We start from the raw sequence: 56,650 nt of genomic DNA, 5'->3' as shown, positions 1-56,650 counted from the left end.
TCTGTGAATGTCAGCCCGGCCAGCCTGCGGCGCCCAGGGCGGCACGGAGTTGGGTGACGACCTCGTCCGGTTTGGATCGGATTGCCCAGGCCGGGAAGCGCAGCACGCGGTCGCCTTCGATCCACAGATCGTTCTGCCGGCGCATGTCCGCCCACCAGGCGCGCGGATCGAGGTGTTGGCCGCCGTCGACCTCGATGTGCACCCGCCACTGCTCGAAGTAGGCGTCCAGGTCACGGCGTCGCCCGGTCTCGTCATAGCGGATCTTCTGGCGCGTCGGTTCGGGTAGCCCCGCACGACGGATCAGGCTCAGGAAGTCCAACTCCGGCAACGAGTGTGACCCACCCGCCGCGTCCGCTGCCGTGGCCAGGATCAGCTGGCGCGGCGGACCCGGGGCAGTCGTTCGACGACCAGGTGCAGGTCGTCGGCGGCCACGAGTCGTTGTTGGAATGCGGCGGCGACAATCGCGTGCCTGCTGGTCATCGCCCGCCCACTGCGCGGCGTCGACGATTGAGCGAGCCGGCATGGTCCGTCGAGGTTGGCCAACCGCCAGCACATCCTGGTCCGTCAGTGTCGTGGTCCGGTGCGCCACCACACCGGCGGGCAGCGACCCACGCCGGCAGGAGGCGGGGAGCAGGATGTGGATCGGGCGGCCGGGGAACCCTCGTACTCCTCCGGCCTGTGCAGCGGTCAGACCCCCGAGGATCGCCTGTGGTCCCGCGGCGAGGACGGCCACCCAGCGGAGTTGGCCGGCGTTGACCGGTCCGTTGTGCGCGACCAGCACGGCGCGATGGACCTGTCGCCACCTGCCGGTCGCCAGCCGGTGCCGGATGGCCTTGGGCGACAGGTGCCGCCTCGCCTGGGCGAGGCTCAACACGTCCTTCTGATGAAAGAGCAGCCAGCTCAGCTCGTCCGCGTCATCGCTCGGCAGCCGGCGAGCCCAGGCAGCCGGCGACGACGCCCTCCGGAGACTCATGACCGTCAAGTCTCCCGATGGCCGACCCGAACGGCAGTCCCTGTGGACAACGACGAGATCTTGGAGGGAAACCGCCCCTCCCGGGGCACTTTCCTTCCAAGATCTCCTGTCGTGCGGGGCTACTCCGTGCTGGACGCGGCCTTGCGCGGGGCGGCCTTCTTCGCCGGGGCCTTCTTCGCCGCGGTGGTGGCCTTGGCCGTCGTGGTCTTCTTCGCGGCCGTGGACTTGCTGGCGGCAGCCGTCTTCTTGGTGGCCGTGGCCTTCTTCGTGGCCGTGGCCTTCTTGGCGGGAGCCTTCTTCGCCGCCGCCTTCTTCCGCGGCGCCGGACCCTTGGCACGCTTCTCGGCCAGCATCTCCGACGCTTCCTCGATGGTCAGCGCCTCCGGAGTCTGCCCGCGCCGCAGCGACGCGTTGAACTCCCCGTCGGTGACGTACGGGCCGAACCGACCGTCCTTGATCACCATTGGCTTCTCGGTCGCCGGGTCGACGCCCATCTCCCGCAGGGGCGGCGCCGCTGCCCGCCGTCCACGGGCCTTCGGGGCGGCCAGCAGCGCCAGCGCCTCGTCCAGGCCCACCGTGAACATCTGGTCTTCGGACTCCAGCGAGCGGAACTCCTCGCCCCGCTTCACGTACGGGCCGTAGCGGCCGTTGTTGGCGAAGACCTCGACGCCGTCCGGTGCGACACCGATCAGCCGGGGCAGGCTGAGCAGCTTGAGCGCCTCTTCCAGGGTGAGCGAGTCCGGGGTCTGCGTCCGCAGCAGCGACGACTTGCGCTCACCGCTGGACACGTACGGGCCGAACCGGCCGGACTTGAGCACGATCGGCTCGCCGGTGCCGGGGTCGTCGCCGAGCTTGCGCTCGCCGCTGCCGCCGAGGAACAGCTCGTGCACCTTCTCCGGGGTCAGCTCGTCCGGGGCCAGGCCCTCGGGGATCGGCGCACGGTCACCGCCCTGGGTGCCGCTCTCCTCGCCCTCAGCCGGGGCTGCCGGTGCCGGCTGCTCGCCGCCGGGCAACTCCCGTTGCAGGTACGGCCCGTACCGGCCGACCCGGACGACGACCTCGCGGCCCTCGTCGTCGGTGAAGAGCGGGATGGAGTTGACGCTGCGGGCGTCGATGTCGCTCAGGTTTTCGGTGACCAGCTTCTTCAGCCCACCGGAACGGGCGATGTCCTGGTCACCGGCACCGTTGGAGCTGCCGAAGTAGAACGCGGTGAGGAAGTCGACAGCGGCGTGGTCACCGCCGGCGATCTCGTCCAGCTCGTTTTCCATCGTGGCGGTGAAGTCGTAGTCGATCAGGCGCGGGTAGTGCCGCTCCAGCAGCCCGATCACCGCGAACGCCAGGAAGGTCGGGATCATCGCCTGCCCGCGCTTGGTGACGTACCCCCGGTCCTGGATCGTCTGCATGATCGACGCGTAGGTGGACGGGCGGCCGATGCCCAACTCTTCCAGGGCCTTCACCAGCGACGCCTCGGTGTAGCGCGACGGCGGCTGGGTGTGGTGGCCCTGCGCGGCCAGCTCGTCGGCGGTCAGCGGCTGGTCCTTGACCAGGGTGGGCAGCCGGCGCTCGGCGTCCTCGGCCTCGGCGTTCTCGTCGTCGCTGGACTCCACGTACGCCCGCAGGAAGCCCGGGTCGGTGATGGTCTTGCCGGTCGCGCCGAAGTCGGCCTCCTCCTGCGAGGTGGACACCGCCCGGATGCGCACCGACACGCTGGAGCCGACCGCGTCGGTCATCTGCGAGGCGATGGTGCGCCGCCAGATCAGCTCGTAGAGCTTGAACTCCTCGGCGGACAGCTCCTTGGCCACCTCGCCCGGGGTGCGGAAGTTGTCCCCCGCCGGGCGGATCGCCTCGTGCGCCTCCTGCGCGTTCTTCACCTTGCCGGTGTAGCGACGCGGCTCCGGCGGCACGCTGCGCTCGCCGTACAGCTCGACGATCTGCCGACGAGCCGCCGAGATGGCGGTCTCCGACAGGTTGACCGAGTCGGTACGCATATAGGTGATGTAGCCGTTCTCGTAGAGCCGCTGCGCGGTGCGCATCGTCTGCTGCGAGGACAGGCGCAGCTTGCGGGCCGCCTCCTGCTGGAGGGTTGAGGTGATGAACGGCGCGTAGGGGCGGCGACGGTAGGGCTTCTCCTCGACCCGGGTGACGGTGAACGGCCGCCCGTCGAGGCGGGCCGCGAGACCCCGGGCGCCACTCTCGTCCAGGTGGACGACCCCGGCACCGGGCTTCACCCGGCCGGTGGTGGGCTCGAAGTCCTTGCCGGTGGCGATCCGGTCGCCGTTCAGGGCGATCAGGGTGGCGTTGAACGCGCGCGGGCCCTCGCCGGCGTTGGACACGGCGAGGGTGGCCAGGATGTCCCAGTACTCGGCGGTGCGGAAGGCCATCCGCTGCCGTTCCCGCTCAACCACGATGCGGGTCGCCACGGACTGCACCCGGCCGGCCGAGAGCCTCGGCATGACCTTCTTCCACAGCACCGGGGAGACCTCGTAGCCGTACAGCCGGTCGAGGATCCGGCGCGCCTCCTGGGCGTCGACCAGATCGCGGTCGATCTCCCGGGGGTTGGCCACCGCCGCCTGGATCGCCGGCTTGGTGATCTCGTGGAAGACCATCCGCTTGACCGGGACCTTGGGCTTGAGCGTCTCGACCAGGTGCCAGGCGATGGCTTCGCCCTCGCGGTCCTCATCCGTCGCCAGGAAGATCTCGTCGACCTCCTTGGCCAGCTTCACCAGCTTGCTGATCTGCTGCTTGCGGTCGGCGGAGACGACGTAGAGCGCCTGGAAGCCGTTGTCCACGTCCACCCCGAGCCGGGCCCAGGGCTCCTTCTTGTATTTGGCCGGCACATCGGCGGCGTTGCGCGGCAGGTCGCGGACGTGACCGAAGCTGGCCTCCACGACGTACCCCGGGCCGAGGTAGCCCGAGATCGTCTTGGCCTTCGCCGGTGACTCGACGATGACCAGACGGGTGGTTCCAGCTTTGCTCGGCACGTCTCTCCCCGACCTCACTCCTGCTCGTGGCCTGCCAGCGCCCGGACAGCGACCGCCTTCGACCCCGCCGTCGCACCGGCGGTCCGGATGTCCAACGTAACGCGCCGCCCGCGTTTCGGGTTTCGCGGGCGGCAAACCGCCACCGCGCGACGGTCAACTCTCGCCCCGCCGCGCTCGGCACTGCCGGACGGCGCCACCGTACACCGTGGGTAGGGCTCGAAGAGGGTCACTGTGACGATGGCGGGCCTACGACCGAGGGTCGACCCGCCCGTTTTCCGCCTGGATAGGGCCTGTCGGCTGTCCGGCACCGGACACCCCGCCTCGCCGCCGAATCCCGTCGATCATGGACTTGTGGTGGGCGTTATAGACCCGAACAAGCAGTTCGTCCACCACCGCAACTGCATGATCGACCCGGGCCGGGCGGGGTTCAGGGTCGGGTGGGGTTCAGGGTCGGGTCGGCCAGGCGCTGGCGGGTGCCGTCGGGGGCGGGCCACCGACCAGTTCGGCGAGGCGGTCCAACCGTCGCCGGCCGCTGATCAGGTAGGCCGGGCCGCCCGCAACCGGGCTGAGCAGCGTGCCAGCGAGCCCGGCCGCGGCGAGCACGACACCGATCGGTTCCCAGCACTCCCGGTCGTCCACGCCGAGCCGCAACAGGAAGCCATCGGGCGGCTCCGGCGTCCCGGCCGCGGCGAGCCACAACCGCAGCCGCCGGCCGGTCAGGTGGAAGGTGGCCGGCGGGCGTTTCGCCGTACCGTGCAGCCAGGCCGCGGCGAGCGGCTTCAGGACCCGGGTGTACGACGTCCGCACGGCGTGTCGCTCGCCCTCGGTCGGCTCCCAGCTCGCCGCCAGCCCCCGCGACGCCAACTCGGCGACGAGCACGTGCACCCGCCACGCGGCGTCCACCTGCACCGAGAGCCGGGCGGTGCCGCCCATGCGGACCACCTCGCCCGGCCCGGCGAGCAGCCCGGCCAGGTCGGCGATCGTCGGCTCGGCCGCCTCCGCGCCGAAGAAGACAAGTTGCCGATCCACGTCGTCACCTGCGGTGGGGCCGTTGTGGGGCGGCCCACGCCGCCGTCGCGCGGGTGCGGGCGCGCCGGACTCGGGGGCGGGGAACAGCGCCGGTGGTTCCGCCGCGGTGTCGTCGAGCCCGCTCAGTGACACTCCGGCACCTCGTCGAAGGCCTTTTTCAGCTCCTCGGAGTTGAGCTTGCTGGTGTCCAGCGCGCTGGCGTCGTACTCCGTGTTGAGGGTCGCCACGGCGGCCCGCACGCCGTCGTAGAAGGCGGTCGGCTCGCCGGTGCCCAACCCGTCGATGGTGTCCCGGGCGCGGCCGTACGCGTCCCGCATCATCCCCAGTGAGCTGCGGAAACCGGCGGAGATGGCCTCGCCGTTCTCGGCCTCCGGTACGCCCGCCTTCTCCACCTTGCGGCGGGCGGCCTCGCTGGCCCGCTCCGCCCCGTCGAAGAGCCGCACCAGGTTCTCCTTGGCCTGCGCCGGCGTGGTCTGCGCGGTCATCTGCTCGTCGGTGCTGCTGGTCAGCTTGTTGATCTCGGAGCGCCACGGGGTGAGCGCGCCGCAGACCGAGGCCGCCCAGGCCCGTGGGCTGGGGCCCCCGCCGCAGCCGGCCAGGACGACGATCGTGGCCAGGACCACCGTGAACTTTCCGGCGGCAGACGCCCGGCACGTACGCATGCGTTGCAGCGTACGGCCTTTGGCCAGGTGTGGCATCGGGCCGGACGGCCGGGGTCCCCGGTCGACGGGCTACGTCGACCGGAGACCCCGGACCGGTCCTGGGTCAGGCGTTGATCGTCTCCGGGCGGTGATCGCTGTTGCCCGCGCCGGTGTTGCCATCGGCGTCCGAATCGGACATCGCGATGCCCTTGCGCTTACTGAACACCACCGACGCCACGATGATCAGCGTCGCGACCAGCGCGATGCCGACCCGCAGGCCGACGTTGCGCTCGTCGCCGACGCTCCAGGCCACCACGGCGGGCGCGATCAGCAGCGAGACCAGGTTCATCACCTTGATCAGCGGGTTGATCGCCGGGCCGGCGGTGTCCTTGAACGGGTCGCCGACGGTGTCGCCGATGACCGTGGCGGCGTGCGCCTCGGAGCCCTTGCCGCCGTAGGCGCCGTCCTCGACCAGCTTCTTGGCGTTGTCCCAGGCCCCACCGGAGTTGGACAGGAACACCGCCATCAGGGTGCCGGCACCGATCGCACCGGCCAGGTACGCCGCGAGCGCACCGGGCCCGAGGCCGAAGCCGACCGCGATCGGCGCCAGGATGGCGAGCAGGCCGGGGGTCATCAGCTCGCGCTGCGCGTCCCGGGTGCAGATGTCGACGACCTTGCCGTACTCCGGGCGCTGGGTGCCGTCCATGATGCCGGGCAGCTCACGGAACTGCCGGCGGACCTCCATCACCACGGCACCGGCCGAGCGGGACACCGCGTTGATGGCCAGCCCGGAGAAGAGGAAGACCACCGCCGCGCCGATGATCAGGCCGACCAGGTTGCGCGGGTTCGCCACGTTCAGCGCGTTGAGGATCTCGTTGCCGACGTCGCCCACGCCAGCCGTCGCGTACGCGCTGCTGAGCGAGTCGGTGTACGAGCCGAACAGCGCGGTCGCGGCCAGCACCGCCGTGGCGATCGCGATGCCCTTGGTGATCGCCTTGGTGGTGTTGCCGACCGCATCCAGCTCGGTCAGCGTGCGAGCGCCGTGCTCGTCGATGTCGCCGGACATCTCGGCGATGCCCTGGGCGTTGTCGGAGATCGGCCCGAAGGTGTCCATCGCGACGATCACGCCGACCGTGGTGAGCAGGCCGGTGCCGGCCAGTGCCACCGCGAACAGCGACAGCGTGATGGAGCTGCCGCCGAGGAGGAAGGCGCCGAAGACGCCGGCGCCGATCAGCAGCGCCGAGTAGACCGCCGACTCCAGCCCGATGCTGATGCCGGCCAGGATCACGGTCGCCGCACCGGTCTGCGAGCTCTTGCCGATGTCCTGCACCGGCCGCCTGTTGGTCTCGGTGAAGTAGCCGGTCAACGCCTGGATCGCGCCGGCCAGCACGATGCCGATCACGACCGCGCCGATGGCCACCAGCCGCGGGTTGCCCGGGGCGTCGGTGAGGCCGCTGTCGAACTCGCCGAAGGTCGCCGGCAGGTACGCGTAGGCGGCGATCGCCACCAGCACCGCGGAGAGCGCCGCCGACAGGTAGAAGGCCCGGTTGATCGCGGTCAGGGCGTTGCGGTCGGACGCGCGCAGCCGGGTGATGAAGACGCCGACGATCGCGATCAGTACGCCGATGGTGGAGATGATCAGCGGGAAGACCAGACCCTGCTCGCCGAAGGCGGCGCGGCCGAGGATCAGCGCGGCGACGAGCGTCACCGCGTACGACTCGAACAGGTCGGCAGCCATGCCGGCGCAGTCACCGACGTTGTCGCCCACGTTGTCGGCGATGGTGGCGGCGTTGCGCGGGTCGTCCTCGGGGATGCCCTGCTCGACCTTGCCGACCAGGTCGGCGCCGACGTCGGCGGCCTTGGTGAAGATGCCGCCGCCGACCCGCATGAACATCGCGAGCAACGCGGCGCCGAAGCCGAAGCCCTCCAGCACGGTGGGCGCGTCACCCCGGTAGACGAGGACGACGAGCGCGGCGCCGAAGAGGCCGAGGCCGACGGTGAGGAAGCCGACGACGCCACCGGTCCGGAAGGCGATCTTCATGGCGGCTTCGCGGCCACCTGCTCGCTCCCTCGCGGCGGCCGCCACACGCAGGTTGGCACGGGTGGCCAACCACATGCCGGCGCCGCCGATGAACGCGCTGAACAGGGCGCCCACCACGAAGAAGAGTGAGCGGCCGATCTTCACCGCGAGCTCGCTGCCATCGGTGTCGTGCACCGGAAGCAGGAAGAGCAGCACGACGGCGACGACGACGAAGATCGCCAGGGTGCGGAATTGACGGAGCAGGTAGGCCGAGGCGCCCTCCTGGACCGCCGCCGAGATCTCCTGCATTTTCTCGGTGCCCTTACCGGCGGCCAGCACCGTTTTCGTCAGGGCGGCAGCGAAACCGAGTGCCACCAGCGCGACGACCGCGGCGATGACGACGTAGGTGACATTGCTTTCGGTAAGGGAAAGCCCGCCGTCGGCGGCCAAGGTCTCGGACATCTGTGTCCTCCTGTTACCGAACAATCGCGCCGGTGAGTGGAGACGCACTGACCGACGCCTGGATGCGGAATTCGCAAGCGAGCGCCAACCCCAGCGGACCAGCGATGACCACCCATACCCGCTGGCTGCGGGACGGATCACTTGCTGACAACCCGGGTACTGTAGCCCTCCGCAGTGTCGGAGGTCACACGCAGGTGCCACCGTGTCGCGATGATCTTCATCGCTGTGTTATGAAACGAAATCTGATATAGGGCTTGGTCCATGCGAAGAAGGCCGCATCCCCAACCGGGGACACGGCCTACGCAGCGGAACTGGGTCAGTGGCCGACCGGCCACACCATCCGCACCTCGGTGCCGATGCCCTCGTCGACCGGGCGCACCTGCAGGTCCTCGACGAAACCGGCGAGCAGCGCGAATCCGACGCCGGTGGTCAGCGCCTCATCGGTGAGCGACTCGTTGGCCAACGCGTCCGGCGGCAGCGCGGTCAGGCCGATGCCCGCCTCGATCGGCGCCCGGTCCACCACCCGCACCGCGTACGAACCGCCGTCGGACATCTCCACGAGCACCGGGTCGGGCAGCCCGTACTGCCGGTGCAGGGCCACCGCGCGGGTGCACGCCTCACCGATGGCCAGGCGTACCTCGTCCAGCAGGTCCTCCCGGACCCCGGCGCGGCGCGCGACGGCCACGCCGACCAGCCGGGCGGTGCGCACGTGCACCGGGGCGGGGGAGAACGAGAGCTTGACGGTCGCCATCACGCGCCGGCGCCCGCCGAGTCGGCGCTGATCGCCGCGTCGACCGTCGGGTGCAACGGGAACACCTGGTCCAGTGCGGTGATCCGGAAGATCTTGAGCAGGGGCTCCTTGTCACAGACCAGGGCGAACGAACCTCCGGCCGACCGCAGCCGCTTGAGCGCGCCGACCAGCACACCCAGGCCGGTGGAGTCGAGGAAGTCCACCCGGTCGAGATCGACCACCACGTGCCGGGCGCCACCATCGATCAACTCGAGGAGTCGTTCACGGAGCCGGGGCGCGGTGTAGACGTCCACCTCACCACCGACCTCGAGCACCGTGTGCTCGCCCTCGGTGCGGGTCGCCAGCGACAGCTCCATCGGTCCTCCTCGCCAGAGCCGTAAACTCTCGTGGGCATCTAACCACTACCGCCGGGGCGGCCTGCGGACACCAGCGGAGGCTTCCCCTTACCCCGGTGTCCGACTTTTCATCTCCGAACACCAGTGCGAGAGTGCAGGGCGTGACCTCCGACGACTTCAGCTCCGCGCGCGGCACGCCGCGCCGCGACCTGGAGTCGTCGTCCGCGGCCACCGTATCCGCTGGTCCCGGCCCCGGGCCAGCGCCGGTCGACCTGCTGCGCCGGCTTCGCGCCCGGGGCGCCGGCGACCCGGTCACCCACGTCGAGCGGGTGCCGGCCCGCGCCGGGGTGCCCGCGCCCTGGCCGTCGTGGGCACCGGAGGAACTGCGGGCGGCGTTCGCCGGACGCGGCGTGACCGCGCCGTGGCAGCACCAGGCCGAGGCAGCCACCCTGGCGTACGAGGGTCAGCACGTGATCGTCGCCACCGGCACCGCGTCCGGCAAGTCACTGGCGTACCAACTCCCGGCGCTGGCCACCCTGCTCGCCGACCCTCGGGCCACCGTGCTCTACCTCGCGCCGACCAAGGCGCTCGCCGCCGACCAGCTACGGGCCGTCGCCGCACTGGAACTGGAAGGGGTACGCCCCGCCTGCTACGACGGGGACACGCCGCGCGCCGAGCGGGAGTGGATCCGCCGGCACTCCCGGTTCGTGCTGACCAACCCCGACATGCTGCACCACGGCATCCTGCCCGGTCATGCCCAGTGGTCCGGTTTCCTGCGCCGACTCGCGTACGTGGTGATCGACGAGTGCCACACCTACCGAGGGGTGTTCGGCTCGCACGTGGCGCACGTGCTGCGTCGGCTGCGCCGGCAGTGCGCCCGGTTCGGGGCCACCCCGGTCTTCGTCCTCGCCTCGGCGACCTCCGGCGACCCGGCGACCGCCGCCGGGCGGCTGACCGGACTGCCGGTGACGGCGGTCACCGAGGACGCGTCGCCGCGCGGCGGCGTGACCTTCGCGCTCTGGGAGCCGCCGCTACTGCCACCCGACAGCGGCTCCTCCTCTCCGGTGCCACCACAGGCGACAGGTGAACACGACGACCTCCACCAGGTCCGCCGGTCCGCGCTGCGCGAGACCGCGGACCTGCTCGCCGACACGGTCGCCGAGGGGGTACGCACCCTCGCGTTCGTCCGCTCCCGCAAGGGCGCCGAGGTGGTGGCGGCCAACGCGCGTCGAGCACTGGACGACGCGGTGCCGGGGCTCGGCGACCGGGTGGCCGCCTACCGGGGTGGCTACCTGCGCGAGGAGCGGCGCGAGCTGGAACGGGCCCTGCTGCACGGCGACCTGCTCGGCCTGGCCTCGACAAACGCGTTGGAGCTGGGCGTGGACCTGGTCGGGCTGGACGCGGTGCTGATCTGCGGCTACCCCGGCACCCGGGCGTCGCTGTGGCAGCAGGCGGGCCGCGCCGGGCGCTCCGGGCAGGAGGCCCTCGCCGTGCTGGTGGCCCGGGACGACCCACTGGACACCTACCTGGTGCACCACCCCGAGGCGATCTTCGGCGCCCCGGTGGAGGCGACAGTGCTCGACCCGGCCAACCCGTACGTGCTGGCGCCGCAACTCGCCTGCGCCGCGGTCGAGGCGCCACTCACCCCCGCCGACCTGGTGCTCTTCGGTGACGGGGCGAAGGAGGCCGTCGACCAACTGGTGGCCGCCGGGGCGCTGCGGCAGCGGCCCACCGGCTGGTACTGGCGGCACCGGGAGCGGCCCGAGGTGGATCTGCGCGGTGAGGGCGGCGCCCCGGTGTGCGTGGTGGAGTCGTCGACCGGCCGGCTGCTCGGGACCGTCGACGGTGGGTCCTCGCACTTCCTGCTGCACTCCGGCGCGGTCTATCTGCACCAGGGCGTCTCGTACGTGGTCGACGACCTCGACCTCGCCGACGGTTGCGCGCTCGTGCACGCCGAGGAGCCGGACTGGTCCACCCACGCCCGCGACGTCACCGACGTGTCCGTGGTGTCGGTGCGCTCGTACGTGGACGCCGGGCCGGTCGGCATGTTCCTCGGCGAGGTGGACGTGACCAGTCAGGTCGTGTCGTACCAGCGCCGGCGGATCGCCACCGGCGAGGTGATCGACACCCGACCACTCGACCTGCCCACCCGGGAGCTGCGCACGGTGGCGGTCTGGTTCACCCTGTCGCCGCAGTCGCTGACCCTCGCCGGGGTCCAGCCGGCCGACGTGCCAGGTGCGCTGCACGCCGCCGAACACGCCGCGATCGGCCTGCTGCCGCTGATGGCCACCTGCGACAGGTGGGACATCGGCGGGCTCTCCACCGCCGTGCACCCGGACACCGAGGCGCCGACCGTCTTCGTCTACGACGGGCACCCGGGTGGCGCGGGGTTCGCCGAGCGGGCGTACGGCACGGCGTCGGCGTGGCTGCGGGCCACCCGGGACGCGATCGCCGAGTGCGGTTGCGAGACCGGGTGCCCGTCCTGCGTGCAGTCGCCGAAGTGCGGCAACGGCAACAATCCGCTCTCCAAGCCGGACGCGATCCGGGTGCTCGACGTGGTGTTGGCGAACCTGCCCGAATGAGCGACTTGCATGAATCGGCCTGACGCTGGGCACAATGTGTGGGAGCGCTTCCATCGATCTCTCTGTTGCTGATCGCCCCCCGTGCCCGAGGAGAAGCCGTGGCCGACACCATCGCCGAGACCGTCGACCTGCTCTATACCATCGACCAGGATCAACTCACCCTCGACCAGCAGATCGCGCTCGGGTCCGCGCTGGCCAACCTGGCTCAGGCCGAACGCCTGGACCAGATCAACGAACGCCTGCGCGTCATCCACCAGGTCCTCAACACCTGGGCGGTGCGCGCCGCGACCACCACCGACGGGCGCTGACCCACCCCTTTCACCGCACGGGCACCGGGATGCTGGGGTAGTCGTTCGACGACCCACGACGGCTACCCAGCATTCTGCGATCGTCGATGGCAAGGAGCGCGACAGTTGTCGGGCTGTGCGAGACTCCGGCGGACCAACCCCCTGAGGAGCTCAGATGCAGTACGACAATTTGCAGGGCCAGCACCAGTTCCATGTCCGTCAGCGGCTGCGCATGATGGTCAACCAGTACGAGGTCCGTTCGGTCTCCCCGGACGGCACCGAGGGTGAGCTGATCGCGTTCGCGCAGCAGAAGCGGCTCGCCTTCAAGGAGCAGGTGACGATCTACACGGACGACTCGAAGCAGCAGCCCCTGCTCGGTTTCAAGGCTCGCCAGCGCATCGACCTCGGCGCCACGTACGACGTCACCGACGCCGCCGGGACCGCGATCGGCCTGTTCCGCAAGGACTTCGCCCAGTCGCTGCTCCGGTCGACGTGGCACGTCGAGCAGGCCGGCCTGCCGCAGGTGACGGGCCAGGAGCGCAGCCTGCCCGTGGCACTGCTACGCCGGTTCGTCGACTCCCTGTCGTGGCTGCCGTACCACTTCGACTTCACCGCCGGCGGCCAGCCGGTCTTCACCGTGGTCAAGAAGTGGGGCCTGCGCGACAAGTACGTCGTCGAGGTGCAGCACCCGCAGATCGACCGCCGCCTGGTCATCGCCATGGCCGTCGCCCTCGACGCGCTCCAGGCTCGCTGACACCCTCGACCCCACCCGCTGCTCGGCCGCTGACCGGGACACGGCTCTGCGCCCTGGTCCCGGCCAGCAGGCCGCTGTCGATCAACCGCGCACCGGGCCGGCGCGGGCCGTTGACGTGGCGACCCGGCTCAGTCCGGGGAGTGGCGTGAACGCCACCTCGACGGTCACCAGCACGTCGAGCCCGTCAAGGCGACAGCCGACCATCCGACCCGCGTTGCGGCCGGCGGTGTCGCCCGCGAACTGGCAGGCCATCGCCTCGCCGTCGAGTGGGCGGGCGGCTCCCGCCAGCGCGCCGAGATCGGCTGCCACCGCCGCCCGCTGACCCGCCAGCTGAGCCGCGGCGACGGCGGCACCGAAGGTGCCGACCAACAGGAAGACCAGTCCGATCGCCAACACCAGGACGGTCGCACCACCGCGCTGCGCGTCCGGTGGACCGTGCTCGAGTCGCTCGGAGTCCGGGCCGTGGGTCCGTCGCACCATCAACTCCTCTCGGCAGCGCCGGGCTCCACGGCTGCGACAGCGGTGGCGACCACGGTGATCCGAGGGAGCCGGCCGCCCAGCGCCCGGACGGGCGCGCGTACCGTCGCCCACACCCGGTCGCCGTCGACGGACACCGACACCTCCGCCCCTGGCGGTGCGGCACGCTCACCTTCGGCGCTGCCGTCCGCGCCGCGGGCGGCGGCCAGCGCCGCTTCCCGGGCCGCGTGCAGGCAGCCGGCCTGGGCGCTTACGGCATTGACGGCGGCGAGGCCGACCAGCAGGAACAGGAGCAGCGCCGGCAGGCCAGCCGCCAGTTCGGCGGTGAACGACCCTCGATCCCCGTCGGCGGCCCGCTCGACAGCGCGGACTCTCCGCCGGTCGAGCGCCCGCTCGGGATTGCCCGGCCTCCGATCGCGGCCAGCCTGCCGGCGCCCGATCACTTCAGCGCCCGGTCGATGACGGCGGTCAGCGCCGACTGGACGTTGCCGGACGTCAGCACCTTCAACAGGATCCCGGCGAAGGCGACCGCGGCGAGCGTGCCGACGGCGTACTCGGCCGTGTTCATTCCGGCGTCGCCGCGCAGCCGGGCGATGAGTTTGCGCATTGCTGTTTCCCTTCTCGATGGGTCAGAGCACGTCGCCGAGAACGGCGACGATCACCGGCACCAGGCCGGCGAGAATGAACGCCGGCAGGAAGCAGAGCCCCAGCGGCAGGACGATGAGCACGCCCGCCCGACGGGCTGACGCCTCGGCGGCGCTCGCCCGGTCGGCACGAAGGTCGTCGGCGAGTCGGGTCAGTGCGCCGGCCAGGGCCGCGCCGCTGTTGGCCGAGCGCAACGCCGCTGCGGTCAACCGCTCCGCGCCGGGCACTCCGTTCAGCGCGGACCACGCCTCCGCCGGGCCACCACCGAGCAGCAACGTGCGGCCGGCCCGGGCCAGGCGCGCCGCGAGCGGTCCGTCGAGAGCCTCGGCGACGGCCAGCACCGAGCGATCCACCGGAGCGCCCGCCCGCATCGCGGCTGCCAGCAGGTCCACCGCGAGCGGTAGGTCAGCGGCCTCCTGAAGCCGCCGCGTGCGCACACCCGGTGACTCGATCCGCCGCAGCAGAAAATCCAACAGCCACGCGGTCGGGACCGCACCGAGCAGTCCCAGCCAGCCCTCGGCGACCACGGCGACGGCCAGCCCACCCAGCGCCGCGGCGAGGCGGATCGCGTCCGGCCGCAGCCCACCGCTTCGACTGCGACGGCTTGTCAGACTTCGCGACATCATCCGGCCCGCCCCGGCGTCGCACCCAGCCGTTCCGTCCAGAGGAGGCCCACGACCTGCAGGGCGACCGCGACGACCGCACAGACCCCGCCGACACTGCTGTGCAGCAGCACCGCCACCGGGTCGACGCCGATCCCGTACCCGAGCAGAATCCCACCCACCGGCAACGCGGCCAACAACCAGGCCGTGGCCCGGGCACCGGCCGCCTGGGCCGCCGCGGCAGCCAGCCCTCGGTCGGTCGCCCGAGCGTCGGCCTCGATCCGCTCGACGAGGTCCGCCAGCGGCGCGCCGGTCCGGTCGGCCAGCCGCACCGCAGCCGCCGTCAACTGACGCAGCCGGTCGGACCCGTCCCACCCATCGGTGGCGGCCTCGATCGCCTGCTGCACGGGCAGACCGGCCCGGAGGTCCGCCGCGAGGCCACACAGTTGGTCCAGCCCACGTCGCCGCCGTCGCTCGGCGCCCCGGTTCACTCGCCAGCGCAGCATCGCCCGCCCGGTCAGCGCGGCGTATCCACCCAACGCGACCGCTGCGACCGGGCCGCCGACCACCGCACCGACACCACCAGCCAGCAGCCCGACCAGCGGAAGCATCCGCCTGGACGACCGCCGAACCCGTCCCCGCGCCGCCACGGTCGGGACATCGGCCGACCCGACGAACCGGTCGGCCCGGCGGACGACACCCCCGCGTCCCTCGGCCGTCGCCGGGCTGGACCCGCCGGGCGGGACGTCCGCCATGTCGCCGCACCCAGCGGTCGTCACCGCGGCCGAAGCGCCGTCCGTCCGGTGCGCCCCCACATCGCCGCCGCCGATCGTCATCTCGGCCACGGATGTGCCACCCCGCCCTTCGGCGTCCGGAATCCTGGCCTCGTGCCCAGCGGCGCCGGCCGGACGTCGGGGGTCCCGACGGGTTGGGGGACGTGTCGGGCCTACGGGACGGGCGCTCCCCAACGACCCGCCCGTCGCCCCGGGCCGGACCGCGCTGCCGGTGACGTCCCGGCTGGGCCAGCCGAGCGCGGTAGGCCTCCCGCTCCGATTCGCACTGGTCCGTGGCCGGCACGGAACGCTGACCGGGCCACCCGGGGTCAGCGGGTCGCCCGGCCCGTCGACCGGGCCGTCCGGCGTGCGGCCGAGTTCCCGGATCCACTCCACGAGCGCGTCGTTGGGATCGATGCCGCCGCCTCGCCGTCCCGTCGCCAACACCCGACGTCGGCGGGCCCGGATGCTGTGCACGGGCCATGCCACCAGGACCGCGGCGACCAGCAGCAACGTCGCCGCCAGCATCGTCGCGCCGGTCATGCCGGTCATGCCGGGCCTGCCGAACCCGGCCACGGCTCGCTGAGGATCGGCGGCACCGCCACCCCGCGCTCGCGGAGCAGCGCCCCCAGCGCGCGGGCAGCCAACCCGAGACCACTGCCGCGTACCCAGGCAGGCACCACGGTCACCAACCGTTCCGGTCCGTCGGGCAGGAGCAGGCAGATCGACTCCAGAACGCGTCCCTGATCACCGCGCCGCACCTGGAACAGCACCTGCAACGCGGCGGCCACCTGGGCGTGCAGCGCGGCGCGCGGCAGCCCACCCAGCATGCCCAGCGCCTCCAGCCGGGCGGGTACGTCGGACGGGGAGTTGGCGTGCAAGGTGCCAGCTCCCCCGTCGTGGCCGGTGTTGAGCGCCGCCAGCAGGTCGACCACCTCACCGCCCCGGCACTCTCCGACCACCAGGCGGTCTGGACGCATCCGCAACGCCTGCCGGACCAGGTCCCCGAGGCTGACCGTGCCCGAGCCCTCCACATTGGCCGTGCGCGCCTGGAGCCCGATCACGTGCGGGTGCCCTGGACGCAGCTCGGCGGCGTCTTCCACAAGCACGATCCGCTCGGTGGCTGGCACCATCCCCAACAGCGTGTTGAGCAGGGTCGTCTTGCCCGACCCGGTTCCACCGCTGACCAGGTACGCCAGGCGGGCAGCCACGACGGCGGCGAGCAGCGGCGCCACCGGTCGTGGGACGGTCCCGTGGCGGACCAGTTCGTCGAGACTGAACGGCCGGTGCCGGAAGGTCCGCAGGGACAGGTAGGGGCCCTCGGTCGCCACCGGCGGCAGCACGGCGTGCAGCCGGGTGCCGTCGGGGAGCCGGGCGTCCGCGTACGGGGAGCCGTCATCGAGCCGACGGCCGGCGCTCGCGATCAGGCGCTGCGCCAACCGGCGGACGTCCTCGATCGAGCCGAACGGGACCGCGACCTGCTGCAACCCCGAACCACGATCGACCCAGACCCGGGTCCCGTTGACGAGGACGTCGGTGACCTCCGGGTCGGCGAGCAGTGGAGCCAACGGCCCGGCACCCACGAGATCGTCGTGCACCCGGTCGGCTATCCGCAGCACGGCGTTGTCGCCGAGCACCGCAGCGGTTGGCTCGGCCCGTACGGCGGAGACGATCGCCGCCGCTGTGACCGGGGTGGTGGCGGCAGCGATCCGTTGCCGCACCCGGGCGGCTAGGGTGCCGTCCTGCGACCGGCCGGTCATGCCGCACCCGTCGCCGGGACACCGGTGAGGTCGGTGACGATCCGCTGGCAGAGTGCGGCCAGCGGGCCCTTCCCCGCAGCGGCCGGCGCCTCGCCTCGTTCCAGTCCGCGGCACAGCCCTGGCTCGGGGCGCAGCGCGCCAGCCAACGGCAGGCCCAGAGCCCGTGCCACCTCGGTGGCACGTAGTCGGCCCGGAGCGGGGCCGCGCACCACCACCGAGAGCGCGGCGCAGTGCGGGGCAGCGATGGCCACCACCCGAGCGGCCGCGGCGGTGGCACGCAACTCGGCGGGGACGACGACGAACGCTTGGTCCGCCGCCTGCAACGCCACCACCGCGGCGTCGTCCAACTGTCGGGGCACATCCGCCACCACGAAGTCCCGACCTCGCCGGGCGGCGTCGACGGTCGCGGCCATCGCCGCCGCCGGCAGCGCCAGCACCTCGCCGCGGTCCCAGGAGAGCACCACCAGGTCACCCCGGTTGGGCAGGGCCCGCACCAACGCCGGGGCGTCCACGCGCCCGTCGGCGCTGGTGAGCGACGGCCAGCGCAGCCCCTCCAACTGCTCCCAGCCCAGCACGAGGTCGAGGCCACCCCCGAGCGGGTCCGCGTCGACAAGCAGCGTGCGCAACCGGGCCCGAGCGGCAGTCACGGCGAGGCCACCAGCGAGCACGCTCGCCCCGGCGCCGCCCCGGCCGCCGAACACCGCGACGATCCGGGCGCCGACACCGTTCGGACGGTCCGGACCCTGTTCGGCGAACCGATCCACCAGCCACGGTTCGGCGGTGGGCAGCATGGCGACGTGCTCGGCCCCGATCAGCTCGGCGGTCTGCCAGCCGGGGTCGAGCTGACCGACCCGGCCGACCAGCACCAGCCGGGACCGCTGCGGCAACCGGGCACGCAGACACGACTGCGCCTGATCGGCGCCGAGCAACACCAACGGAGCGGGCTGCCAACGAGTACGGGCGGCGGCCGGGTCGCGGGCCAACTCCACCTCGGTCCCGCCAGCGGCGGCGAGCCGGAGCAGATCATCGAGCAGATCGTCGTCGCCGGTGACCACCAGCGGGAGCGGGCGGATCGGCGGAACCGAGGTACGGGATGGCATCGCGGCCTCCAGCGGTCGGGCTCTGGTATGTCGCCGACCCTGCTCGGAAACCGCACGGCAGGCTGCCCGACCGCGCCCACCTGTGGACAACCTCGGGGGGTGTGGACAACGCCCGCCGGGACAGTTGATCTGCTACGCGCGCGGCCTGTCCGCCACCGCACGACTTGCTCGAGACGGCAACGGGGCCGCTCCTTTCGGGAGCGGCCCCGCTGTCGCCGGTCGGCCAAGCTGGTCGGTCCAGCCGACGTCGAGGATCATCTGGTACGGACGCTCCCGCACCGCCACGTCTTACGCGTAGGCGACGCCGTCATCCCGCCGAGGTAGTGATGATCGCCTCGACAGGACGGGAAACGGCATGCGGATCCACTTCCGCAGCTTCCACAGGCGACGCGGCCCGTCCGAGAGTCATATGTTCAGCGGACCGCCGTTACGCAGGACGTCATCCTTGATCGCGATGAGGTTCGCGGACACGTACGGGATGTTGTGCGCCTGGTGCCACTCACTCGGGAAATACGTGACCAGACGCGACGTCTGGAAACGGCATTTTATTTCAGGCACGAACCGAGAATAGTTGGCGTCCGTGAAATACCAGAACGAGTTCTCGTTGTAGAACGCCACGTGCGTCGGATCCTGGTAGGCACCTCGACCGTCGGTGCTGGGCGTCAGCGACAACAGCATCCCGTTCGGCGCGAGCAGTCGGTACAGCTCGTTGAACAGTTTGATCTTGTCCGGGATGTGCTCCAGGAAGTCGGCGGCTCGAATGACTCCGACACTACTGTCCGGGAGGTCGACTCCCTTGGTTATGTCGCAGACCATGTCGACGCCCGACCCATCGTGGTAATCCAGGCCGAGATAGCCTTCCGGCTTGTTGTGCGCAGCACCGAGATCCAGCGCCAGGAGGCCCTGCCGCCGTGCCCAGGCCAACGCGTTCTGCTGAATGTTTCGATCGTAGATCTCCACCGTACGCTGCTGGATGCGGGCGTTGACATCCGGAATGCGCTGCGTGTTCTTGGCATGCATGCGCTGCAGGTACAGGCATTTCTGAATGTGCTGGAACTCGCTCACCTGGTACATCCGAGCCATGAGGTCGGCGTCGTCCGCGACGTCGAGAGACTCGTCGTATCCGCCGACCTTCTCGTAGATGTCCCGGCGGAAGGCCCGCACGTGGTTCGGTGCATACCAGATGTAGCTCACGTTGTGCGGTGTCGGGGGCAACGCCCGGCAGACCAACACCTCACGGCCGTCCACTTTCTCGTCGTAGTGCCGCCAGCCGAACGACGTCGCGAAACGGTCTTCACAGCGGCCGCCGTCCTCCTGGATCTGCGCGGTGTCGCTGTAGACGAATCCCACCTCCGGATTGCCGTCGAAGGCGTCCACGATCTGTTGCAGACAGTCGGTGCTGAGCAGGTCGTCGTCGTCGAGTTCGACAAGTATCTCCCCGACGGCCTCGGCGCAGGCGCGCCCCTTCACGGCACCAACGCCGTCCAGGTTGTCCTCGACAATGAGCCGGATCCGATCGTCGTGCCTCTCCGGCCGCCAACGAGACCCTTGATTGAGAATGACCACCCATTCCCAGTCGGTGAAAGTTTGCGCGACCAGCGAACGGAAACATTCGTCGATGAAACGAGTGCGGTTGCTTCCGGTAAAGACTGTCACCCGCGGGGCGTGCATTGAACCACTCACCTACCCGCCGGAGCCGAGGATCGAGTGGTCGGGGTCGGAGTCGGGCGGTACTTCGCCGGAACGGCAGAGGCGAGCCCCTTGTCCAGCCGGATCGCGGCCTTGAAGGCGTCCCGTGCCTTCGAGTCGTCGCCGGTTTGGGACAGCAGTATGCCCAGCCGGAGGTAGGCGGTTGACGACTTGTTGTCGATCGACACCACCTTGCGGTAGATGTCAATCGACGTCGTCGGGGCCTTACCTTCCAGTGCAATCGCCTTGTTGAACAGGGCGGGCTTGTAGTTGCCGTCGGCAGCCAACGCCTTGTCGTAGTTGGTAACCGCCTCGTCGGGCTGGTTGCGCGACTGAGCGATGAAGCCCAAGTTGAACCACGCGAACTTGTTGTCGGCCTCTGCCGCCAGCACCTTCTCGAAGGTGGTCTTCGCCGCGTCGAGGTTCCCGGCTTGCCCCTGCTCGACTCCGAGCTTCAGCAGGTCCGCCGGAGCGGTCCCGGCGTTGGTGTCGCCGTTCGCCTTGTCGCTGTCGCCGGAGCTGCTCGTCTGCGGCTTCTCAGCAGGTTCGTCACTGCATCCCGCGACTCCGGTCAGCAGGACCGCACCACAGGCAAGTGACCCGAATATCTGACGCGTGTTCATTGCTCCTCCGTGACGGTTGCGGGGCGGCCCGACTCGCTGTTCGGCCGGTTGGAATTGCCGCTGTTGGCCGACGTACGGCCCGATGTAGTGCCGGCAGGCGCGAACGCCACAGGGGTGCCGAGCGAAATGCAGGACACCCAGATATCCGCACCCCCACCGGTGAAGGTGAACTGATAGCCACTTGTGGAGAGTGGCTGGATCAGCACCGGGTTCACGCCCGCACCCGAGAGCTGGTATCCGGTTCCGACGGCGATGTCTCCGGCCTGGCAGCCGAAATTCACAGGAGTATCCGCAATCACGGTCAGCGGGCCCTGAATGTAGGCAGCCTCGATTCCGTTGCCCGCCAATCCCTGCACGCCCTGGGCGCCAGTGGCGCCCTGCGGTCCTGGTACGCCCTGGGTACCCTGAGCGCCCACGTCGCCCTGGGCACCCTGGAAACCTTGGGCACCCTGAGTGCCGGTCTCGCCCTGCGCACCCTGAGCACCGGCCGCGCCCTGTGCGCCCGCCTCGCCCTGAGCACCCTGAAAGCCCTGGGCGCCCTGAAATCCCTGGGCGCCGATGTCTCCCTGAGGTCCTTGTACGCCCGGCACGCCCTGCTCACCTGGAATGCCCTGAGGGCCGGCGTCGCCCTGAGCACCCTGAGCACCGGCATCGCCCTGAGCGCCCTGGAAACCTTGGGCACCCTGAACGCCGGCGTCGCCCTGCGCGCCCTGCGCACCAGTCGCACCCTGAGCGCCCTGAAAGCCTTGAACCCCCTGGAAGCCTTGACCACCCTGCGCGCCTTGCGCACCCTGGACGCCGGTCTCGCCCTGCGCGCCTTGAGCGCCCTGCGCCCCGCCATCGCCTTGTGCACCCTGAGCACCCTGGACGCCAGCGTCGCCCTGCGCGCCCTGAACCCCCGCCTCACCCTGAACACCCTGCGTGCCCTGAACGCCTTGGGAGCCCTGAACCCCCGCAACGCCCTGCGCGCCCTGAAAACCTTGAACACCCTGAACGCCGACGTCGCCCTGAACGCCCTGAGCACCAGTCGCACCTTGAGCGCCTTGAACCCCCGCCTCGCCTTGAGCGCCAGCGTCACCCTGTGCGCCCTGAGCACCCGGGGCACCCTGAGCACCGACCTCGCCCTGCGCACCCTGAAAACCTTGAGCACCCTGAACACCGGCCTCACCCTGGGCGCCCTGAACCCCCGCATCACCCTGCGCGCCCTGAGCGCCCTGAACACCGGCCTCGCCTTGAGCGCCTACGTCGCCCTGGAAACCTTGAGCACCCTGTGTGCCGGCCGCGCCCTGAACGCCCTGGGCGCCCGTCACGCCTTGAGGGCCTTGAGCGCCTTGAGCCCCCGCCTCGCCTTGAGCACCAGCGTCACCCTGCGCGCCCTGAGCACCCGTCACACCCTGAAAACCTTGAGCACCCTGAACACCGGCTTCGCCCGTCGCGCCCTGAGCGCCCGTCGCGCCCGTCGCGCCCGTCGCGCCCTGAGCGCCTTGAACCCCGGCCTCGCCTTGAGCGCCTATGTCGCCCTGAAAACCTTGAGCACCCTGAGTGCCGGCCGCGCCCTGCGCACCCTGAGCACCAGTCGCACCCTGAGCGCCCTGGATGCCCTGGACACCGGCCTCGCCCTGCACGCCCTGAGCACCCGTCGCACCCTGAGCACCCACCTCGCCCTGCGCACCCTGAAAACCTTGGGCACCCTGAACACCGGCTTCGCCCTGGACGCCCTGAGCGCCCGTCGCGCCCTGAACCCCCGCCTCGCCTTGAGCGCCAGCGTCACCCTGCGCGCCCTGAGCACCCGCCGCGCCCTGAACCCCGGCCTCGCCTTGAGCACCTACGTCGCCCTGAAAACCTTGAGCACCCTGAGTGCCGGCCGCGCCCTGCGCACCAGTCGCACCCTGAGCGCCCTGGATGCCCTGGACACCGGCCTCGCCCTGCACGCCCTGAGCACCCGTCGCACCCTGAGCACCCACCTCGCCCTGCGCACCCTGAAAACCTTGAGCACCCTGAACACCGACATCGCCCTGAACGCCCTGAGCGCCCGTCGCGCCCTGAACCCCCGCCTCGCCTTGAGCGCCAGCGTCACCCTGCGCGCCCTGAGCACCCGCCGCGCCCTGAACCCCGGCCTCGCCTTGAGCGCCTATGTCGCCCTGAAAACCTTGAGCACCCTGAGTGCCGGCCGCGCCCTGCGCACCCTGAGCACCAGTCGCACCCTGAGCGCCCTGGATGCCCTGGACACCGGCCTCGCCCTGCACGCCCTGAGCACCCGTCGCACCCTGAGCACCCACCTCGCCCTGCGCACCCTGAAAACCTTGAGCACCCTGAACACCGACATCGCCCTGAGAACCAGTCGCGCCTTGTGCGCCCTGAGCACCAGCGTCACCCCGCGCGCCCTGGAAACCCTGAGCGCCCTGCACGCCGGCCTCACCCTGAACGCCCGACGCGCCCTGCGCACCTTGGGCGCCCTGAACCCCCGCCTCGCCTTGAGCGCCTGTGTCACCCTGCGAACCCTGGAAACCCTGCGCGCCCTGTACGCCGGCTGCGCCCTGAGCACCCAAAACACCCTGCGCACCCTGAGCGCCCTGAACTCCCGCCTCGCCCTGAGCACCCTGAGCGCCCTGGACCCCGGCCCCACCTTGCGCCCCTTGAGCGCCCGAGTCGCCCTGCGCACCTTGGAAACCTTGAGTTCCCTGCGTACCCGCACTGCCCCGCGCACCTGCGTCGCCCTGCGCTCCTTGAGCACCTGCGTTTCCCTGCGCTCCTTGAGCGCCCTGAACGCCCGCGTCGCCTTCCGCGCCTTGAGTACCTTGCGCACCCTGAACGCCGGCGTCACCTTGAGCGCCGGTATCGCCCCGAGAACCCTGGAAGCCTTGTGCGCCCGCGTCGCCCTGCGCACCCTGAGCGCCCGCGTCACCCTGGGCACCCCGAACGCCCGCATCACCCTGGGGGCCTTGAGCGCCGGTGTCGCCCTGGGGGCCTTGAGCGCCCTTGGCGCCGTGCGAGCCGTGCGGGTAGTCCGACTTGGGCTGCTTGCCCCTGTCGTTTCCACCCCACGGACCCTGCCAGCCCTGCGGGCCACAGTCAGTTGGCGCGTCCGGGTACTGGTCTGACGAATCAGGTCCGTCGCCGTCCTGGCGAACGCTCGACCAGGCCAACGGCCAGCTGCCGTACTGGCCGAGCGGACCGGGCGTACCGATCTGCATGCTCCGAGCAGAGGATGTCGCCTCCTCGGGTTGCGCTGCGGCTGCGGGTCCACCCGTCATCCCGACTACCAGCAGGGCAGAACTCAGCCCTGACGCGGCGCGGCCATGCTTCAGGACGCGCTGCAGCCGTCGGTCGTTGTTCATGACCCCTCCAGAGAGCCACTCCGGACACACCAGAGCTGCTTGGCAGTGACTTGCCGCCACGCCGCAGGCAAAGGCGACGCATCAGACCGATTCAGACCTTACGTACGATTTAGCCGCGCATGACGGTTTTGTCGAAGGTGGATGTTCGTCATGATTCGGCGAACAGGCCGCAGGGGAACGTGATGCGCGTGGGCGATCGTCCGTCACCACTCCCGGCCGCCGACGACTGCTGACTCACCCTGGGCCGGGACGTCGACAGTCGACGCTCCCCCGGTGGAGGGACGGTGTTGGCCCCTGCTGGGGAGGAGTGGCGCCCCCGCCGGCGCGGACGATCGACCTATGACTGTCGATGAGGTGTCGCGTGGTCCCGGCCTGGAAGGGCTGGTACTCGACCGCTCGCGGCGTACGCGGATAACCCGAATGGTGATCGGCTATGGGGTGGTCGCCGCTGTGCTGCCGTACCTGCTGCTGAAGATCTTGTGGATCGGCGGGGTGATGGTCGGCGTGCCGGAGGGTTCGCCGGCGCGTGGCGCGGACTTCGTCGCACCGAACATCGTCACCGCGGCGATGGATGTCGTGGCGATCCTCGTCGCGGTCGCGTTCACGCACCGCTGGGGACTGCGGCTGCCGGAGTGGCTGGTGCTGGCACCGGTCTGGGTCGGCACCGGGCTGCTGACCCCGGCCGTGATCGAGGTGGTCAACGGAGCGGCGGCCGGCGCGGTGACAGGTGGCCGGGAGGTGAGTCTTTCCGGAGGCCTCGTCGCCCCGTGGACCTATGTGGTCGTCTACACGTCGTTCGCGTTGCAGGGCCTGCTGCTGTCTGCCGCCTTCCTCGGGTACGCGCGGTCGCGCTGGCCGTACCTGTTCGACCGTCCGTCGGCCGCCGGAGTCGGCGCGACCCGCGGCCTGCAGGTGGTGCTTGCCCGCGTGGGTGGCGCCGTCGCCGCGGCGATCGCGGTCGCGCACCTGCTGATGGCGTTCGGTACGGAGGGCGCGTTCCTGGGTGCCTACCAGGAGGGGTGGGAGTACACGGCCCGCTCGGGCGAGGTGGTGAACGCGCTGATGGCGGCGTCCGCCGCGGTTGGCGTTCTGCTCATGCTGCGCCGGCCGTCCGGCGGCGGCCGCACGGCGGCGCGGGTGGGGCTGGCGCTCACCTGGGTCGGTACGGGCGCGATGTTCGGGTACGCGCTGCTCACCCTCCTGGCGGTGGTCCTCGGCGCGCCGGAGTCGGACAACGTCACCGCCCTGAACGGGCTCACCCAGTTGGGCGCGCTGCTCGCCGGGGCGGCCCTGGCGATCACCGCCGCCCTTCATCTGCTGGAACGTCGACCCGGCCACCAGCACCCCGCGCTCGCCGAGGGCACGCGATGACGGCGGCGAACCGGCCCGACCGGGTCCGGGCCTGGGACCGGTACGGCTACGCCGCCGTGATCGTCACCGGTGGACTCGCCGTGCTGACGCTCATCTGCGCGGCGACCGGGAAGGGCTACCCGTTCGGACCGAACGATCCGGTTGATGACATGTCGCTGATCCGGGCCGTTCCACCGGGAGTCGGTGCGGCACTACTGGCAGGCGTCCTGCTGGGCGCGATGCTGATCATGCTCGGGACGGCGGGGCGACGTACCGCGCGTCCAGCTGGTGCCGCTCGTGCCGCCGTGCTCGTGGCGGGGTACGCGGCGGTCGTCGTCATGCTGTTCGTGGTGCCCGACATTCGGCTCCTGGCCCTGGTCGCCTACGTGCCGATGCTCGTACTGGGGGCGCCGTTCGGTTGGCCGGACGTGGACTACCGCTCGATCGTGACCGCGGTGATCGCCTGGCAGGTCGTCAGTGTGTCCGTAGGACTGCTGGTGGCCATCCACCTGGTGCGCTGGCAGCGCGCCACTCGGGGCGCCTGCGTCGCGTGCGGTCGGGCGCACACCCGTACCGGATCGTCTTTCCATGCGGCCACCGTGGGTCGATGGGCGACCGGCGTCGCGGTCGCCGTGCCGTTGCTGTTCGCGGTTACCCGGTACGCGTGGATGGCCGGCGTTCCCCTCGGTATCAGTGACACGGCCATGCGGCAACTGCTGGAGACCGACGGACGCTGGCGTGGCGGTGCCCTGGCCACCTTCGCCGTGGTGGGGGCGGGGTTGACGCTGGGACTTGTGCAGCACTGGGGAGAGGTGTTCCCTCGTTGGGTCGTGCGGCTCGGCGGGAGGCGGGTGCCGGTGCGCCTGGCGGTGGTCCCGGCCATGGTGGTTGCCGCGCTAGTCATGTCGGCCGGGCTGGGTCTGGTCAGCAACACCGACATCTTCTTCGGCGAACTCGGGGCGCAGCCGTGGCTGGTCGGCATCCACGTGCTGTGGCCGGTGTGGGCCGCCGCGCTCGGTGTCGCGGCCTACGCCTACCACCTTCGCCGCCGCGAACGATGTGCCGTCTGCGGCATCGGCGACAACGAGCGGCAGCCAGACGATCGGGAACGTACGTAACAGCGGTCATCGTTGTTCGGGACCGGGACGACCCCCGTCGGGGGAAAGTGACCTGACATAGCAGCGAATGGGATCGGGTGCCGTACCGCGTGGTCAGACGTGCCAGTCATGGCGTCGAGGATGATCGGGTGTGGACGCGCGGCACGACGTTCGCTGACGATCCGCTGACTTTCCTCTGACGCGCTGCGGGCACCCGAGGACGGCCGGAGGCCGCCCGCAGGGCAGTCCGCGGGCGCGTGGCAACTTCGGACCCCTGACTTGCAAAGATCAAGACCGGTGTCGGCCACCGTCTGCGACTGCCGTTGACCTGCTCGACTTGTCGGCTACGGTCGCCCGCCACTGGTGTTCGTCAGCCGGCTTGGCTGTACGGCTGGCTGTACAGCCACACGGTTTAGGAAGCGTGGACACGGACGGAAGCCGCTCGGCACTGACCCGGCTTGACTGCCACGCCCAGGAGCTAACCGTCGTTGACCGCCGGCTCCCGCCCCATCGGGCACGAGGCGGGCACGCCGCACTCCCCTGCCCTGCCCTGCAACGAGTCAGCTACCCGACAAGCCCTCTTGCTAGGTTCGGCTCCGGCACAGAAAAAGCTATGCTATTCGGCACCCAGCAAGCTCGGTCAATCGAATATCGGTTAAGAATCTATGGACCTAATAGAAGAGTTCATCGCTCGCTACACCAAAGAATACGACTTCTATGAGCAAGCAGGACGCCTTGCGGCGCAGGAGCTTGAAGCAACCCTGCAAGCGGCAGGCATACGGTCAATCGTCACCCATCGGGCGAAATCCAGAGATCGACTCCGAGAGAAGTGCCTTCAACGCGGACGGAAGCGCGGAGGATACAAGAGCGTAGAGGAAATCTTCAACGACATTGTTGATCTGGCAGGAATTCGGGTAGCCCTATACTTTCCTGCCGAACAAAAGCAAGTCGATGGCATCGTAAAGCGGCTGTTTAATGCGTTCGAAGTCAAGGAATTCCCCGAAGGTGGAATACGCCCAACGAAGAGGTTCAGCGGTTACGCTGCAACACATTACCGTGTACAACTGAAGGAACAGGAGCTTAGCGAGGCGGACAAAAGGTACTCGCTTGCGCGAATCGAAATTCAGGTGGCTTCTGTTCTCATGCACGCATGGGCCGAAGTCGAGCACGATTTGGTGTACAAGCCACTCGCGGGCGCTCTTTCCGAAGATGAGCTCGCTATCTTAGATCAGCTCAATGGCTTGGTGCTTGCCGGTGAAATCGCGCTTGAAAGGCTCCAAAGGGCGGGCGAGGTCCGAGTTGCGAGCAGTGGCCGCAGATTCGCGAACCACTATGACCTTGCAGTTCACCTCCTAAGTCAAGTGCCGGACCGATTGGATCGGCCTGTCAACGAGGAAGGTCTAGGGCGAGTCGACCTCCTCTTCGACCTACTTTCGCAACTGGACGTCGATACACCTGACCAGCTTTCTCCCTACTTGGCCGCCCTCCATGACGACCTGGAGCGACGACCGCTAGCGGATCAAGTAATTGATGCCCTGCTAGCCGAGGACTCCTCCCGCTACAAGGCCTATCAAAGGATTCGGGAGCAGCGGCGCAGCTCACTCTATGGAGTGACTCCGGAGCCAGGCGACACCGCTGCCCTGGTCGGCAATTTCCTAATGAGCTGGGCAGAACTGGAGCGCCTCTTCAGGGGAATCGGCCCAAGTCTGGGCTTGAAAAGATTCATGATGCCGACTGGGCGGCTGTTGCGCGATAAAGGCCTGTTGCCGCCAGACATGTCTATTGATTTTGATTCGTTGCGCCAGATTCGGAATCATCTTGTTCATGGCATCGAGCCAGCAGCCCCTGAGGAGCTTATCGACGCAGCGCAACGCGTTAGGCGGATAACAGACGAAATAACTCGCCAGCTAAAAGACGGCTTAAATGAAGGACTCGATTGAGATTAGATGGGGCACAGGGCGGCCGTCAGAATCCTCAGCGCTCCGCGCCGCTGCCCCTCGTGCCATCCCGTCTGCCGCCGACCCACACACCGTGGAGCGGGCCAGGGCCAGGGTGACAAGGTGGAGCGCCCTACCGGACGAACGACCTTGTCGCCCTGGCCCTGGTCTGCTCGGCTTCGCCTGGATCGGTGGCTGGCGGGATGGCATCCCACCACCCACGAACCGAAACCGTTCGACAACTCCCTCTCGGAGTCGTCTGGCCCCGCCGGAGGCGTGACCCGCCGACGGAGCCCCGGCCATCCTGGAGCCGGAGCGCCCCCGCCGGAGGCGCTCTAACCGCAACCCCGCGACCGCCGCCAGCTCGCCGACGCGGCCGGTGCGCGCTCCCCTACGCCGCGCGGGCTCGTGGCCGCGCGGCCCGGCCGGCTGCCCGCCCACCACCCACCGGTCAACGCCCCTGTCGTTCTGTGACGGCCTCCCGGGCTTCCCGCTCTCCGCGCCAGCCGCCGGGCGTTCGGCGTGACGGCCGCAGAGCGACAGCGGCAGCGACCGGCGCGCACCCTGGCGGCGGCGCGTGCAAGCCGTCAAGGGCCGCCTTGATCGTGTATCGAAACTGCGGTCTAGATTGCGCTGCCGTGTTCCGCATACACGGACACGCCGTTACTGCGCGCTGCGATAGCAGTGCGGATCCTACGGACGAGCCGGGGCGGGCCGTGCTGTTCCAAGGACTCTGGGCTTACGTAGCGCCACTCGGTCAGTTCACCGTCCGTGAAGCGGATGTCGCGCTCCTGCTCGGCGCCGAGTGATCCGCCGTCGAAGATGAAGAGAAGCTTGTCGCCTTCATGTTCGGCAGGTGCCCAGTCCACGACCAGCATCGGCCCGACTGCCGGGGTGAGACCCAGTTCCTCTTGGATTTCGCGTATGCAGGCTGCTCGGGGTGACTCACCGGGTTCGACATAGCCGCCGGGGATGTCCCAGTGCTCTTTGTAGCTGGGACGTACGAGGAGCACGTGGCCATCGTCATTGAAGAAGAGGGCACCGGCGGCGACGTGTGGGGTTGCCATGGGTGGCATCTCGTTGGCCGTCACCAGGGCAGCCTAGATGGGCCGGTTCAGTCGAGCACCTTGAGTCGCTGGGCCAGGCCGACCAGTTCGGCCGAGGGCTTGCCGCGCTGCCGTCGGATCCAGGTCAGCGCGAGTTGGCGGCTGAGGAAGTGGTGCCGAACTTGCTCGGGTGCCATCTGTTCGGCGTCGAGGATGACGGCCTGGGCGTCGTCGACCCGGTTCCACGCGCTGTAGGCGCGGGCGACTTCGAGGGAGTGCCGTACCCGACGCTCCATCGGTAGCCCGGCGGTGTCGACGCGCGGGCCGAGGTCGATGGCGACCTGTAGGTCGCCCAACTCGGCGGCCGTGGCGACGCGGTGGATGGCGACGTTGGTCGGGCCGAACGCGGTCCAGAGGTAGTTGGCGTCGGCCCCGAGTCGGCCGGCGGCCTGGTCGGCGGCGGCGAGGAAGGTACGGGTGGTGAGGGCGTCGTTGGAGCGGGCTGCGGCCATCGAACCGGACAGGAAGAGCGTCCCGTAGACGGAGAGCAGCGCCGGTGTGGCGTGCGTGAGGTGGGGTTCAAGGAAGCCAGCGGCGTCTTCGGTGAGGCGTACCGCTTCGGCGTAGCGCCCGGTGGCGTGCAGGGCGTGTCCGACGGAGCGGAACAGGGAGCCGGTGACGAGTGGGTCACCTGTGGGTCGGACGGCGGTCAGGCCGCGGTCGGCGGCGATCCATGCCAGGTCGCTCTCGCCAAGCTTGGTGAGCTGGGTAGCGGCGAGCTGGTACGCCAAGCCGAGAAGCCGACGAGCCTGGTCCTGGCCGTCGCCGTCGTGGTGGTCGGCGGCGGCCTGGGCGCGGTGCAGCAGCTCGGGCAGGCGGCCGGTCACGTACCCGAAACGGGAGTCCTGGTAGGCATCCCAGAGGGCGCCTACCTCCTTCCTGAGCACAGCGACGCTCGTTGGCTCCGCGTCCGTGTCGCTGCCGAAGGGGCCGAGGGCGCGATAGTCCATCAGGGCGGCACGGAGTGCGGGGACAGTGGCGGTGCCGCTGTCGCCGGTCCAGTCGAGCAGCGAGGGTTCGCCGAGCAGGTCGCCGAGGGAGACGTCCAGGACTTCTGCGAGGGACTTGATGACGGAGAGCCGGTCCAGCTCGATTCGGTTGTTCTCGACCTTGCCCAACCAGTCAGCGGTGCGGCCGATGAGTCCGGCCAGGACCTCCTGGGACAGGCCGCGCCGCCGGCGGTACCAGCCGACACGTTCGCCGATGGTCAGGGTGTTCGTCATCCCGCGCACCGGTTCACTGTCTCCCCTCGGCCGACTGCGACCCCGGAAGTATTTTCCGGGTTGCTGGGCGGTATGTGCCACAACCTGGCTGCATGAAGGGGCTAGACGTATCGAAAAGCTGGCAATCCTGCTGGGGCTTGGGCTGGAAGTACACACTTGCTCGCACCGCCATCCGGGGGATGGGGCGTGGGACGGAGCGGACCCGTTCTCTGGCCCAACGGTCGTGCCCGGACTGCGCGGGTTTCGGTCGCGCGGCGACCTGCTGAGGCTGGCCCGGGGTGGGTGCTGGTGTGGAGCCGCGACGCGATCGACGGCTCGTGAATGCCCCGGCCGCCTCGGCGCTTCGCACACCGACGCCCCGCCGGCCGGGTGTCCCCGTTCCGGGCGACCTGGTGCTGATCGACGGCCGGACGTCGGTGCAGTTCGGCGGCGATCGGGCGCTGTGGCTGCGGGTGACCTCGGTCTGCGACAAGCCGACGTATCACGGCTGGGTGTGGCTCACCGGTTACTCCATCAATCCAGCGAGCGGCAAGGCGCTGGCCCGGCGGGAGATCTTCGTGCAGATCGCCGGCCTTCAGATCCAGCCAGGCAAGACCGACAGCGCGCCGCCTCGCAACCTGGCGCCGGTGATGAGGAGACGCGGTGTTTGACATTCGGATACGACTCGGCGCGGTGCTGAAGATCGACACGGCCGATCGCCTTCTGCCATCGGACGGGTCGGTCACGCTGTGGGTGACCGGTATTCGGCTGGTGGCTCACCGCCCCCCAGAGGGTGAGTGGATCTGGGTCGAGGGGATTCGGCTTGGTCCGTCCGGCCGCCGTGGTCCGCAGGCGCAAATTTTGGTACGCGCGAGCAAGTTCCCGCCCGACGGTGCGGTCCCGTGACCATCTACCTCTCTGGTCTAGTGGGTCACCGAGGTAGCGCCGGGCCGATGGATGGCGGCGTGGCCGGACCAGAATGGCCGGGTCCGGCCAATCCTCGCTAACTTCCCCCCGCCGCCTCGCTCGGCTGACCCGGGACACCCGCATTCACCTGGCCGGGAGCGCTCCCCACAAAGGGACGACCCCCGTCGGGGGGATGCGGACCGAACTTGTCGACCCATGCCGATCGGCAGCGGCCCGGATCGGGAAGCAGGTTGGGCTTGTTGTCGTTCGCTGTTCGACATCTGCCCCAATCAAGGCTCCTGCTGCCTCCTTGATGCCTCACCGCTGCCCGACACCTCATTGATGACATGCTCAAGACGGTCAAGATCGGCCCGCATTGCTTCCGTCAGCTCCTGCTGCGCCTCCGCATACGTGTCCAGCAACGCGCCGCCGTCGACTAGGGTCTCCTCGAACATGGCGGCGACCACCTTGCGAAGGTGGTCCGCCATATCAATGATCGGCCTGCGGGCACAAAGTCGAAGCCGTACGGCATGCTCGATCACCTCCACGAGCTTGGCGTCGGCTGCCAAACGGCTGGCCTGAGTAACCCCGCCATCGGCGTACTCGTGCCGAATCTTGTTCTGAAGATCAAAAGCCGACTCAAGTGCACGAAGGTAGGAAAGGTACTCCTCGCGGCGTATCTGGGCTTGCAAGCGCAGACGTTCCACAGTCACTGCCCGCGCAGCTTCCTCACGCGCCGACTTCCTCTGCTGGCCAGCGGCCCAGGCCGTGCCGGCGATCCCCGCGAGACCAACTGCACCTGTGCTGATGGCACCAACCCAATCCACTGCCATAGATCGTGATGATGCCAGCGTCGCCGAGTTGACGGGGGGCAACACCCAGCCCTGTCGGCCTCGCCGGGCGGCGTCGCAGCCAGAACGAAGCCCTGATTGCTCCCGAACACCCTCGACAGCATCACTCGCGGGACGGCACCTAGCCACCACTCGTAGCCGAGCGTGACCTCACCCGGAGAGTTTCACCGGGCTTCCGGCCGCTGACTCAAGAGTTAGGGCAGGCTCGTCCAACTCGACGCCAGATCTTGTGTCAACAAGTTCGACCTTCCCGCAACTGCACGTAATCGATCTGTCGGCAGCCTGACATCCTCACAGATCCGTGCACTCCACGATCGCAATTGCACTCTGCAAATTGCAGCTCGTGACTGACTAGCTGCAACTACAGATCGCAACCGTCAGTGCACCTTTAGTGCCTTTTGACCGCAATTCCAGTTCACTTAAAATGAATGTCGCACTCCCGGTGCGACGACTCGCGGGTTATCCGCATCCCATTTCTTGGGATGCTGATCTAGGGGCGTTACCGGTGCCGGGAACACGCGTTGTATCCGAGGGCAAGAACGCTTGCTGCTCTTTCTCGGTGTGCCGGTGACGGAGAAAGAGAAGGAGGGACCCGATGAGGTCCCCGAGCGTTCCACCGGTTCGACGTCGTCGCCAGCGGCACCGAGTCCGGCCGAACGAGGCTTGGCGGCATCGGCCATCGCGTGCGACCTTGCAGCAGATCTGCTGGAGGGGATGGGACGCGATGGCCTTGCCGTCACCGCCAAGGCCATCGCCCATCTGCTACACCTGACCGCCATGTTTATGAGGCAAAACGATCGGGCGTAGCGCTACTGACACGGGGTCGGCAGCCAGCCGGCCCCGTGTCATTCGTAGTCAAGAACGACGCGTTCGTCTAGACGTAACGAGTACGAGACAGATCAAGTGTGAATTATCGCTGCTCAATGCCTCTGACAAGCTGCGCTTGTTACACGTAGCGCCGCAACAACGCACAACTAACCCAGACCTGAACAACCCTCGCTGTGAGTTCTACGCCCTTACGGGAGGGGGTCCATCCACGACTGCACCTCGGGCGGCGGTCCGTGCTCTGCATCCGGGGCTGCCGTCTTTCCGGCCGGTTGCTGTCAACGCTGCCGCCGCACAAGGGTTAGGCAGGGAGTAGCGTTCGCAGATCGGCCTGGCCCACTACCAGGCCATACGGCCAACCCGCTGCCGGTGGCGGATTTGATCATTCCGCGCATGTTCCGGATCTTGCTCGCGGGCCGGTGGTCCTACGGCGAGATCGCAGGAATTGGTGGCCAGGTGGCGTACCGCGATGGGTATCAGTGTTCGAGGCAACGTCATGCCGTGGGGACCCAGACCTGCCAGGCTATGTGGACGTCTACCAGGGAACCATCATCCTGGACGAGCTCCCACGCAGGCTGCCCGCACCCATGTGACGACATCCAGCCGCCGGGCCCGTAAGCGGCCGTTTCGACGGTGATCAGGTCCGGCACTGAGACGAGCGATGCGGCGACAGACTGACCACCAAGAGTGCGCCAGCGGATGAAAAACCGCTGGTGAGCACAACCATTCATGGTTGCCGGGAAGCCGACGACTGTCGCCAGACCTTGCCCGGCGAACACCCGTACGCTGCCGCTTTCCTCACGTAGGAATCTGTATCCCTCGAAGTGATCCGGCCAGGCAGGCAACGCAGACGGGTCACAGACCTGATTGATAACGCTGGCTTCGTTCGTGCCCCATGACGACTGAGCGACACGAGCTGGACGTTGCCGCCGTTGCAGCCGGCCGAGGCCGCCAACGATGAGCGTAAAGACCGCGACTAAGACCGCGATGATGCTTGCGTACTTGTCGGCGCGTTCGAGTCCCTGTCCCCGCAGGAACGCGATGAGGCCGATCATGAATAGAACGGCCCCGCCTACGCCCGTCCACCACCACCAACGCGGATGGGCAACTGCTGGCATGTGGTTGATGCCGCGGACCGGGCCTTCGTCAGGTTGCAATGTCACGTTCGTAGCCTCCGGCGTGGATTGGCGCGGAGGGAGTCTACGGCTGCCACCAGCCCCGCTGGGTGGGCCTGTGGCGGTCCACGTCAAGAAACTGGGGCCAGAACTGGTCGCCGCAACGGCCCAACTGGCATCGAATCCCCCTGCCTCCTTACTGCCTCGCTGCATGACGTCTCGTTACAAGCTCTGTGCATCGCGTCCGCACGCGTCCGGGAACGGCTGCACGTTCGGGGAGGCTAGTCCGTGCTAGTGCGCCACAGCGTGCTGCCGTCTAGCGCGGTTGCTGTCGGCGTTGCTGTCTACAGCCACTCCGTCGCCCCAGACCGGCCCCGCTGGGGGTGTCTGGTCCAGTCGTCAGGGACCGCTTGCCGGCTAGTCGAATGTCGCTACTCGCGCCTAGCCTGCTCGGCGTGGCACAGCCGTCGACCTCCCGCCGGCAAGCTCGCCTATTCGTAGGCGACACGGGCGGACTCATGAACGACATCCTCGCAACGACACACCGTGGCTTCCTGACCAGTCTGCCGGTGGCGCTGCACCATGACTCGGTTCTTCTTACATCCCTCGACACGTATGGGCACGAGAGGGTGCCTGCCTGCCCATCGGGCATGCCCTGCTGGTTCTACCCGCCGCGGGCATACGAGCAAGAAGGCGGTCCGGCCAAGCTTTGGGTGCCCGGACGGTATGCCAGAAAGTCGCAGCCACGGTCTAAGGTCGCCGATGTGACTCTCGCCGATGTGACTCGCCCCGCTGTCCTCGCCGCTGTCGCAGAGTTCGATCGCCTTGGCCGCGAACGGTTTCTGAAGGTGACGGGCTTCGGCCGTGCACGGTCTTACTACCTCGACTACGAGGGACGACTCTACGACTCCAAACCGATCATCGGCTATGCACATGGCGTCAGCACGGAAACAACATCTTGGCGGCCGACGGACCTCAAAGGCGAGGACAAGACTGTCGCCCAACGGTTGGAAGCGCTGGGCTTCACTGTTGCCTTCCTGCCCAACCCTGACTGGACTCGCGACGAGATCATTCTCGCCTGCGACCTGGTGGAAGCCAATGGCTGGCACCAGCTCGACTCCAACGACGAGCGCGTTAAGTCCTTGTCGGACCTGCTCCAGAACCCAGCAATCCACCGCGGCCGTCGCAACCCGGACTTTCGCAACCCTGCGGGCGTTGCCCTGAAGACCTACAACATCGTGGCTGACAGCAGCAACGGCAACCAGCTTGACAAGCTGGTACGCGAGGAGTTCCGTGCCAACCCGCAGGAGATGCGGGCGTTGGCAGGCCGGATCCGGGAGCTATTCCGCGAAGGTATGGGCGGAGAGTCAGGGGCGGATCTCGACGTGGATGAAGCGTCGGCGCGCGAGGGCGGAGTAGTGCTGCGTGCCCACCTCCGACGGGAGCGCGACCCCAAGCTTCGCCGTAAGAAGCTCGCTGATGCAAAGCGCCGCGGCGTCTCGATCATGTGTGAGGTGTGTGGTTTCGACTTCGAGCGAGTCTACGGCGACCGGGGACGCGACTACATCGAGTGTCACCACCGCACCCCCCTACATACCACCGGCGAAACAGAGACGCGGCTTCGCGACCTGGCGTTGATCTGCTCCAACTGCCACCGGATGGCTCATCGCGGCAACCCGTGGCTGACGGTCGAAGCGCTGAAGACCCTCGTCGTCGGGCGGGCAGCCCTCTAGCGCAGGGTCTTGTTCGCCAACGTTGCCCTGAAGCCCATGCACGAGTCTGGCTACCCGTTGCACGGTCGGAGCCTTGTCTGTCTCAGCACTCCTCGGGGGATGGCGCCAGAGGCCGTTGCTGTCAGCGCTGCTGTCGACGACCGACACGGGTGGCTATCAGCTTCCGAGCCGTTACAGCAAGTCGAACGGATGATCGAATCATCACAGATGAGTGTCATGCATAGGGAGTCCCACCTCAGCCGCTATAGGCTGCGGCGATGATGGGCGAGGGGGGAAGCATGGACAGCACGCCCATCCGGGCAGCAGAGTTCTTTGCTGGCATCGGACTCGTTCGTACTGCGCTTCAGCGGGTCAAGGGTGCCCAGGTGCAGGTTGTGTGGGCCAACGACATCAAGCAAGCCAAGCGTGATGCCTACGTCGCCAACTTCCCGGACGCCGAAGATCACTTCCTCGTCCGCGACATCCGTGAGGTCAAGACACCGCACCTGCCAGCAGGCATCGAGCTAGCCACCAGCAGCTTTCCCTGCATCGATCTATCGCTAGCCGGCAACAGGCGCGGCTTGGTTGGCGAACAGTCGGGGATGTTCTGGGAGTTTGCCAAGATCCTCAAGTGGATGTCTCCGAGGCCTTCGGTTGTGCTGCTAGAGAACGTCCACGGGTTCGCTACCAGCCATAAGGGCGATGACCTGGCGGCTGCGCTCCGCAGCCTGTCGGACCTGGGTTACTCCTTAGACGTCTTCGCAGTCGATGCCCGGCACTTCGTGCCGCAATCCCGCCCGCGAATGTTCATCGTCGGCATCCAGAAGGGCAACCTGCCGGGTAACGCTCGGTTCGACGTCCCGCCGGTCAGTGATGTGCGACCTGCTTGGGTGAAAGCCATCCATGAAAAGCACCGCGAGACGCTGAGCATGCACTACGTAAAACTTCCGGACTTGCCGGAGGGTCCGAAGGACCTGGATGGCTTCGTAGAGGAGGAGGTCAGCCCCGGCGTGTGGTGGGAGGACGATCGCGTTGAGGCCTTCGTCAAGTCCCTCAGCGACGTGCAGAAGGCCCGCTTCCAAGCTCTTCTGACGGCTGACACCATCTCTTATCGAACCGCTTACCGGCGCACTCGACAGGGCATCTCGATGTGGGAGCTGCGCAGGGATGGCATCGCTGGTTGCCTCCGGACCACGGGTGGCGGGTCGAGCAAGCAAGCCCTAGTACGCCTAGGGAGAGGCAGTAAGGCTGTCCGGTGGATGACGCCGCGGGAGTACGCCAACCTCATGGGCGCTCACGACTACAAGCTCGTAGCAGGTACACCGAACCAACAACTCTTCGGGTTCGGCGACGCCGTCGTCGTGGACGTCATCGAGTGGATCGGCAACCACTACCTGGTGCCGGTGTTGAGGCCAGACAGCACGGCGAGCGCAGAGTAGCCTCACCGAGTCATCGCACTACGTTGACTCGGAGGCAAAGTTTTGCCACACCATCTTGACCTCGACACGACGGAGCTTCCGCGCGAGGTGCAAGCGATCCGGAAGGCCATCACCGACGCCCTGCGGGTGCCGGACCCCCAGCGGCCGCGCCAAACCATCGGGCAAGCAAAGGCCGGAATCTACGCCTTCTATGACTACGATGGCGAACCAATCTACGTCGGCCAGACGGCAGAAGGGTTCGGCGTGCGGCTCGGGCGGCATCTGACTGGCCAGCGGTCGGACGCGGTGGCCAAGTATGTCCTGGACCCGTTCGAGGTTCATGCCATATCTGTGTGGTCACTTCCGCACATCGGGGACATGCCGGCGAGGGAGCGGAAGGCGGCCCTGGACCCCTACGAGTACACCGTGTATCAGCATTTAGTCACCCACAGCGCCTATGGGGCGGTCTTGAACGAGGGAGACATCCCGCCAGGGCCACTTCAGGAGTTACCAGATCCAGTGGAATGCGTAATCATCCCTGATGACATATTCCCTGATCGCAGCCACCCGGACGTGCGGATTGCACGGCGCGCGCAAACAATCTCACTACTGGCGAAGAATATCAGTGAGCGCAAAGTGTCAGCGGGTCTTAGACGGACCCTTGTCACCCAAACTGAGCGGCTTCATGCGCTAGCAGAAGGGCGCTTTTTCGCACTATCCGCCGCGGTAGAAGATGAGGGTCCAGAGGGCGTGGTGGAGGAACCTGAGGGACTGTTTTAGGTTCCTACCATGCCTTCAACAGAACCTAAGAAATTGCCGCCAGCGCCGCCGCCTTCATCCGCTACGACTACGATGAAGGCAAACCGCAGTCAAGACACAAAGCCAGAGCTTGCACTACGGCGAGCTCTTTTCGCCCAAGGATTGCGCTACCGAGTCGGCCTGCGCCTCACGGTGCCTGGACGAAGTGTGCGCCCTGACATAGTCTTCCCGAGACATCGATTAGCCATATTCGTGGATGGCTGCTTTTGGCATGGCTGCGTCCAGCACGGTCGAATGCCATCCGACCCCTCTGGTTATTGGCAAGAGAAGCTTGCGCGGAACAAGTCCCGCGATATCGCCGTTAACCAGGCACTGCGAGCTGCCGGATGGACTGTATTTCGTTTTTGGGAGCACGTGGCACCAAGCGAAGCAGTCGTGTCGATAAAGGAAGCTCTCGCACATTCCATCCCAATCATTCCTACAAATCGGGAGTAGAATTGGCTAAGAAGCCAACGAAGTCCACTCCTCCGAGAGCAACTCGGCTCATTCGAGCGCAATATAACGAGTTCATGCGCTCATCCGATCCCAACCAGCCAGAATCAACAATTGGAGACGCAAGAGCAGCGGTCTACGCTTTTTATGACTATGACGGAGAGCCGATTTACGTCGGCCGAACCGTAGCCAAGGTAAGAGATCGGATTGGTCGCCACCTTACCGGACAACGATCTGACCCAGTTGGCAAGTTCGTGCTAGATCCGTTCGAGGTCGCCGAGGTTGAGATTTGGACTGTTCCAGAAATCGCCGAGATCTCACCGAAGGCATCCGTGCGAGCGAAGGCAATGCAGCCTTACGAGGCTACCGTGTACTACAAACTCAAAAGCGATTCGAAATTCAACGCCGTGCTCAATGAAGCGGTTCCCCTGGAGTGCAAGCCCGTCGATCTGCCTAGTAGTGTGCGGGGAAGCATCATTCCCAAGGAACTATGGGAAGATCGTAAGCATCCAGACGTGCGAATCGCCCGTCGAGCCGCACATGTTGGAAGGCTAGCCCAATTAATCAGCGAGCGGGAACTTCGGGGCGGGGGTCTCCGCCGCACGCTTCACCTACAAACTCAACGACTTCAGTGGCTTACCTGCGAACGGCTTAAGGAGTTGAACCTCCTCGAAGCTCGCCCGGGGGAGCCGACTGACGTCAAGGAGAACTAGGCTTGGCGGCCGCTCTGCATAAAGGCCTCATAACTGAATTGGACCTACCGCTGCTCACCTTTCCTCTCGGCGTTAATCCTGACACCGAATCGATTGATGACGTTGAGCTCGAGTCAGCCGAGATACTCACGGTAGTCAGGCATTAGCCCTCGCTGCCATCCCGTCTGCCGCCGACCCGCCCTCTTGGGGAGCGGGCCGCCGTCCGGTCCGCCACGTCAAGCGGACCTTGACACACGTACGGACGCTGGCGGATCGGGCGGTGGCCTGCTCGGCTCGCCCGGGTCGGTGGCTGGCGGGGTGGCTATGCGCAACCGGCCACGGACCGCAACCCACGGAAGGAACGCCGCCATCCTGGAGTCGTTGTGCCCCCGCCGGAGGCGCACTAACCGCAGCCTCACGACCGCCGCCAACTCGCCCGACGTGGTCGGCGTGCGTTCCCTGCGCCGCGCGGGCTCGTGGTCGCGCGGCCCTGCCGGATGCCGGCCCATCCGACACCGGCCGCCGGTCTGTCGTTCTGCTGCGGCCCGGTCGGGCTCTCCGCCTTCGCGCCAGCCGCCGGGCGTTCGGCGTGGCCCGGCCCTGGCGCAACGCAGAGGGGCCGGGCCACGCGCCCTGGCGGCGGCGCGTGCGGCCCGCTTGTCGGGCCGCCTTGAAGACGTACAGAAACTTTGAACCACATCGCCGGCAGCCGGCTGACCTCAGTCGGGAGGCTTCGTGGCCGCCTCGCGGCTTTGCTCACGCCACTGGCCCCCATCGGCCTGGACGAGACGCCGCACCATGCGGCGGGCAGCATCCTCGGTGTCGAACTCCCACCGGAGCACCTTGCCCGTCTCGGTGTCGCCGGCTCGGGCGATCACATGCCACCGGACTTCGCGGGCAAGCCACACGTCACGTCGAGTCAACCGTCCCCACGTGCCGTTCCACCATCGTGTGACCACCTCTCTTGCCACGCGGAGATCGTACAGGTGTGCGAATCATCCTCGCGGCTCAACTCCGATCGGTATCTGCTCAGCACGGCTCCACTGGTACATACGAGCGTCGCGGTGAAACTCAAGCAGTGCCACGTGCCTCAAGGCCAGGGTTACCGGCTCGGCCGTGACTGCGGCAAGGGCCGCCGCAATCGGCTCTGCTGGTTGCGCTGAGTTTGAGTAGGCGACGCTGACGTGCGGTCGGTACCCCTGGACGTGTTCGGGCGCCTGCTCGACGTTGTCCGCTCCGAGGACGTCCGCGATCGCTGCCCTCACGGCATGGCGGACGGCTGCGATGGGGGCTGAGGGTGCAGCTGGAAGGTAGATCGCTTCAGGACGAACGACGGGTTGGTGAAAAGTCACGAGGGGAACGGGCACCAAGGCGATCCTCTCCCGGATAGCCCGCTCGATCCGGGTGACCTGCTCGTACGTCACTTCGTCCACGAAGCCAACACCCTGCATAGTCAGGTGCAGCCAGTCGCCGGGAATGAGGTCGAGGCCAGGAAACCGGCGCAATTCGTCCTGGTAGCGACGCACCAACTCCACGAGGTTGGCGCAGCCTCCCATTACGAAGTGACAGGCGTAGAAGTGCCGGCCCACGCGCCAACCAGGTCGCCACCACCAGTGATCCTGCATCTCATCGACGTGCTCAACAAGACCGGGCATGGCTGCCTCCCCGCTAGACGTCTGACAGACCCTCGGCGTCTTCTGGCTCCTGTGTCACGTCGTACTCGTCGATGATCTCGATTCGATCGGCGGGCCAGATCGACTCGGAGACTTCGAGGACGGTGTCGTCTTGCGCTCGGGCGACGTGGATGAGATGGACTACGCCGCTGCCTGGCGCGATCTGAAGTGCCTCGGCCTCAGCCGGTGCCGGCATCCTCCACCGCCAGTGGTCCCGCGCGTGGGCATACTTCCTACCGCTTAGATCCTCAACGCAGAGAAAGAGCGCTTTGGGCACGACCTTCGGCTCCTCCAGGAACGTGCCACTGGCGAAGTCGAGTGGCAGGTAGCTTGCACCAATCTCCTGAAGCTTCCCGGTTTCTCGATCAAACAGCAGGCGACGTCGTATGACTACCTCCTCTCCCAGCTCCATGCCCGCGGTCTCCGCCAGGTGTTCTGGGACCGGACCCCGCCCGGCGAACGGAATCTCATGCCTGAGGTGAGAGGTCAAGAGCTTGCCATCGGTACGTGCCCGCCCGTAGCGGTTGCGGGACCGACGTTGCAGACGACGATTACTGCTGACGAAGGTCCCGACCCCTTGGCGAGCCTCAACGATTCCTTCTGCACGTAGTACGCGGATCGCGCTACGCATGGTTTCAAGCGAGAGGCTGGGGAAGGTTGCGCGGAAGCGCTCAAGTAGTGCGGCCTCGGCGGGCAGCCGCTCCCCTGGTCCGTAAATGCCGTTCTTGATGTCGCGCCTCAGCTCGTCGGCTATGCGCTGATACTTGGGAGCCTTTGCGCCCAGGTCACTAGTCATCTCGACCTCCACCCCCAAATTCTAGTCCTCTAGAGGACTTGACGCTCTTCCATCGATCGGCTTAGCTTGTCTACCAGCAGTCCTCTAGAGGACTAGAGCACTAGACCTAGGAAGGGGTCACGCTCATGAAGCTGTACGTGGACACCCAGAGCAAGCAGGTCCAGGTGACGAAGGACCCGGAGCCGAAGAACGACCAGAACGGCAACCAGCGGTCGGAGAAGAACACTGGCCGGCTCATGTGGTCGACCCAGGTCTTCGTACTCGACGAGACTGGCGGCGAGATCATCACCATCACCACGGCGGGTGAGAAGCCGGGCGTGACGGTGGGACAGCTCGTCGCTGTCGAGCAGTTGGAGGCCATCCCGTGGGCGACCAACGGGCGTAACGGCGTCGCGTTCCGTGCGATCACGCTGAAGCCGAAGGCTGGTAACTCGGCGGCTAAGTAGGTCCCTCGCTCACCGCACTGTGTGAGCCCTGGTGTCTCAACGCACGAAGCGGCCTGATGGTCCGCTGATCCATCGATGAATCGTCCGGAGACGGTTCTGGCTCGCACGTTTCCGGCCGTGATCACGTCAGGTGGTCACATCCCTCAAGGCACGGGGTCGGTACTGGCTCGCATACCTGCCGACCCCGTCTGCCTTTCCAACCTGTCTGCCCTCGTCATAGGGAGTGGTTGTCTCATGCTCGTCTCTGCCATCGTGTTCGCCGTTGTCGCGGCGACCCTCTACGCCGGTCACCAGGTGTCCGATCACGTTCTCGGCCAGTCCGACAAGCAAGCCGCCCACAAATCCGCCCCGGGTTGGGACGGCTGGCGTCACCTGCTGGGCCACGTGATGGCCTATCACCTCGTGGTGGTGGTCATGCTGGCCATCACCATCGCCGCCCTGGACCTGCCCGTCACCGTGATCGGGCTTGCCGCTGGGCTCGGCTTCTCCGCCGTCTCGCACGCGTTTCTTGACCGGCGGTGGCCGGTGCGCTGGCTACTCACCCACACCGGAAGCGGCGACTTCGCCGACCGTCAGGCCCCGATCTGCGGGATGTACCTGGCCGATCAGTCCCTGCACGCGGCGTGCCTCTGGGCGTCCGCGCTGCTCATCGCTTGCCTCTAACAACCCCTCACTCTGAGCAAAGGGAGATCCCTGCCATGGGAAAGAAGTACCTGTTCAGCGAGGACAGCAACGGTCGTGTCCGTGAGGTCAAGGTCGACCCGAAGCACCTGGACAAGCAGCTCGGCGAGGAGCGCGCCGCTGGGCGCACCCCGACCGTCCTCGACGAGGACGACCGCATCCGCTTCGGCCTGATCGCCAACAACCTGAAGTCCAACGACTGACCTCGGTCAGTTCGAGGAAACGAGCGCGGGGCCGGTACTGGCTCGCAACCTGCCGACCCCGCTCTCTCCAACCCATCCAACCCAGTCTCTTGGGAGGACGTGTCATGTCCAAGTCTAGCCCTCGCCGCCCCTTCGGCGGCAGATCCGGAACGGTGACGGTCATCGAGGCCAAGGTTCACCGTTCTTCCGCGCGTAACGCCCGGTTGGCGTTCGTCCTCACGGCGGTCATCGTCGGCCTTCTGTCGGCCGTGGTGACCGCTTCCTCCATTCACCCGATCCTCGCCGTGTTCGTCGGCGCGCTCATCGGCGTCCCGATCGGCGGCCTCGCCTGGGTGCTGGTGCGCATCTGGCCGGTTATCCGGCTGCTGTGGTGGTGGAGCACCGAGATCGTGCTCTCGGTCCTGCTGCTCACCTTCTGGGTGCAGCTCGCGAATCACACCTCAACCCTGGTGACCCTGATCGTGGTCGCCCTAGTCGTCGGCGTCCCCGCCGCCATCCGCCCGGTTCGCCGCCAAGTCATCGCATGGATCTGGTGCCTCGTAGTGCGCCATCGGCTGCGCGTGTGCTTCGCGCAGTTCATCATCGCCAACCAGTCCGGCAGCCTCCCGCTGATCCTGTGGGCTCGCCCCACCCCGGTCGGTGAGCGGGTCTGGGTCTACCTGCGACCCGGCCTGTCCATGACCGACCTGGAAGGCCGCCTCGACAAGATCGCCGTCACCTGCCACGCCTCGACCGCCCTGGTCGAGCGGGCCTCGGACGGCAACGCCGCCTATCTGCGGTTCGACATCAAACGCCGCGAAGTCCTCACCGCCCAGGTGAACTCGCCGCTGGTCGACGTCATCAACCCGGACACCCCCACCGCCGACCGGCCCACGCCGGTGATCCCCACGGCCCTGGACCTGCCCGACGTCGACGCACCCACCATCACCCTGCCGGCCCAGCCCAAGAAGCAGGCCACCACCGCCAACGGCAGCAAGCCCGCGGCTTCCTCGGCACCTGAGGCCGAGGACGTCTCCGACTGGATCTGACCCACCCCTATCACCTGGACGCGGGGAGCCTCTGCGGCTCGCTCGTGTGGCTCTCCGCGCCCACCAATGCCCAAGGAGGGCACCCATGACCACCACGACACCGGCCGCTGTTGGCGCGGTTCCTGTGGGGCCTGGCCTGTCGATGTTCGACCCCATCTTCGTCGGCATCGACGAGTTCGGTCAGCCCGTCTACATCACCCTCGCCTACCGCAACCTCCTCGCCGGAGGCGAACCCGGTGGAGGCAAGTCCGGCCTGCTCAACGCCATCGCCGCTCACGCCGCCCTCGCCGTCGACAGCCGCTTGGTGCTGCTGGACGGCAAGCTCGTCGAACTCGGCCAGTGGGAAGACTGCGCCGACGCGTTCATCGGCCCCGACATCACCGCCGCGCTGACCGTCCTGCGACGGCTTCAGCAGGTGATGAACAACCGCTACGCCTGGCTACGCGCCCATGGGCGCCGCAAACTCACCGCCGCTGACAACCTCTCCGTCATCACCGTCCTGGTCGACGAGATCGCGTTCTTCTCCGCCACCGTCGGCAGCAAGCAGGAACAAGAAGATTTCGTCGCGCTCCTGCGTGACCTCGTCGCCCGTGGTCGTGCCGCCGGTATCCCGGTCGTCGCCGCTACCCAGCGACCGTCCTTCGACATCATCCCCACGTCGCTGCGGGACCTGTTCGGCTACCGCGCCGCGTTCCGGTGCACCACCCCGAACTCGTCGAACATCGTGCTCGGTCACGGGTGGGCCGAGCAGGGCTACTCCGCTACCGACATCTCACCCAGCAACCAGGGCGCGGCGTACCTCATCGCCGAAGGCGGCATCCCCCGCCGCATCAAAGTCGCCTACCTGTCCGATGCCCACATCTCCGGCATTGCCGACTACGCCGCCTGGATCCGCCGACCCCGCCGGTTAGCGGACCGGGTTCCGGACCTCACTCAGGTCGACTTCGGGATCGCGGCATGACCACCCGCGAACGCGCCTACGCCCGCGCGAACAACCAACGGGCCGCCCAATTCACCGAACTGTGGATCACCGGCAGTCCCGAGGACATCGCCGTCATGGTCCAGGCCGTCGCCCGCACAGGGCGACTCGTCTACCTCTCCGCACCCACCCAAATGCCGGGCGACGACAACCGGCACCGCCGCTACCTGCGGCTACGCGCCCGCTAGATGGCCGACGGAACCGGCTCAAGCCCTGGAAAGCAAACCCGGTTCCGCCGACCCCACCAACCGCCCTACCGAAAGGACGTGGTTGCCATGAAGGCTACCCAAAACCCACCCGCACAGATCCAGGTCACACCTGCTGATCTGCTGCGGATGGCTGCCCTCTACCTACGCCGGCACGGCTGGCACCAGGGCACCTACTACGCCAACACCACTGACACCCTCACCGCGCCTGCTTGCGCTGTCGGCGCTATCGGCATCGCCGCCACCGGCCGACGAGCCGACCACTTCTACGGACTCGACTTCGACGCTCAAGTCGACTTCCGCACCACCGTCGGTGTGTTCACGACATACCTCGACGACCACCAGCCGATCTGCGTCGTCGATGACGACGGCTACCTTCTCGACGAGCACACCTCCCCCTACTCGTGGAACGACGATCCGGCCCGCACCGCCGAGCAAGTCATCTCCGCCCTTGAGACGGCTGCCGACGAGTGGGACCGCCTCCACACCCAGGGAGGCGAGAACCGATGAACACCGTCAAGCGTCCCTTGACGCCTTCCGTTCCTCGGCAGAAGCGCCGTGATGTCGTCGAGAACGACGCCTTCGCCTCGTTCGCTCGGCGCATCATCCGCGCCCACGGCCGCCGCGTCGCCACCGGCGACGTCGAAGCACTCCGCGACCTCATCGCCCTGTCCTCCGTCATCGACGACGCCATCGGTGAAGCCGTGATCGGCCTGCGGGCCTTCGGCTACTCCTGGGCCGAAATCGGCTCTCGCCTCGGCATCTCTCGCCAAGCCGCCCAACAGCGCTGGGGCGGTGACAAGCCATGACCGACCTACGCGCCGTCGACCCGGACAACCTGGCCGCACGCACCGGCATCCAGGTCGAGTTCTACGACCCGCTTGGCACCCGCTACGGATTTCCCACCTTCCCCTACCGCTGCGCGCCCACCGGTCTGGCCACCCTGCGGCAACTTCGCGCCGCCGGCCTGCGTCCCGGAGGGCATGACCCGGTCGCGCAGATCTATTGGCGGCACCGCAGCAACCGGCGGGTCGCCTACCTCTACCGCCTCGACCTCGCCAAGGCGAAGCGCACCGCTACCCCCGCGCAGCGGGAGGCCATCGCGAAAGCCCTGCTCGCTCGTCGGACCTGCCGGCACTGCGGGCAGGTGAAGCCCTACTACATCCCCCGCCGTTTCGGCTGCTGCCTCGACTGCCACGGAGGCCACTGATGCCCGCGACCAATCCGGTCAGCGCCGGCACCCGCTTGGAGGGCCTGGGCCTGGTCCTCATCCTCATCGTCGTGGGCGGCTCCGCCGGGGCCGCCTCGTTCACCCACGTCCACGACTGGACCATGGCCAACAGTCCCGACAACACCCCGGGATGGTTCGGCTGGGCCAACGCCGTCATCTCCGAACTCGTCCCCATCGCCGCTCTGCTCACCATCCGCCGACGTCGTCGCATCGGCGCTCCGATCGGCTACCCGATGGTCCTGCTCATCGCCGCCGCCGGCCTCTCCCTCGCCGCCCAACTCGCTGTTGCCAAGCCCGGCCCGTCCGGGTGGCTCCTGTCGGCGGTTCCCGCGCTGGCGTTCATGGCCCTGGTCAAACTCGTCCTGGCTCCCGCACCCACCGCGCAACCCATGGCACCGGCTTCTGAGCCGATGGAGCCGATCCGCGTTCAGGTGGCTGAGCAGGTCACCACTGAGCCGGCACCACCGGCCGCCATCACCCCGGCACCCGAGCCAACCCCGGCCGTCGAGCCGGAGCCCGTCACCGTGCCGGCATCGGAGCCGGCCGAGGTCCCCGCCCACCTGCTGCCCACTGCCCGCTTCGCGGCCGTGCAGCACGAACAAGCCACCGGGCAACCCATCACCCCCGCCGAGCTGGCCGACCGCCTCGACATCAGCACGGTCATCGCCGGGAAGCTCCTCGCCACCATCCCCCGGGGTGCCCGATGACCATCGTCCTGGTCGACATCGAGCAGGTCACCCACACCTGCCCCGCCTACCCCGACGCCCACCCCTTCGACATCCGCCGAACCCTCATCGACGTCATCCCCGGCGGTCCCTGCCGCACACCGGTCACCATCCGCTGCGGCGACACCACCGCCCTGATCCCGTGCCGCCGGCACGAACCGGCCAAGCGCCAGTGCAGCGCCTGCCGGGTCATCGTCACCGAACACACCATCACCACCCGCCACCTCACCGAGGTACGCGGCTGATGGCCTCGACGCTGGACCTCACACCCCGGACCATCACGGCCCGGGGTGTGGGCTCGAACGCCGACACCATCCCCGTCCACGACTACACCGCCGAAGGCTCCGCCTTCACCCGCGCCACCCAACCCGACTACTTCGGGTGGCTGGAACACGTCCGCGCCGCCGCCGGCTGCACCCGCCCCATCCGCCTCGCCGGCCAACTCCTCACCGTCGAGCAGGGCACCGGCCGTGTCCTCGACGCCCGGCACACCGACGCCATGCCCGACGCCGCGATCTACACCGCCTGCGGCAACCGCCGCGCCACCGTCTGCCCCGCCTGCGCTGGCGTCTACCAACGCGACGCCTACCAACTCCTGCGCGCCGGCCTCATCGGCGGCAAAGGCGTCCCCGACACCGTCACCCAGCACCCGGCGGTGTTCGCCACGTTCACCGCACCGTCCTTCGGGACCGTGCACACCCGGGCGGTCAAGCGGCACACCTGCGGCAACCGCAAACGCTGCGACTGCCGGCCCGACCCGTGCCACGCCCGCCGCGCCACCGACCCCACCGCCGGCCTCTGCCCCCACGGTCGACCGGCCGTCTGCTGGGCCAGGCACGAGGCCGGAGACGCTGTCCTCGGGCAGCCGCTGTGTTTGGACTGCTACGACCACACCCACCAGGTTGTGTGGAACCTGTTCTCCGGGGAGTTGTGGCACCGCACCAAGCAAGCCGCGGAACGTTGGCTGGCGAAACTCGCCCGCCGTCGGGGGATTCCTCGCGTCCACGTCGTCACCGCCTCCGGCAACATCCGCAAGGTCCCGCCGGTTCGGCTGTCCCACGGGAAGGTGGCCGAGTTTCAGGCACGCGGAGCGGTGCACTTCCACGCCCTGGTGCGCCTCGACGGCGTCCACCCCGACGACCCCACCGCCGTCATCCCACCACCGGCCGCCTTCACGGTCGCCGACTTGGACGACGCGATCCGGGCCACCGTCGAACAGGTCGCCTTTACTACCCCGACCCACCCTGACCAGCCCGAAGGCTGGCCGATCGCTTGGGGTGACCCAGGCAAGGGGCTCGACATCCGACCCATCAGCCTCACCGGAGACGGCGAGGTCACTGACAGCATGGTTGCGGGCTACCTTGCCAAGTACGCCACCAAAAGCACCGAGGTAACCGGGCACCGCTCCGTCAGGCTCGACGCCGACTCCATCGGCGAGTACGCCGACCCCGACGGCGACCACACCGCCCGCCTCATCGATGCCTGCTGGCACACTGGCCGACCCACCGGAACACCCGTCCCGCTGTCCCAGCGGCCCCGGGACCACCGGCCCACACCCGGCTACGGGAAGCGCTGGGAGTGCCCCAACTGCGGCACCCACACTCGCTACGCCGCCTGCCCCGTCTGCGTCGCCCACCGTCAAGCCGCCCTTGACACCGAACCGACGAAACCAACAACGGGCAACCCTTACGCCCGGCTGCGTCGGTGGGCGCACATGCTCGGCTTCGGCGGTCACTTTCTCACCAAAGCCCGCCGCTACTCGGTGACCTTCCAACTCCTGCGCGACACCCGCGTCACCTTCCGACGCCACGAACATGAGGACCAGGCCGACGAGCAGCCCGGCACGCTCCGCGCCGTCGACCACCTCGACCAGGACACGACGCTCATCGTCGGCACCCTCACCTTCGCCGGCGTCGGCTGGCACACCACCGGAGACGCACTCCTCGCCAACACCGCCGCCGCCATGGCACGAGAGCGACGAACCACCGGCCGCGAAGAACTCGCCCACGAACTCGGCACCACCCCGGCCGATACCGCGTCGGCCGCTGCCTGACCCCGACAGACCTGAGGAGGTCACCCGTCATGAGCACCACTGCCCGACCCAGCCCGGTTGTTCGGCTCGTCCCTCGCAACGGGGCAGTCGTCGTCGAGCCGGTCACCTACACCGTCCGGGAGGTCGCCAAGCTGCTCGGCCTCTCGCTCGGGAGCACCTATGCCCTCGTCCGGGACGGAACGATCCCCGCAACCCGTCTCGGCGGTCGCTGGCTCATCCCGCGCACCCGGTTCCATGCCTGGCTCGACGGCGTCACCGAGCAACCCGCCGCGACCGGCACCGAGTACGGCCGGAGGCACTGATGGGCTTCGTCCGCAAGACCCCGGCTGGCACCTTCCGCGCTTGCTGGCGTGACCCTGCCGGTGGGCAGAAGTCCAAGAGCTTCCGCACGAAGCGGGAGGCCAACGCCTTCCTAACGGAGGTCGAGAGCGGCCTGAACCGGGGCACCTACGTCAACCCGCACGCCGGTCGTACCCGCTTCGGCGACTTCGCCCAGCAGTGGCTTGCCACTCGGGCCGTCGAGGCCCGCACCAGTGAGCGGACCGTCTCCATGCTCCGTACGCACGTCTTGCCGAAGTGGGGTGACTGGCCGCTCGGGAAGGTCGACTTCATGTCGGTGCAGGCGTGGGTAACCGGCCTCGGTCGGGACCTCGCCCCCGCCACCGTGGCCAAGTGCTACCAACTGCTGTCGATGATCCTTCGCACGGCGGTTCAGGCGCGGCTGATCGCCACCAACCCCGCCGAAGGGGTGAAGCTGCCACGCGACCGGTCACGCGACGTCAAGCCGGTCCCGATCAGCCGGGAGGACTTCCTCGGCCGGCTACTGCCCGTCGTCCCGCCCCGACACCGGGCAATCGTCTCCACCGCCGCCGGAGCCGGATTGCGCTGGGGTGAGTGCGCCGGGCTGACGTGGTCCTCGGTCGACCTCGACCGGGCATCGCTACGCGTGGTCCAGGTGGCGGAGGAAACGCACGGCGGGATCGTTCTGCGCCCATACCCGAAGAGTCGCGCCGGAGTGCGGACCGTGCCACTGCCCGGCTTCCTCCTGGCCGCGCTCCACGAGCTGCACACCGCCGCCAACGATCCGGACCCACGCACCCTGGTCTTCCGCGACCGGGTTGGGCGCCCACTGCGCCGGTCGAACTTCCGGCGTCGGATCTGGCTGCCCTCGCTCGTCCGCGCTGGTCTGCTCGGCCAGGTGGCCAATACCGGTCCGCACCGGTACCGCGCTACCTGGCCCGATCGGGAGGGCATCGAGTGGTCGACCGAGTTCACCACCGAACGGGATGCCGTCGCCTGCGTCGCGGCCAAAGCTGTCGGCGGGATGCGGTTCCACGATCTGCGGCACGCCTACGCCACGTGGCTGGTTAGCGACGGCGTCCCGATCAACCTAGTGCAGCGGGTCATGGGCCACGAGCAAGCCTCCACGACGCTCAACCGGTACACCCACACCCCGCACGACTACGCCGCTCGCGTCCTGGAGGCATTCGACGGCTCTGCTGCCTCTCTGCTGCCTCCGGCCGCAGACACGCCGGCCCTGGACGGTCTGGACGGGCCGGAGGACGACCTGTGAGCTGTGGTGGAGCGCTTCCAGCACAAAGGGACGACCCCCGTCGGGGGGAGACGGGGGTCGTCGAAGGTTCGGCTCCGGGGGGGTCGAGCCGAACCACTCAGCGGCCACGGGGGGTGCAACCGCTGAGGGTCTTTGTCTGTTTCGGGGATGTGAAAGCTCGTCGTACGGACAAGTCTGCCTGAGCGGACCCGTCACGTCGAGTGGTGCCGACCCCACTCAGTGCGAAAATCTCCTTGCGGAGTGTGAGCGTGATCACGCAGAGCGGGATTTGTGGTGTCAGCCCGCAGGTCTGAGGGGTGGCTTGACCCCGGGCACCCGCCGACGATAGACCATCCGGCTAGACTTTCGCGCCGTGGGCCGAAGTGCCGCTTTCTTCGATCTGGACAAGACCGTCATCGCCAAGTCGAGCGCCCTGGCGTTCGGTCGGCCGTTCTACCGGGACGGGCTGATCACCCGGCGTGACGTGGTCAAGTCGGCGTACGCGCAGCTGATGTTCCGGCTGGGCGGCACCGACGAGCAGACCATGGCCCGAACACGGGACTACCTGGCTGCGCTCTGCAAGGGCTGGCAGGTGGAGCAGGTCCGCCAGATCGTCGCGGAGACGCTGCATGAGCTGATCAACCCCTACGTGTACGCCGAAGCCGCTGTCCTGATCGCGGAGCACCAGGCCGCCGGGCGGGACGTGGTGCTGGTGTCGGCGTCGGGCGAGGAGATGGTCCGGCCGATCGGCGAGCTGCTCGGGGTCACCGACGTGATCGCCACCCGGATGACGGTTCGGGACGGCCGGTACAGCGGCGAGGTCGAGTTCTACGCGGCCGGTCCGAGCAAGGTCGAGGCGGTCGGCGAGTTGGCCGCCGCCCGGGGTTACGACCTGGCCGACTCGTACGCCTACTCCGACTCGTACAGCGATCGTCCGCTGTTGGAGTGTGTCGGTCATCCGAGTGTGGTCAACCCGGACCGGCAGCTGCGCAGGCTGGCCGCGGAGAACGCGTGGCCGGTGCTGGAGTTCCGGCACCCGATCCCGCTGGGTCGCCGCCTGCGGGAACGGCCCGCCGTGCCGGTGGCTGCTGCGGCCCTGGGTGTCGGGGTGGGTGTGGCCATCGGTATCGCCTGGTACGGCCGGCATCGCCGGACCCGCGCCGCCGCGACCGCCTGACCGGTCCGGGCTTCGCCACCTGGCTCGGCCGACTGGTCAGCGATGCGATGATCGCACCGCCGCACCCGGCCCGGCCCCGAGGAGAGCCATGTCCGACACCAAACAGCGCCTCCTCGACGGCACCATCGCCGCCATCCGGGAGCACGGCATCGCCGGCGTCTCCGCCCGTACCATCGCCGCCGCCGCCGGGGTGAACCAGGCGCTCGTCTTCTACCACTTCGGCACGGTCGACGTCCTGCTCGCGGCGGCCTGCCGGACCAGCACGGCCGCGCGGGTCCAGCACTGGTCGGCACGGTTGGCCTCGGCCGGTTCGCTGCGCGAACTGCTCGCCGTCGGGCGGGCGCTGCACGACGAGGAACGCCAGCTCGGCAACGTCACCTTCCTGGCCCAGATGCTGGCCGGGGCACAGGCGGACCAGCGGATGGCCGCGCCGACGGCCGCGGCGCTCCAGCTCTGGGTGGACGAGATCGAGGCGGTCCTGCGCAGGCTGCTCGCCGGGTCACCGTTCGTCGAGGTGGCCGACGTGCCCGGCCTGGCCCGCGCGGTGTCGGCCGCGTTCATCGGGCTGGAGCTCTACGAGGGGGTGGACCGGGCGGGCGCCGACCAGGCGTTGGCCGCGCTCGACCAGCTCGCGCTGCTGCTGGAGATCGTCGACGACCTCGGGCCGATCGCCCGCCGAGCGCTGCAAACCAAGGTCAACCGCGCGGTACGGCGGGAGTGACCGCCACTCAGGCGGCGGCGAGGATCTCGTCGCCGATGACGGTGAGCTGGTCGGCGCCGACCTCGACCGCCGCCAGGTAGTGGCGCAGCCACGAGCGCAGCCCGTCCGGGGTGCCGGTGGCGAAGGCGCCGGCCGAACCGACGTACTCGGGCTCCCGCTCGCGGTGACCGACGTCGACGGCGAGCAGCCCACGTGGGTCGAGGCCGCTGGCGAGCAGCACCAGTCGGGCGGCGCCCCGGGCCACCACGCCGGACGGCCCGGCGAACGGGCGCAGGTTCAGCAACTCGCCGTGAACCACGGCGGCGAGCACCAGCGGTGAGACGGTGCTGCCGCCGGCGACCAGCCCGGCCAGCCCGTCCAGCCGGGCGGCGACCACGGGGTCGGCCACCGGCCGGCCCAGCTCGGCCTCCGGCACCAGGTCCCGGGCGGCGAGCACGTGCAGTTTCGCGAGAGCCTGCCGCGGGGCCTTCGGCCAGAGCTCACTCAGACCGGGCAGCGCCCCGGCGACCCGCAGCGCCCCCTGGAGCACGGGATCGGTGACGGTGCCGGCGCGGACCGCCTCGCGTTCGTGCCCGGCCCCCTCCAGGGCGGCGCTGGCCACCGCCGAACGGAGGCTCACCTCGGCGGCGACCTGCCCGCCGTGCCGGCGCAGCGCGCGGTGCCCGAGCGCCTGGTCGAACCGCTCGCGGGCACGATCGACGGCGGCGGCGATATCGGCGAGCGCGAGCAGGGGTGCGAGCGGGTCGGTGGTCACCCCGCCACGCTAGCGACCCGGGCCGGCCCGGCGGGGCGCACCCGGCCGTAGCGCGACCCGGACCACCCGCCGCCCCGGTGCCCCGGTCAGGACGACACCCGCCGCGGGCAAGGTCAACACGGGTTCGTTGAAGTCGGGGTGTCCGCCTGGCCTGGACACCGCGACGTCAAGAAACCGGTGTCGATCAAGTGCCTCGTGTGGCGACGGGCCGTCGGGCGCGCGGCGGGAGCCGCTCGGCGCGACCGGGGCGGGCAGCGGTCGCCGGCCGGAGGACCCGGGACTACCCTCGTGCCCAGCGAGACGCAGGTCACCCGAGGACGAAGGAGTCACGGCATGAGCGAGGCATTGGCAAATCTGCTGAACGAGACGCGCCAGTTCCCCCCGCCGGCCGAACTCGCCGCGCACGCCAACGTCACCATCGACGCGTACGCGGAGGCCGACACCGACCGCCTCGCCTTCTGGGCGAAGCAGGCCGACCGACTGGCCTGGTCGAAGAAGTGGGACGAGGTGCTCGACTGGTCGAACCCGCCGTTCGCGAAGTGGTTCGTCGGTGGGCAGCTCAACGTGGCGTACAACTGCCTGGACCGGCACGTCGAGGCGGGTCGGGGCGACAAGGTCGCCATCCACTGGGAGGGCGAGCCGGGCGACACCCGGACCCTCACGTACGCCGACCTGCACGAGCTGACCTGCCGGGCGGCGAACACGCTCACCGAGCTGGGTGTGACGGCCGGCGACCGGGTGGCGATCTACCTGCCGATGATCCCGGAGGCGGCGGTCGCGATGCTGGCCTGCGCCCGGATCGGCGCGGCACACAGTGTGGTCTTCGGCGGCTTCTCCGCCGACTCGCTGAGCAACCGGATCCAGGACGCCAGCGCCAAGGTGGTGATCACCGCTGACGGCGGCTACCGGCGGGGGAAGCCGTCGGCGCTGAAGCCGACCGTGGACGAGGCGGTGGCGAGCTGCCCGTCGGTGGAGCACGTGCTGGTGGTCCGCCGTACCGGCGAGGACGTGGCCTGGTCGGAGCGGGACCACTGGTGGCACGAGACGGTGGAGACCGCGTCGGCCGAGCACACCGCGCAGCCGTTCGACGCCGAGCACCCGCTGTTCATCCTCTACACCAGCGGCACCACGGCCCGCCCGAAGGGCATCCTGCACACCACCGGCGGCTACCTGACCCAGGCGTCGTACACGACGCACGCCGTCTTCGACCTCAAGCCGGAGTCGGACGTCTACTGGTGCACCGCCGACATCGGTTGGGTCACCGGCCACTCATACATCGTGTACGGCCCGCTCTCGAACGGCGCCACGCAGGTGATGTACGAGGGCACCCCGGACACCCCGCACAAGGGCCGGTTCTGGGACATCGTGGAGAAGTACAAGGTCAGCATCCTCTACACCGCTCCGACGCTGATCCGCACGATGATGAAGTGGGGCGAGGACATCCCGGCCGGGCACGACCTGTCGTCGCTGCGGCTGCTCGGCAGCGTCGGCGAGCCGATCAACCCTGAGGCCTGGATGTGGTACAGGGAGTTCATCGGCGGCGGAGCGCTGCCCATCGTCGACACCTGGTGGCAGACCGAGACGGGCGCCATCATGATCTCCCCGTTGCCGGGGGTGACCGCGACCAAGCCGGGATCGGCGATGGCCCCGCTGCCGGGCATCGTGGCCGACGTGGTCGACGACCAGGGCCAGTCGGTGCCGAACGGTGGCGGCGGTTACCTGGTGCTGCGCGAGCCGTGGCCGTCGATGCTGCGCACCATCTGGGGTGACGACAACCGGTTCATCGAGACCTACTGGAGCCGGTTCGAGGGCATGTACTTCGCCGGTGACGGTGCCAAGAAGGATGACGACGGGCACATCTGGCTGCTCGGCCGGGTCGACGACGTGATGCTGGTGTCCGGGCACAACATCTCGACCACCGAGGTGGAGTCGGCACTGGTGTCGCACCCGTCGGTGGCCGAGGCGGCGGTGGTGGGCGCGACCGACCCGACCACCGGGCAGGCCATCGTCGCGTTCGCCATTCCGCGCGGCAGCACCGACATCGCCGGCGACGCCGGTGAGCAGCTCATCGCCGAGCTGCGCAACCACGTGTCGAAGACGCTCGGGCCGATCGCCAAGCCGCGGCAGATCATGCTGGTGGCGGAGCTGCCGAAGACCCGCTCCGGCAAGATCATGCGGCGGTTGCTGCGCGACGTCGCGGAGAACCGGTCGCTCGGTGACGTGACCACGTTGCAGGACTCCTCGGTCATGGAGTTGATCTCCTCGGGGATGAGCGGGGCCAAGTCCGACGAGGACTGACGACAGGCGTACACACCGGAGGGTGGCGGTCCGTGCGGACCGCCACCCTCCGTCGTTTCTTACGGGTACGACTCACACCGGCGCGCGACTGTCACATCGGTCGGTCGGCTGACCCGATAGCGGCTAAACGGCCACAGACGGTGGGCCACCTCTGTCCTTTCGGCCAGTTGTGACTTAGGTTCACGCAGGTTGGCAGAGTTCGACACTCGTCACATCGACGGTCGAGCAACCCCACGTCCTCCTCCCCATGCCCGAGAAACGGAGCGGCATGAACCACAAAACCCAGTCCGGGTCGCGGCGACGACTACTCGTCGCACTGCCCGCCATCGCCCTCGCGGCCACGTCACTGACCGTGACCGGCAGCGCGGCAGCCCAGTCGGCGTCCCCGACGCCCCGGGCGGTGATCGGCGCGGATGAGCACTACATCAACTACGCCGAGCCCGAGGTGCAGCCGGACACCACCGGCCGCGAGGTGAAGGGCAAGGGTGGCGTCTACACCCCTGCCATGCAGTCCGCGCGCGAGTTCGACCAGAAGCACGCTCGGGGCAACCCGGTGACCGCGCGGCAGCTGGCCAAGGACGAGGCCAAGTCGCTGAAGACCGGCCAGAACCCCCGCAAGTTCAAGAAGGCGCCGACCACGCAGACGGCGAAGCTGTTGACGCTGCTTGTCGAGTTCAACGACAAGGCCAACGACGACTTCACCGACGTGATGGTGCCGAAGACGGTGTTCGAGGACCGCACCTGCGTGCCCGGCACCGTGCAGAACGGCCCGAAGCACAACAAGATCCCGGACCCGTCGCGGCTGCCGCACGAGGACAACAACTCGATGTGGGTGCCGGACTT

The 56,650-nt window shown here is 68.5% G+C and carries 58 protein-coding genes (1 of these 58 running past the window's edge); 33 read left to right on the top strand and 25 right to left on the bottom strand.

All coding sequences use genetic code 11. From position 1 onward, the window contains the following. Positions 1-10 precede the first annotated feature (10 nt). From AB0A90_RS23690 to AB0A90_RS23660, 7 genes are all read right to left on the bottom strand, one after another. The gene (locus AB0A90_RS23690; protein WP_357251715.1) at positions 11-973 is read right to left on the bottom strand and encodes a DUF559 domain-containing protein; all 963 of its coding nucleotides are present in this window, start codon (positions 971-973) and stop codon (positions 11-13) included. Positions 974-1,092: 119 nt separating this feature from the next. Beyond that, a complete protein-coding gene (topA, locus tag AB0A90_RS23685; RefSeq protein ID WP_357251712.1) occupies positions 1,093-3,954 on the bottom strand; it encodes a type I DNA topoisomerase in 2,862 nt (953 codons plus the stop codon). 444 nt (positions 3,955-4,398) lie between these two features. Continuing rightward, complete coding sequence (locus tag AB0A90_RS23680) at positions 4,399-5,115, bottom strand: hypothetical protein (RefSeq protein WP_357251709.1); 717 nt, start codon at positions 5,113-5,115, stop codon at positions 4,399-4,401. Further along, positions 5,106-5,645 (bottom strand): hypothetical protein, encoded by a 540-nt coding sequence (locus tag AB0A90_RS23675; RefSeq protein WP_357251705.1) that lies wholly within the window; start codon positions 5,643-5,645, stop codon positions 5,106-5,108. The genes AB0A90_RS23680 and AB0A90_RS23675 overlap by 10 nt, the downstream gene beginning before the upstream one ends. A gap of 103 nt (positions 5,646-5,748) precedes the next feature. Next, positions 5,749-8,106, bottom strand: a complete 2,358-nt coding sequence (locus AB0A90_RS23670; RefSeq protein WP_357251702.1) for a sodium-translocating pyrophosphatase — start codon at positions 8,104-8,106, stop codon at positions 5,749-5,751. 316 nt (positions 8,107-8,422) lie between these two features. Beyond that, a complete protein-coding gene (locus AB0A90_RS23665) occupies positions 8,423-8,860 on the bottom strand; it encodes an ATP-binding protein (RefSeq protein WP_357251699.1) in 438 nt (145 codons plus the stop codon). After that, entirely contained in the window at positions 8,857-9,213 is a 357-nt protein-coding gene (locus AB0A90_RS23660; protein ID WP_357251696.1) for an STAS domain-containing protein, read from the bottom strand. The genes AB0A90_RS23665 and AB0A90_RS23660 overlap by 4 nt, the downstream gene beginning before the upstream one ends. Positions 9,214-9,401: 188 nt before the next feature. Between AB0A90_RS23660 and AB0A90_RS23655 the strand changes: the two genes are divergently transcribed. The 3 genes from AB0A90_RS23655 to AB0A90_RS23645 all read left to right on the top strand — a co-directional run bounded on the left by AB0A90_RS23655 (position 9,402) and on the right by AB0A90_RS23645 (position 12,815). Next, the gene (locus tag AB0A90_RS23655; protein WP_357252042.1) at positions 9,402-11,774 is read left to right on the top strand and encodes a DEAD/DEAH box helicase; all 2,373 of its coding nucleotides are present in this window, start codon (positions 9,402-9,404) and stop codon (positions 11,772-11,774) included. A gap of 98 nt (positions 11,775-11,872) precedes the next feature. Further along, complete coding sequence (locus AB0A90_RS23650; protein ID WP_357251693.1) at positions 11,873-12,082, top strand: hypothetical protein; 210 nt, start codon at positions 11,873-11,875, stop codon at positions 12,080-12,082. 154 nt (positions 12,083-12,236) lie between these two features. Further along, a complete protein-coding gene (locus tag AB0A90_RS23645) occupies positions 12,237-12,815 on the top strand; it encodes a hypothetical protein (RefSeq protein WP_357251691.1) in 579 nt (192 codons plus the stop codon). 81 nt (positions 12,816-12,896) lie between these two features. Here AB0A90_RS23645 and AB0A90_RS23640 read toward each other — a convergent pair whose 3' ends face one another. From AB0A90_RS23640 to AB0A90_RS23595, 10 genes are all read right to left on the bottom strand, one after another. Beyond that, on the bottom strand, positions 12,897-13,295 hold the full coding sequence (locus AB0A90_RS23640; RefSeq protein ID WP_357251689.1) for an Rv3654c family TadE-like protein: 399 nt from the start codon (positions 13,293-13,295) through the stop codon (positions 12,897-12,899). Beyond that, positions 13,295-13,609 (bottom strand): TadE family type IV pilus minor pilin, encoded by a 315-nt coding sequence (locus tag AB0A90_RS23635; protein ID WP_357252039.1) that lies wholly within the window; start codon positions 13,607-13,609, stop codon positions 13,295-13,297. The genes AB0A90_RS23640 and AB0A90_RS23635 overlap by 1 nt, the downstream gene beginning before the upstream one ends. Positions 13,610-13,731: 122 nt before the next feature. Further along, positions 13,732-13,899, bottom strand: coding sequence for a DUF4244 domain-containing protein (locus AB0A90_RS23630; protein WP_081883916.1), 168 nt, complete (start codon positions 13,897-13,899; stop codon positions 13,732-13,734). 22 nt (positions 13,900-13,921) lie between these two features. Beyond that, entirely contained in the window at positions 13,922-14,563 is a 642-nt protein-coding gene (locus AB0A90_RS23625; protein ID WP_357251686.1) for a type II secretion system F family protein, read from the bottom strand. Next, entirely contained in the window at positions 14,560-15,864 is a 1,305-nt protein-coding gene (locus AB0A90_RS23620; RefSeq protein ID WP_357251683.1) for a hypothetical protein, read from the bottom strand. The genes AB0A90_RS23625 and AB0A90_RS23620 overlap by 4 nt, the downstream gene beginning before the upstream one ends. Continuing rightward, entirely contained in the window at positions 15,861-17,072 is a 1,212-nt protein-coding gene (locus AB0A90_RS23615; protein WP_357251680.1) for a TadA family conjugal transfer-associated ATPase, read from the bottom strand. The genes AB0A90_RS23620 and AB0A90_RS23615 overlap by 4 nt, the downstream gene beginning before the upstream one ends. Then, entirely contained in the window at positions 17,069-18,172 is a 1,104-nt protein-coding gene (gene ssd / locus AB0A90_RS23610) for a septum site-determining protein Ssd (protein WP_357251677.1), read from the bottom strand. The genes AB0A90_RS23615 and ssd overlap by 4 nt, the downstream gene beginning before the upstream one ends. Positions 18,173-18,577: 405 nt before the next feature. Then, positions 18,578-19,828 (bottom strand): glycosyltransferase, encoded by a 1,251-nt coding sequence (locus tag AB0A90_RS23605; RefSeq protein ID WP_357251675.1) that lies wholly within the window; start codon positions 19,826-19,828, stop codon positions 18,578-18,580. Between the two features lie 23 nt (positions 19,829-19,851). Then, complete coding sequence (locus AB0A90_RS23600) at positions 19,852-20,484, bottom strand: tetratricopeptide repeat protein (RefSeq protein WP_357251672.1); 633 nt, start codon at positions 20,482-20,484, stop codon at positions 19,852-19,854. Beyond that, a complete protein-coding gene (locus AB0A90_RS23595) occupies positions 20,481-20,900 on the bottom strand; it encodes a hypothetical protein (RefSeq protein WP_357251669.1) in 420 nt (139 codons plus the stop codon). The genes AB0A90_RS23600 and AB0A90_RS23595 overlap by 4 nt, the downstream gene beginning before the upstream one ends. A 24-nt stretch (positions 20,901-20,924) precedes the next feature. Between AB0A90_RS23595 and AB0A90_RS23590 the strand changes: the two genes are divergently transcribed. The 4 genes from AB0A90_RS23590 (at position 20,925) to AB0A90_RS23575 (ending at position 28,209) form a co-directional block, all read left to right on the top strand. Then, a complete protein-coding gene (locus tag AB0A90_RS23590; RefSeq protein ID WP_357251666.1) occupies positions 20,925-23,585 on the top strand; it encodes a hypothetical protein in 2,661 nt (886 codons plus the stop codon). A gap of 576 nt (positions 23,586-24,161) precedes the next feature. Next, positions 24,162-25,193, top strand: coding sequence for a hypothetical protein (locus tag AB0A90_RS23585; RefSeq protein ID WP_357251663.1), 1,032 nt, complete (start codon positions 24,162-24,164; stop codon positions 25,191-25,193). After that, positions 25,190-26,290 (top strand): hypothetical protein, encoded by a 1,101-nt coding sequence (locus tag AB0A90_RS23580; protein WP_357251660.1) that lies wholly within the window; start codon positions 25,190-25,192, stop codon positions 26,288-26,290. Before AB0A90_RS23585 ends, AB0A90_RS23580 begins: the two co-directional genes overlap by 4 nt. Positions 26,291-26,934: 644 nt before the next feature. Further along, a complete protein-coding gene (locus AB0A90_RS23575; RefSeq protein ID WP_357251657.1) occupies positions 26,935-28,209 on the top strand; it encodes a RelA/SpoT domain-containing protein in 1,275 nt (424 codons plus the stop codon). A gap of 620 nt (positions 28,210-28,829) precedes the next feature. Here the strand turns inward: AB0A90_RS23575 and AB0A90_RS23570 are convergent. Next, positions 28,830-29,297: an NUDIX hydrolase gene (locus tag AB0A90_RS23570; RefSeq protein WP_357251654.1), complete on the bottom strand. Its 468-nt coding sequence runs from the start codon at positions 29,295-29,297 to the stop codon at positions 28,830-28,832. A 23-nt stretch (positions 29,298-29,320) separates the two neighbouring features. Continuing rightward, positions 29,321-30,535 carry a helix-turn-helix transcriptional regulator gene (locus AB0A90_RS23565; protein WP_357251651.1) on the bottom strand — a complete coding sequence of 405 codons (1,215 nt, stop codon included), beginning with the start codon at positions 30,533-30,535 and terminating at the stop codon, positions 29,321-29,323. A gap of 317 nt (positions 30,536-30,852) precedes the next feature. Between AB0A90_RS23565 and AB0A90_RS23560 the strand changes: the two genes are divergently transcribed. After that, the gene (locus AB0A90_RS23560; RefSeq protein ID WP_357251649.1) at positions 30,853-31,185 is read left to right on the top strand and encodes a hypothetical protein; all 333 of its coding nucleotides are present in this window, start codon (positions 30,853-30,855) and stop codon (positions 31,183-31,185) included. Next, positions 31,178-31,420 (top strand): hypothetical protein, encoded by a 243-nt coding sequence (locus AB0A90_RS23555; RefSeq protein ID WP_357251646.1) that lies wholly within the window; start codon positions 31,178-31,180, stop codon positions 31,418-31,420. The genes AB0A90_RS23560 and AB0A90_RS23555 overlap by 8 nt, the downstream gene beginning before the upstream one ends. A 290-nt stretch (positions 31,421-31,710) precedes the next feature. Here AB0A90_RS23555 and AB0A90_RS23550 read toward each other — a convergent pair whose 3' ends face one another. Further along, positions 31,711-32,253 (bottom strand): hypothetical protein, encoded by a 543-nt coding sequence (locus AB0A90_RS23550; RefSeq protein ID WP_357251643.1) that lies wholly within the window; start codon positions 32,251-32,253, stop codon positions 31,711-31,713. Positions 32,254-32,814: 561 nt separating this feature from the next. Here AB0A90_RS23550 and AB0A90_RS23545 point away from each other — a divergent pair. Beyond that, entirely contained in the window at positions 32,815-33,078 is a 264-nt protein-coding gene (locus AB0A90_RS23545) for a hypothetical protein (protein ID WP_357251640.1), read from the top strand. Positions 33,079-33,590: 512 nt separating this feature from the next. Here AB0A90_RS23545 and AB0A90_RS23540 read toward each other — a convergent pair. Next, entirely contained in the window at positions 33,591-34,259 is a 669-nt protein-coding gene (locus tag AB0A90_RS23540) for a hypothetical protein (protein ID WP_357251638.1), read from the bottom strand. 470 nt (positions 34,260-34,729) lie between these two features. On the opposite strand from AB0A90_RS23540, the gene AB0A90_RS23535 reads away from it, so the two are divergent. The 5 genes from AB0A90_RS23535 to AB0A90_RS23515 all read left to right on the top strand — a co-directional run bounded on the left by AB0A90_RS23535 (position 34,730) and on the right by AB0A90_RS23515 (position 39,305). Beyond that, complete coding sequence (locus AB0A90_RS23535) at positions 34,730-35,944, top strand: HNH endonuclease (protein ID WP_357251635.1); 1,215 nt, start codon at positions 34,730-34,732, stop codon at positions 35,942-35,944. A 278-nt stretch (positions 35,945-36,222) separates the two neighbouring features. Beyond that, the gene (locus AB0A90_RS23530) at positions 36,223-37,362 is read left to right on the top strand and encodes a DNA cytosine methyltransferase (protein ID WP_357251633.1); all 1,140 of its coding nucleotides are present in this window, start codon (positions 36,223-36,225) and stop codon (positions 37,360-37,362) included. 42 nt (positions 37,363-37,404) lie between these two features. Beyond that, entirely contained in the window at positions 37,405-38,121 is a 717-nt protein-coding gene (locus AB0A90_RS23525) for a GIY-YIG nuclease family protein (protein ID WP_357251630.1), read from the top strand. A 9-nt stretch (positions 38,122-38,130) separates the two neighbouring features. Then, a complete protein-coding gene (locus AB0A90_RS23520) occupies positions 38,131-38,595 on the top strand; it encodes a very short patch repair endonuclease (protein WP_357251628.1) in 465 nt (154 codons plus the stop codon). 74 nt (positions 38,596-38,669) lie between these two features. Continuing rightward, on the top strand, positions 38,670-39,305 hold the full coding sequence (locus AB0A90_RS23515; RefSeq protein WP_357251626.1) for a GIY-YIG nuclease family protein: 636 nt from the start codon (positions 38,670-38,672) through the stop codon (positions 39,303-39,305). 698 nt (positions 39,306-40,003) lie between these two features. Here AB0A90_RS23515 and AB0A90_RS23510 read toward each other — a convergent pair. The 3 genes from AB0A90_RS23510 to AB0A90_RS23500 are packed head-to-tail and all read right to left on the bottom strand — an operon-like array spanning position 40,004 to position 41,765. Next, entirely contained in the window at positions 40,004-40,270 is a 267-nt protein-coding gene (locus tag AB0A90_RS23510) for a hypothetical protein (protein WP_357252036.1), read from the bottom strand. 9 nt (positions 40,271-40,279) lie between these two features. Next, positions 40,280-40,939: a 2'-5' RNA ligase family protein gene (locus AB0A90_RS23505; RefSeq protein ID WP_357251624.1), complete on the bottom strand. Its 660-nt coding sequence runs from the start codon at positions 40,937-40,939 to the stop codon at positions 40,280-40,282. A gap of 13 nt (positions 40,940-40,952) precedes the next feature. Then, positions 40,953-41,765 carry a GntR family transcriptional regulator gene (locus tag AB0A90_RS23500; RefSeq protein WP_357251622.1) on the bottom strand — a complete coding sequence of 271 codons (813 nt, stop codon included), beginning with the start codon at positions 41,763-41,765 and terminating at the stop codon, positions 40,953-40,955. 113 nt (positions 41,766-41,878) lie between these two features. On the opposite strand from AB0A90_RS23500, the gene AB0A90_RS23495 reads away from it, so the two are divergent. The 16 genes from AB0A90_RS23495 (at position 41,879) to AB0A90_RS23420 (ending at position 52,755) form a co-directional block, all read left to right on the top strand. Next, the gene (locus tag AB0A90_RS23495; RefSeq protein WP_112681382.1) at positions 41,879-42,199 is read left to right on the top strand and encodes a hypothetical protein; all 321 of its coding nucleotides are present in this window, start codon (positions 41,879-41,881) and stop codon (positions 42,197-42,199) included. Between the two features lie 234 nt (positions 42,200-42,433). Then, positions 42,434-42,862, top strand: a complete 429-nt coding sequence (locus AB0A90_RS23490) for a DUF3307 domain-containing protein (RefSeq protein ID WP_357251619.1) — start codon at positions 42,434-42,436, stop codon at positions 42,860-42,862. Positions 42,863-42,897: 35 nt separating this feature from the next. Beyond that, entirely contained in the window at positions 42,898-43,083 is a 186-nt protein-coding gene (locus tag AB0A90_RS23485; RefSeq protein WP_357251616.1) for a hypothetical protein, read from the top strand. A 104-nt stretch (positions 43,084-43,187) separates the two neighbouring features. After that, positions 43,188-44,111, top strand: a complete 924-nt coding sequence (locus AB0A90_RS23480) for a hypothetical protein (protein ID WP_357252033.1) — start codon at positions 43,188-43,190, stop codon at positions 44,109-44,111. 85 nt (positions 44,112-44,196) lie between these two features. After that, entirely contained in the window at positions 44,197-45,072 is an 876-nt protein-coding gene (locus AB0A90_RS23475) for an FtsK/SpoIIIE domain-containing protein (protein WP_357251613.1), read from the top strand. Then, the gene (locus AB0A90_RS23470) at positions 45,069-45,278 is read left to right on the top strand and encodes a hypothetical protein (RefSeq protein ID WP_334503700.1); all 210 of its coding nucleotides are present in this window, start codon (positions 45,069-45,071) and stop codon (positions 45,276-45,278) included. The genes AB0A90_RS23475 and AB0A90_RS23470 overlap by 4 nt, the downstream gene beginning before the upstream one ends. 87 nt (positions 45,279-45,365) lie before the next feature. Continuing rightward, the gene (locus tag AB0A90_RS23465) at positions 45,366-45,806 is read left to right on the top strand and encodes a DUF6197 family protein (protein WP_357251609.1); all 441 of its coding nucleotides are present in this window, start codon (positions 45,366-45,368) and stop codon (positions 45,804-45,806) included. After that, a complete protein-coding gene (locus AB0A90_RS23460; protein ID WP_357251606.1) occupies positions 45,803-46,105 on the top strand; it encodes a hypothetical protein in 303 nt (100 codons plus the stop codon). Before AB0A90_RS23465 ends, AB0A90_RS23460 begins: the two co-directional genes overlap by 4 nt. Further along, positions 46,102-46,506, top strand: a complete 405-nt coding sequence (locus AB0A90_RS23455; protein ID WP_357251603.1) for an RRQRL motif-containing zinc-binding protein — start codon at positions 46,102-46,104, stop codon at positions 46,504-46,506. The genes AB0A90_RS23460 and AB0A90_RS23455 overlap by 4 nt, the downstream gene beginning before the upstream one ends. Further along, positions 46,506-47,234 carry a hypothetical protein gene (locus AB0A90_RS23450; RefSeq protein ID WP_357251600.1) on the top strand — a complete coding sequence of 243 codons (729 nt, stop codon included), beginning with the start codon at positions 46,506-46,508 and terminating at the stop codon, positions 47,232-47,234. Before AB0A90_RS23455 ends, AB0A90_RS23450 begins: the two co-directional genes overlap by 1 nt. Then, positions 47,231-47,497 carry a hypothetical protein gene (locus AB0A90_RS23445; RefSeq protein ID WP_357251597.1) on the top strand — a complete coding sequence of 89 codons (267 nt, stop codon included), beginning with the start codon at positions 47,231-47,233 and terminating at the stop codon, positions 47,495-47,497. The genes AB0A90_RS23450 and AB0A90_RS23445 overlap by 4 nt, the downstream gene beginning before the upstream one ends. After that, positions 47,497-49,305 (top strand): replication initiator, encoded by a 1,809-nt coding sequence (locus AB0A90_RS23440; RefSeq protein WP_357251594.1) that lies wholly within the window; start codon positions 47,497-47,499, stop codon positions 49,303-49,305. The genes AB0A90_RS23445 and AB0A90_RS23440 overlap by 1 nt, the downstream gene beginning before the upstream one ends. Positions 49,306-49,334: 29 nt before the next feature. Beyond that, positions 49,335-49,607: a helix-turn-helix domain-containing protein gene (locus AB0A90_RS23435; RefSeq protein WP_357251591.1), complete on the top strand. Its 273-nt coding sequence runs from the start codon at positions 49,335-49,337 to the stop codon at positions 49,605-49,607. Further along, a complete protein-coding gene (locus tag AB0A90_RS23430; protein ID WP_357251588.1) occupies positions 49,607-50,878 on the top strand; it encodes a site-specific integrase in 1,272 nt (423 codons plus the stop codon). Before AB0A90_RS23435 ends, AB0A90_RS23430 begins: the two co-directional genes overlap by 1 nt. 352 nt (positions 50,879-51,230) lie before the next feature. Beyond that, positions 51,231-52,034: an HAD-IB family hydrolase gene (locus tag AB0A90_RS23425; RefSeq protein WP_357251584.1), complete on the top strand. Its 804-nt coding sequence runs from the start codon at positions 51,231-51,233 to the stop codon at positions 52,032-52,034. Between the two features lie 88 nt (positions 52,035-52,122). Continuing rightward, on the top strand, positions 52,123-52,755 hold the full coding sequence (locus AB0A90_RS23420; protein WP_357251581.1) for a TetR/AcrR family transcriptional regulator: 633 nt from the start codon (positions 52,123-52,125) through the stop codon (positions 52,753-52,755). A gap of 7 nt (positions 52,756-52,762) precedes the next feature. Here AB0A90_RS23420 and AB0A90_RS23415 read toward each other — a convergent pair whose 3' ends face one another. Continuing rightward, positions 52,763-53,509 carry an oxidoreductase gene (locus tag AB0A90_RS23415; protein ID WP_357251578.1) on the bottom strand — a complete coding sequence of 249 codons (747 nt, stop codon included), beginning with the start codon at positions 53,507-53,509 and terminating at the stop codon, positions 52,763-52,765. Positions 53,510-53,842: 333 nt separating this feature from the next. On the opposite strand from AB0A90_RS23415, the gene acs reads away from it, so the two are divergent. Further along, positions 53,843-55,807: an acetate--CoA ligase gene (acs, locus tag AB0A90_RS23410; protein ID WP_357251576.1), complete on the top strand. Its 1,965-nt coding sequence runs from the start codon at positions 53,843-53,845 to the stop codon at positions 55,805-55,807. A gap of 268 nt (positions 55,808-56,075) precedes the next feature. Further along, positions 56,076-56,650, top strand: the 5' portion of a protein-coding gene (locus AB0A90_RS23405; RefSeq protein WP_357251574.1) for an immune inhibitor A domain-containing protein. 2,221 nt of this gene lie beyond the right edge of the window; 575 of the gene's 2,796 nt are visible here — the first part of the coding sequence; it begins with the start codon at positions 56,076-56,078; its stop codon lies beyond the right edge, outside the window.

Source organism: Micromonospora sp. NPDC049204 (genome assembly GCF_040647935.1).
Taxonomy (GTDB): domain Bacteria; phylum Actinomycetota; class Actinomycetes; order Mycobacteriales; family Micromonosporaceae; genus Micromonospora.
This window is presented reverse-complemented; position numbering and strand designations above follow the sequence as displayed.

Bases quoted from the DNA above. Each gene is read 5' to 3' on its own strand.
- AB0A90_RS23625 (WP_357251686.1), bottom strand. From the start codon at position 14,563: ATGATGTCGCGAAGTCTGACAAGCCGTCGCAGTCGAAGCGGTGGGCTG.
- AB0A90_RS23670 (WP_357251702.1), bottom strand. From the start codon at position 8,106: ATGTCCGAGACCTTGGCCGCCGACGGCGGGCTTTCCCTTACCGAAAGC.
- AB0A90_RS23490 (WP_357251619.1), top strand. From the start codon at position 42,434: ATGCTCGTCTCTGCCATCGTGTTCGCCGTTGTCGCGGCGACCCTCTAC.
- AB0A90_RS23535 (WP_357251635.1), top strand. From the start codon at position 34,730: ATGAACGACATCCTCGCAACGACACACCGTGGCTTCCTGACCAGTCTG.
- AB0A90_RS23565 (WP_357251651.1), bottom strand. From the start codon at position 30,535: ATGACGAACACCCTGACCATCGGCGAACGTGTCGGCTGGTACCGCCGG.
- AB0A90_RS23615 (WP_357251680.1), bottom strand. From the start codon at position 17,072: ATGACCGGCCGGTCGCAGGACGGCACCCTAGCCGCCCGGGTGCGGCAA.
- AB0A90_RS23620 (WP_357251683.1), bottom strand. From the start codon at position 15,864: ATGACCGGCATGACCGGCGCGACGATGCTGGCGGCGACGTTGCTGCTG.
- AB0A90_RS23530 (WP_357251633.1), top strand. From the start codon at position 36,223: ATGGACAGCACGCCCATCCGGGCAGCAGAGTTCTTTGCTGGCATCGGA.
- AB0A90_RS23495 (WP_112681382.1), top strand. From the start codon at position 41,879: ATGAAGCTGTACGTGGACACCCAGAGCAAGCAGGTCCAGGTGACGAAG.
- AB0A90_RS23445 (WP_357251597.1), top strand. From the start codon at position 47,231: ATGACCATCGTCCTGGTCGACATCGAGCAGGTCACCCACACCTGCCCC.
- AB0A90_RS23440 (WP_357251594.1), top strand. From the start codon at position 47,497: ATGGCCTCGACGCTGGACCTCACACCCCGGACCATCACGGCCCGGGGT.
- AB0A90_RS23640 (WP_357251689.1), bottom strand. From the start codon at position 13,295: ATGGTGCGACGGACCCACGGCCCGGACTCCGAGCGACTCGAGCACGGT.
- AB0A90_RS23455 (WP_357251603.1), top strand. From the start codon at position 46,102: ATGACCGACCTACGCGCCGTCGACCCGGACAACCTGGCCGCACGCACC.
- AB0A90_RS23460 (WP_357251606.1), top strand. From the start codon at position 45,803: ATGAACACCGTCAAGCGTCCCTTGACGCCTTCCGTTCCTCGGCAGAAG.
- AB0A90_RS23480 (WP_357252033.1), top strand. From the start codon at position 43,188: ATGTCCAAGTCTAGCCCTCGCCGCCCCTTCGGCGGCAGATCCGGAACG.
- AB0A90_RS23505 (WP_357251624.1), bottom strand. From the start codon at position 40,939: ATGCCCGGTCTTGTTGAGCACGTCGATGAGATGCAGGATCACTGGTGG.
- AB0A90_RS23580 (WP_357251660.1), top strand. From the start codon at position 25,190: ATGACGGCGGCGAACCGGCCCGACCGGGTCCGGGCCTGGGACCGGTAC.
- AB0A90_RS23465 (WP_357251609.1), top strand. From the start codon at position 45,366: ATGAAGGCTACCCAAAACCCACCCGCACAGATCCAGGTCACACCTGCT.
- acs (WP_357251576.1), top strand. From the start codon at position 53,843: ATGAGCGAGGCATTGGCAAATCTGCTGAACGAGACGCGCCAGTTCCCC.
- AB0A90_RS23420 (WP_357251581.1), top strand. From the start codon at position 52,123: ATGTCCGACACCAAACAGCGCCTCCTCGACGGCACCATCGCCGCCATC.
- ssd (WP_357251677.1), bottom strand. From the start codon at position 18,172: ATGCCATCCCGTACCTCGGTTCCGCCGATCCGCCCGCTCCCGCTGGTG.
- AB0A90_RS23585 (WP_357251663.1), top strand. From the start codon at position 24,162: ATGACTGTCGATGAGGTGTCGCGTGGTCCCGGCCTGGAAGGGCTGGTA.
- AB0A90_RS23430 (WP_357251588.1), top strand. From the start codon at position 49,607: ATGGGCTTCGTCCGCAAGACCCCGGCTGGCACCTTCCGCGCTTGCTGG.
- AB0A90_RS23550 (WP_357251643.1), bottom strand. From the start codon at position 32,253: ATGGCAGTGGATTGGGTTGGTGCCATCAGCACAGGTGCAGTTGGTCTC.
- AB0A90_RS23435 (WP_357251591.1), top strand. From the start codon at position 49,335: ATGAGCACCACTGCCCGACCCAGCCCGGTTGTTCGGCTCGTCCCTCGC.
- AB0A90_RS23450 (WP_357251600.1), top strand. From the start codon at position 46,506: ATGCCCGCGACCAATCCGGTCAGCGCCGGCACCCGCTTGGAGGGCCTG.
- AB0A90_RS23470 (WP_334503700.1), top strand. From the start codon at position 45,069: ATGACCACCCGCGAACGCGCCTACGCCCGCGCGAACAACCAACGGGCC.
- AB0A90_RS23520 (WP_357251628.1), top strand. From the start codon at position 38,131: ATGCCTTCAACAGAACCTAAGAAATTGCCGCCAGCGCCGCCGCCTTCA.
- AB0A90_RS23485 (WP_357251616.1), top strand. From the start codon at position 42,898: ATGGGAAAGAAGTACCTGTTCAGCGAGGACAGCAACGGTCGTGTCCGT.
- AB0A90_RS23515 (WP_357251626.1), top strand. From the start codon at position 38,670: ATGCGCTCATCCGATCCCAACCAGCCAGAATCAACAATTGGAGACGCA.
- AB0A90_RS23660 (WP_357251696.1), bottom strand. From the start codon at position 9,213: ATGGAGCTGTCGCTGGCGACCCGCACCGAGGGCGAGCACACGGTGCTC.
- AB0A90_RS23645 (WP_357251691.1), top strand. From the start codon at position 12,237: ATGCAGTACGACAATTTGCAGGGCCAGCACCAGTTCCATGTCCGTCAG.
- AB0A90_RS23630 (WP_081883916.1), bottom strand. From the start codon at position 13,899: ATGCGCAAACTCATCGCCCGGCTGCGCGGCGACGCCGGAATGAACACG.
- AB0A90_RS23575 (WP_357251657.1), top strand. From the start codon at position 26,935: ATGGACCTAATAGAAGAGTTCATCGCTCGCTACACCAAAGAATACGAC.
- AB0A90_RS23675 (WP_357251705.1), bottom strand. From the start codon at position 5,645: ATGCGTACGTGCCGGGCGTCTGCCGCCGGAAAGTTCACGGTGGTCCTG.
- AB0A90_RS23690 (WP_357251715.1), bottom strand. From the start codon at position 973: ATGAGTCTCCGGAGGGCGTCGTCGCCGGCTGCCTGGGCTCGCCGGCTG.
- AB0A90_RS23600 (WP_357251672.1), bottom strand. From the start codon at position 20,484: ATGAACACGCGTCAGATATTCGGGTCACTTGCCTGTGGTGCGGTCCTG.
- AB0A90_RS23475 (WP_357251613.1), top strand. From the start codon at position 44,197: ATGACCACCACGACACCGGCCGCTGTTGGCGCGGTTCCTGTGGGGCCT.